At 66.5% G+C, this 57671-nt stretch carries 45 protein-coding genes and 1 pseudogene (2 of these 46 running past the window's edge); 23 read left to right on the top strand and 23 right to left on the bottom strand.

Annotated elements, in window-relative coordinates; genetic code table 11:
• A protein-coding gene (gene gntR, locus DIR46_RS20020) for an HTH-type transcriptional regulator GntR (RefSeq protein ID WP_109348088.1) crosses the window boundary here: on the bottom strand, positions 1-883 show its 5' portion. Its footprint begins 146 nt before the window's first position; only the first 883 of its 1029 coding nucleotides appear in the window; its start codon is at positions 881-883; its stop codon lies beyond the left edge, outside the window.
• A gap of 226 nt (positions 884-1109) precedes the next feature.
• Here gntR and DIR46_RS20015 point away from each other — a divergent pair, with 226 nt between their 5' ends.
• Positions 1110-2732, top strand: a complete 1623-nt coding sequence (locus DIR46_RS20015) for a methyl-accepting chemotaxis protein (protein WP_109346811.1) — start codon at positions 1110-1112, stop codon at positions 2730-2732.
• Here the strand turns inward: DIR46_RS20015 and DIR46_RS20010 are convergent, their stop codons facing one another.
• Together DIR46_RS20010 and DIR46_RS20005 are read right to left on the bottom strand one after the other, a co-directional pair.
• Positions 2733-5864 carry an error-prone DNA polymerase gene (locus DIR46_RS20010; RefSeq protein ID WP_282433158.1) on the bottom strand — a complete coding sequence of 1044 codons (3132 nt, stop codon included), beginning with the start codon at positions 5862-5864 and terminating at the stop codon, positions 2733-2735.
• Positions 5865-6059: 195 nt separating this feature from the next.
• Entirely contained in the window at positions 6060-8201 is a 2142-nt protein-coding gene (locus DIR46_RS20005) for a hypothetical protein (protein ID WP_109346810.1), read from the bottom strand.
• Between the two features lie 316 nt (positions 8202-8517).
• Here DIR46_RS20005 and DIR46_RS20000 point away from each other — a divergent pair, with 316 nt between their 5' ends.
• Positions 8518-10680 carry a serine/threonine-protein kinase gene (locus DIR46_RS20000; RefSeq protein WP_109346809.1) on the top strand — a complete coding sequence of 721 codons (2163 nt, stop codon included), beginning with the start codon at positions 8518-8520 and terminating at the stop codon, positions 10678-10680.
• Positions 10677-11255 carry a hypothetical protein gene (locus DIR46_RS26750; protein ID WP_162819581.1) on the top strand — a complete coding sequence of 193 codons (579 nt, stop codon included), beginning with the start codon at positions 10677-10679 and terminating at the stop codon, positions 11253-11255. Before DIR46_RS20000 ends, DIR46_RS26750 begins: the two co-directional genes overlap by 4 nt.
• Positions 11256-11262: 7 nt before the next feature.
• On the opposite strand, the gene DIR46_RS19995 is transcribed toward DIR46_RS26750, so the two are convergent.
• Positions 11263-12795, bottom strand: a complete 1533-nt coding sequence (locus tag DIR46_RS19995) for a sigma 54-interacting transcriptional regulator (RefSeq protein ID WP_162819580.1) — start codon at positions 12793-12795, stop codon at positions 11263-11265.
• Positions 12796-13023: 228 nt separating this feature from the next.
• Here DIR46_RS19995 and DIR46_RS19990 point away from each other — a divergent pair, with 228 nt between their 5' ends.
• The 4 genes from DIR46_RS19990 (at position 13024) to DIR46_RS19975 (ending at position 18962) form a co-directional block, all read left to right on the top strand.
• Positions 13024-13815 (top strand): PhzF family phenazine biosynthesis protein, encoded by a 792-nt coding sequence (locus DIR46_RS19990; protein ID WP_109346807.1) that lies wholly within the window; start codon positions 13024-13026, stop codon positions 13813-13815.
• A gap of 156 nt (positions 13816-13971) precedes the next feature.
• Complete coding sequence (locus tag DIR46_RS19985; RefSeq protein WP_229446655.1) at positions 13972-16350, top strand: TonB-dependent receptor plug domain-containing protein; 2379 nt, start codon at positions 13972-13974, stop codon at positions 16348-16350.
• Positions 16351-16582: 232 nt separating this feature from the next.
• Positions 16583-18079 carry a hypothetical protein gene (locus DIR46_RS19980; protein ID WP_109346805.1) on the top strand — a complete coding sequence of 499 codons (1497 nt, stop codon included), beginning with the start codon at positions 16583-16585 and terminating at the stop codon, positions 18077-18079.
• Positions 18080-18182: 103 nt separating this feature from the next.
• Positions 18183-18962: a hypothetical protein gene (locus DIR46_RS19975; RefSeq protein ID WP_109346804.1), complete on the top strand. Its 780-nt coding sequence runs from the start codon at positions 18183-18185 to the stop codon at positions 18960-18962.
• Between the two features lie 14 nt (positions 18963-18976).
• Here DIR46_RS19975 and DIR46_RS19970 read toward each other — a convergent pair whose 3' ends face one another.
• The 5 genes from DIR46_RS19970 to DIR46_RS19950 all read right to left on the bottom strand — a co-directional run bounded on the left by DIR46_RS19970 (position 18977) and on the right by DIR46_RS19950 (position 24447).
• Positions 18977-20107: a branched-chain amino acid ABC transporter substrate-binding protein gene (locus DIR46_RS19970; protein WP_109346803.1), complete on the bottom strand. Its 1131-nt coding sequence runs from the start codon at positions 20105-20107 to the stop codon at positions 18977-18979.
• Positions 20108-20161: 54 nt separating this feature from the next.
• Entirely contained in the window at positions 20162-21502 is a 1341-nt protein-coding gene (locus DIR46_RS19965) for an ATP-binding protein (RefSeq protein WP_109346802.1), read from the bottom strand.
• Positions 21499-22161 carry a response regulator gene (locus tag DIR46_RS19960; protein ID WP_109346801.1) on the bottom strand — a complete coding sequence of 221 codons (663 nt, stop codon included), beginning with the start codon at positions 22159-22161 and terminating at the stop codon, positions 21499-21501. Before DIR46_RS19960 ends, DIR46_RS19965 begins: the two co-directional genes overlap by 4 nt.
• Positions 22162-22209: 48 nt before the next feature.
• Positions 22210-23739, bottom strand: a complete 1530-nt coding sequence (locus DIR46_RS19955; RefSeq protein WP_109346800.1) for a Do family serine endopeptidase — start codon at positions 23737-23739, stop codon at positions 22210-22212.
• A gap of 225 nt (positions 23740-23964) precedes the next feature.
• Positions 23965-24447, bottom strand: coding sequence for an Hsp20 family protein (locus DIR46_RS19950; protein WP_109346799.1), 483 nt, complete (start codon positions 24445-24447; stop codon positions 23965-23967).
• Between the two features lie 217 nt (positions 24448-24664).
• Between DIR46_RS19950 and DIR46_RS19945 the strand changes: the two genes are divergently transcribed.
• Both DIR46_RS19945 and tyrS read left to right on the top strand, forming a co-directional pair.
• A complete protein-coding gene (locus tag DIR46_RS19945) occupies positions 24665-26578 on the top strand; it encodes a M61 family metallopeptidase (RefSeq protein ID WP_109348086.1) in 1914 nt (637 codons plus the stop codon).
• Positions 26579-26761: 183 nt separating this feature from the next.
• On the top strand, positions 26762-27994 hold the full coding sequence (gene tyrS, locus DIR46_RS19940) for a tyrosine--tRNA ligase (RefSeq protein ID WP_109346798.1): 1233 nt from the start codon (positions 26762-26764) through the stop codon (positions 27992-27994).
• Between the two features lie 4 nt (positions 27995-27998).
• Here the strand turns inward: tyrS and hisN are convergent, their stop codons facing one another.
• From hisN to DIR46_RS19925, 3 genes are all read right to left on the bottom strand, one after another.
• Complete coding sequence (gene hisN / locus DIR46_RS19935) at positions 27999-28808, bottom strand: histidinol-phosphatase (RefSeq protein ID WP_109346797.1); 810 nt, start codon at positions 28806-28808, stop codon at positions 27999-28001.
• 10 nt (positions 28809-28818) lie between these two features.
• On the bottom strand, positions 28819-29187 hold the full coding sequence (locus tag DIR46_RS19930) for a hypothetical protein (RefSeq protein WP_109346796.1): 369 nt from the start codon (positions 29185-29187) through the stop codon (positions 28819-28821).
• Between the two features lie 69 nt (positions 29188-29256).
• On the bottom strand, positions 29257-30033 hold the full coding sequence (locus DIR46_RS19925) for an alpha/beta hydrolase family protein (RefSeq protein ID WP_109346795.1): 777 nt from the start codon (positions 30031-30033) through the stop codon (positions 29257-29259).
• Positions 30034-30240: 207 nt separating this feature from the next.
• Between DIR46_RS19925 and DIR46_RS19920 the strand changes: the two genes are divergently transcribed.
• Genes DIR46_RS19920 through DIR46_RS19905 form a run of 4 tightly spaced genes read left to right on the top strand, consistent with a single transcriptional unit; the run spans position 30241 to position 32210 of the window.
• A complete protein-coding gene (locus DIR46_RS19920; RefSeq protein ID WP_109346794.1) occupies positions 30241-30540 on the top strand; it encodes an ArsR/SmtB family transcription factor in 300 nt (99 codons plus the stop codon).
• Positions 30530-30961 (top strand): YeeE/YedE family protein, encoded by a 432-nt coding sequence (locus tag DIR46_RS19915; RefSeq protein ID WP_109346793.1) that lies wholly within the window; start codon positions 30530-30532, stop codon positions 30959-30961. Before DIR46_RS19920 ends, DIR46_RS19915 begins: the two co-directional genes overlap by 11 nt.
• A gap of 10 nt (positions 30962-30971) precedes the next feature.
• Positions 30972-31409, top strand: a complete 438-nt coding sequence (locus DIR46_RS19910) for a YeeE/YedE family protein (RefSeq protein WP_109346792.1) — start codon at positions 30972-30974, stop codon at positions 31407-31409.
• 51 nt (positions 31410-31460) lie between these two features.
• Positions 31461-32210, top strand: coding sequence for an MBL fold metallo-hydrolase (locus DIR46_RS19905; RefSeq protein WP_109346791.1), 750 nt, complete (start codon positions 31461-31463; stop codon positions 32208-32210).
• Between the two features lie 23 nt (positions 32211-32233).
• On the opposite strand, the gene DIR46_RS19900 is transcribed toward DIR46_RS19905, so the two are convergent.
• The 4 genes from DIR46_RS19900 to DIR46_RS19885 form a co-directional block, all read right to left on the bottom strand.
• Entirely contained in the window at positions 32234-34513 is a 2280-nt protein-coding gene (locus DIR46_RS19900) for a heavy metal translocating P-type ATPase (protein WP_229446324.1), read from the bottom strand.
• A gap of 209 nt (positions 34514-34722) precedes the next feature.
• Positions 34723-36243, bottom strand: a complete 1521-nt coding sequence (locus DIR46_RS19895; protein WP_109346789.1) for a Y-family DNA polymerase — start codon at positions 36241-36243, stop codon at positions 34723-34725.
• On the bottom strand, positions 36173-36880 hold the full coding sequence (imuA, locus tag DIR46_RS19890; protein WP_109346788.1) for a translesion DNA synthesis-associated protein ImuA: 708 nt from the start codon (positions 36878-36880) through the stop codon (positions 36173-36175). The genes DIR46_RS19895 and imuA overlap by 71 nt, the downstream gene beginning before the upstream one ends.
• Positions 36881-37002: 122 nt before the next feature.
• Complete coding sequence (locus DIR46_RS19885; RefSeq protein WP_205289011.1) at positions 37003-37464, bottom strand: hypothetical protein; 462 nt, start codon at positions 37462-37464, stop codon at positions 37003-37005.
• A gap of 80 nt (positions 37465-37544) precedes the next feature.
• Between DIR46_RS19885 and DIR46_RS26745 the strand changes: the two genes are divergently transcribed.
• On the top strand, positions 37545-37916 hold the full coding sequence (locus tag DIR46_RS26745) for a hypothetical protein (RefSeq protein WP_162819579.1): 372 nt from the start codon (positions 37545-37547) through the stop codon (positions 37914-37916).
• On the opposite strand, the gene DIR46_RS19875 is transcribed toward DIR46_RS26745, so the two are convergent.
• Both DIR46_RS19875 and DIR46_RS19870 read right to left on the bottom strand, forming a co-directional pair.
• The gene (locus DIR46_RS19875; RefSeq protein ID WP_109346787.1) at positions 37840-38973 is read right to left on the bottom strand and encodes an AI-2E family transporter; all 1134 of its coding nucleotides are present in this window, start codon (positions 38971-38973) and stop codon (positions 37840-37842) included. The two genes, DIR46_RS26745 and DIR46_RS19875, sit on opposite strands and share 77 nt — an antisense overlap.
• Positions 38974-38985: 12 nt before the next feature.
• Positions 38986-39579 (bottom strand): annotated as a pseudogene (locus DIR46_RS19870) (SDR family oxidoreductase).
• A 175-nt stretch (positions 39580-39754) separates the two neighbouring features.
• Between DIR46_RS19870 and hepT the strand changes: the two are divergent.
• From hepT to DIR46_RS19845, 5 genes are all read left to right on the top strand, one after another.
• Entirely contained in the window at positions 39755-40174 is a 420-nt protein-coding gene (hepT, locus tag DIR46_RS19865) for a type VII toxin-antitoxin system HepT family RNase toxin (protein ID WP_109346786.1), read from the top strand.
• A 125-nt stretch (positions 40175-40299) separates the two neighbouring features.
• Positions 40300-40890, top strand: a complete 591-nt coding sequence (locus DIR46_RS19860; protein WP_109346785.1) for a DUF2760 domain-containing protein — start codon at positions 40300-40302, stop codon at positions 40888-40890.
• Entirely contained in the window at positions 40887-42743 is a 1857-nt protein-coding gene (locus DIR46_RS19855; protein WP_109346784.1) for an Hsp70 family protein, read from the top strand. The genes DIR46_RS19860 and DIR46_RS19855 overlap by 4 nt, the downstream gene beginning before the upstream one ends.
• Complete coding sequence (locus DIR46_RS19850) at positions 42740-45559, top strand: Hsp70 family protein (RefSeq protein ID WP_109346783.1); 2820 nt, start codon at positions 42740-42742, stop codon at positions 45557-45559. The genes DIR46_RS19855 and DIR46_RS19850 overlap by 4 nt, the downstream gene beginning before the upstream one ends.
• Before the next feature lie 104 nt (positions 45560-45663).
• Positions 45664-48378 (top strand): HAD-IC family P-type ATPase, encoded by a 2715-nt coding sequence (locus DIR46_RS19845; protein ID WP_229446323.1) that lies wholly within the window; start codon positions 45664-45666, stop codon positions 48376-48378.
• Here DIR46_RS19845 and DIR46_RS19840 read toward each other — a convergent pair.
• Positions 48371-49036 carry a methyltransferase domain-containing protein gene (locus tag DIR46_RS19840; RefSeq protein WP_109346781.1) on the bottom strand — a complete coding sequence of 222 codons (666 nt, stop codon included), beginning with the start codon at positions 49034-49036 and terminating at the stop codon, positions 48371-48373. The two genes, DIR46_RS19845 and DIR46_RS19840, sit on opposite strands and share 8 nt — an antisense overlap.
• A 115-nt stretch (positions 49037-49151) precedes the next feature.
• On the opposite strand from DIR46_RS19840, the gene DIR46_RS19835 reads away from it, so the two are divergent.
• Positions 49152-49793, top strand: a complete 642-nt coding sequence (locus tag DIR46_RS19835; protein WP_162819578.1) for a DUF4230 domain-containing protein — start codon at positions 49152-49154, stop codon at positions 49791-49793.
• A 7-nt stretch (positions 49794-49800) separates the two neighbouring features.
• Here DIR46_RS19835 and DIR46_RS19830 read toward each other — a convergent pair whose 3' ends face one another.
• The gene (locus tag DIR46_RS19830; protein ID WP_162819577.1) at positions 49801-50241 is read right to left on the bottom strand and encodes a hypothetical protein; all 441 of its coding nucleotides are present in this window, start codon (positions 50239-50241) and stop codon (positions 49801-49803) included.
• Positions 50242-50520: 279 nt separating this feature from the next.
• On the opposite strand from DIR46_RS19830, the gene DIR46_RS19825 reads away from it, so the two are divergent.
• Positions 50521-51498: a Bug family tripartite tricarboxylate transporter substrate binding protein gene (locus DIR46_RS19825; protein WP_109346778.1), complete on the top strand. Its 978-nt coding sequence runs from the start codon at positions 50521-50523 to the stop codon at positions 51496-51498.
• 79 nt (positions 51499-51577) lie between these two features.
• On the opposite strand, the gene DIR46_RS19820 is transcribed toward DIR46_RS19825, so the two are convergent.
• The gene (locus DIR46_RS19820; protein ID WP_109346777.1) at positions 51578-52546 is read right to left on the bottom strand and encodes an IS1595 family transposase; all 969 of its coding nucleotides are present in this window, start codon (positions 52544-52546) and stop codon (positions 51578-51580) included.
• A 249-nt stretch (positions 52547-52795) separates the two neighbouring features.
• On the opposite strand from DIR46_RS19820, the gene DIR46_RS19815 reads away from it, so the two are divergent.
• A complete protein-coding gene (locus tag DIR46_RS19815) occupies positions 52796-53821 on the top strand; it encodes an SDR family oxidoreductase (protein ID WP_109346776.1) in 1026 nt (341 codons plus the stop codon).
• Positions 53822-54204: 383 nt separating this feature from the next.
• Entirely contained in the window at positions 54205-54870 is a 666-nt protein-coding gene (locus DIR46_RS19810; RefSeq protein ID WP_109346775.1) for a PRC-barrel domain-containing protein, read from the top strand.
• A 260-nt stretch (positions 54871-55130) separates the two neighbouring features.
• On the opposite strand, the gene DIR46_RS19805 is transcribed toward DIR46_RS19810, so the two are convergent.
• Positions 55131-55751, bottom strand: coding sequence for a TetR/AcrR family transcriptional regulator (locus tag DIR46_RS19805; RefSeq protein ID WP_109346774.1), 621 nt, complete (start codon positions 55749-55751; stop codon positions 55131-55133).
• An 81-nt stretch (positions 55752-55832) separates the two neighbouring features.
• On the bottom strand, positions 55833-57671 hold the 3' portion of the coding sequence (gene hrpA, locus DIR46_RS19800; protein WP_109346773.1) for an ATP-dependent RNA helicase HrpA. Its footprint extends 2235 nt past the window's final position; only the last 1839 of its 4074 coding nucleotides appear in the window; the start codon falls outside the window, past its right edge; the stop codon is at positions 55833-55835.

Raw genomic sequence — 57671 nt, 5'->3', positions numbered from 1 at the left:
TCATCCATCTGGAGGCTGGCAGATCGTTGAAGCCGCAGACGGCGATCTCCTGCGGGATGCGGATGCCGTGGCGCTGGCAGTGATAGACGGCGCCATGGGCCAGGTCGTCGTTGCAGCAGAAGACGGCGTCGCAGTCGGGCATGTTCGCCATCATCTGCCCCATCAATTCGGCGCCGAGCGCGATCGTGGAAGGTTCCGGCACCATCAGCTCGAGCCGTGGGTCGGCCAGGCCCGCCTCGACCACCGCGGCGCGGTAGCCGTCGGCGCGGCGCAGGGTGCGCTCGTCGAGCTGGGCGCCGATGAACCCGATGCGGCGGTAGCCCTTCTTGACCAGGTGGCGCGTCATCTCCATGCCGGCCTCGAACTGCGAGAAGCCGACCGACAGGGCACCGGGTTCGTCCGACAGGTCCATCATCGACACCGACGGCACCTGCGACGCTTCCAGCATCTTCGCCACGGCCGGGCTGTGGGCCTGGCTCGAGAACAGGATGCCGTCCGGGCTCGATTGCAGATAGGTGCGCAGCAGCTTTTCCTCTTCGGCCTGCGAATAATAGGTATTGCCGATCAGGAGCTGGTACTGGCCCGGCGCGACGGCGTCATGGATGCCTTCGAGGACGGCGGTGAACACGGCGTTGGAGAACGACGGCACCAGCACCACGATCACGTGCGACTGCGACGAGGCCAGCGCGCGCGCCGCGCGGTTGGGCACGTAGCCGAGCTCCGCCACCGCCTGCTCCACCTTGACCCGGGTGACCTCGGAGACCATTTGGGGCTGGCTGAGCGCGCGCGAGGCGGTCATGATCGATACGCCTGCCATGCCCGCCACCTGCTCGAGCGTTGCCCGTCCCGTTCCCCTGCCCTTGCTGCGGCCCGTTTTATCCATGGTCATCCTGTAGTGGCTTTCTTCATTCCTGGTTCCATTCTATCAACAACGGGCAAGGCTTTTGGGACCGCCTTGACCAGCACAAAAACCGGCCCGAAAGTCAGTTAGTGATTTTACTGGTTTTATCGTTGTATTTATGCTGAATCGGGGGGCTGAGCCGCAGACGGCCTCGTCAGCTGTCGCTATACTTTTTTCCACGACCTGTTGCCTTTCCGAAAGAGTCCATATGCGCCTGAACACGCCGATCACCAATAACGAATACCAGCTGGCCGATGGCAAGACCATCGTCTCGACCACCGATTTGCAGGGCAATATCCGCTATGCGAACCCCTACTTCGTGCAGGTAAGCGGCTTTACCGAGGATGAGCTGATCGGCGCCCCCCAGAACATTCTGCGCCACCCCGACATGCCAGTGGAGGCGTTCGCCGACATGTGGCAGGCGATCCGCGCCGGACGGCCGTGGAGCGGCATGGTCAAGAACCGCTGCAAGAACGGCGACTATTACTGGGTGTACGCCAACGTGACGCCGGTGCTCGAGAACGGCCAGGCGACCGGCTATATGTCGGTGCGCACCAAGCCGACCCGCGAGCAGGTAGCAGAGGCGGCGGCGCTGTACGCGGAATTCAAGGCCGGCAATCCGCGCGGCCTGATGTTGCGCAACGGCCGCGTCGAACACGGCGGCCTGCGCGGCCGCCTGGCGGCGCTGGGCCGGCTGCCACTGCGCACCCAGGTCAACGGCGGCATGGGCCTGTTGATGCTGCTGCTGGCGGCGATCACGCTCCAGTGCTGGCGCGACGGCCTGCCGGCATGGGTCTTGTTGTCGCTGGCCGTTTCGCTGGCGATGGTGCTGGGCCTGTGGGCCAGTCTGGGGCGCAACGTGCTGGCGCCGCTGGCCGATGCCTCCGGCTTCGCGCGCCGCCTGGCCGGCGGCGACCTCACCTGCCGCCTGGCGCCGCGCCGCGACGACGAGATGGGCCAGCTGGTGGCGGCCCTGCGCCAGTCTGCCGTGAACCTGTTCAGCGTGATTGGCGACGTGCGCGCCAACTTCGACGAAATCCGCCACGCCACCGGCGACATCGCGACCGGCAACCAGGACCTGTCGAGCCGCACCGAGACGCAAGCCTCGAGCCTGCAGGAGACGGCGGCCAGCATGGAACAGCTGACCCACAACGTGGCGCAGAGCGCCGACAGCGTGAACGCGGCCAGCGACCTGGCGCGCCGCGCCGCCGCGACGGCCGGCAACGGCCAGCGCACCGTCACCGAGGTGGTGAGCACGATGGAAGCGATCAGCGCCTCGTCGCACAAGGTGCTCGACATCGTCGGCATGATCGACGGCATCGCCTTCCAGACCAATATCCTGGCGCTGAACGCCGCCGTGGAAGCGGCGCGCGCGGGCGAACAGGGCCGCGGCTTCGCGGTGGTGGCGGGCGAGGTGCGCACGCTGGCCCAGCGCAGCGCGGTGGCGGCCAAGGAGATCAAGGCGCTGATCGACGCCTCGATCGCCAACGTCGACAACGGCAACCGCCTGAGCGTGGCGGCCGGCGCGGCGATCCAGGAAGTGGTGGGCGCGGTCGACCAGGTGACGCGCGTGATGGACGAAATCGCAGGCGCGACGCGCGAGCAGTCGGGCGGCATCGGCCAGGTGAACCAGGCGGTGACCCAGCTCGACGCGATCACGCAGCAGAACGCGGCGCTGGTGGAAGAAGCGGCCGCCGCGGCGGCGACTCTGGCGCGGCAGACCGACGAGGTGTCGCAGGCCTTGCAGGTGTTTCAGCTGCAGGCGGGCGCGCCGGGACGCACCGTCCGCAAGGCCGCCGGCAAACACGCCATGAAATTGGCCACGGCGTAATCAGCAAAAATCCCTGCTGCGCGCATCCAGCCCGCCCAGCAGGTGCGACATGTCCACCAGTCGCTTGGCCACCAGGTGGCGCACTTCTCCCTGGCGCTGCCAGACGCCGTACACCCCGAGCAGCGGCGCACCCAGCACTTCGCGCCGCTGCTGCTCGACCAGGGTCGGCCACACGATCACATTGACGTTGCCGGTCTCGTCTTCCAGGGTCATGAACAGCACGCCCTTGGCGGTGCCGGGACGCTGGCGCACCGTGACCAGGCCGCAGGCGCGCGCCAGCTGGCCGTCCTGGAAATCCATCAGATCCGACGCCGGTATGAAGCGCTGCTTGAGCAGGCGCGCGCGCAGCAGCGCCAGCGGATGGCGGCCAAGCGTCAACCCTTGCGCGCGGTAGTCGCCGACGATCTCTTCGCCTTCGCTCGGGGCCTGCAATGCCGGCGTTTCTTCGCGCGGCACGGTCGGGCGCAACAGATCCTTGTCGGGCGCGGCGCCCGAGGCTTGCCACAAGGCTTCGCGCCGGTGCCCGGCCAGCGAACGCAGGGCGTTGGACGCGGCCAGCACCTGCAGGTCGCCCCGGTCGAGATGCGCGCGCCGCGCCAGGTCGGCCACGCTGTCGAAAGGCCGCACGGCGCGCGCCTGCTCGATGCGCTCGGCCGCCTCCTGCTTCAATCCTCGTTGCAGCGAAAAGCCCAGCCGCACCGCCGGCTGGCGCGCGCGGTCGACGGGGTCGTACTCTTCCAGCGCCGAATCCCAGCCGCTGATGGCGACGTCGACCGGCCGCACCTCGATGCCGTGGCGGCGCGCGTCCTGCACCAGTTGCGAGGGGCTATAAAAACCCATCGGCTGGCTGTTGAGCAGCGCGCAGAGAAAAGCGGCCGGCTCGTGGCACTTGAGCCATGAACTCGCATAAGCCAGCAGCGCGAAGCTGGCCGCGTGCGATTCGGGGAAGCCGTACTCGCCGAAGCCCTGGATCTGGCTGAAGATCGCCTCGGCGAATTCCTGCTGGTAGCCGCGTTCGAGCATGCCGCCCACGATGCGCTCGTAGTATTTTTCGAGGCCGCCCTTGCGCTTCCAGGCCGCCATCGCGCGCCGCAGTTGATCCGCCTCGCCCGGCGTGAAGCCGGCGCCCAGGATCGCCACCTGCATCACCTGCTCCTGGAAGATCGGCACGCCCAGCGTGCGGCCGAGCGCGACCTTCATCTCGGGGCTCGGATACTCGACCGGCTCGAGGCCCTGGCGCCGGCGCAGGTAGGGATGGACCATGCCGCCCTGGATCGGGCCGGGCCGCACCACCGCCACCTCGATCACCAGGTCATAGAAGCGGCGCGGCAGCATGCGCGGCAACATGCTCATCTGCGCGCGCGATTCGATCTGGAACACGCCGATGGTATCGGCCTGGCAGATCATGTCGTAGGTGGCGCTGTCCTCGAGCGGGATGTCCTGCATTTCGAACACGTCGCCATAGCGCTGGCCCACCAGCTCCAGGCCGCGCCGCATCATCGACAGCATGCCCAGCGCCAGCACGTCGACCTTCATCAGGCCCAGCTCTTCGAGGTCATTCTTGTCCCACTGGATGACGCTGCGATCCGCCATCGTCGCGTTCTCGATCGGCACCAGGCGCGAGAGTTTCCCTTTCGCGATCACGAAGCCGCCCGGATGCTGGGACAGGTGGCGCGGGAAGTTCAGCAGCGACTGCGCCAGCGTGGCCCACTGGCGCGACAGCGGCGCCTCGGGATCGAGGCCGCTCTCGGCCAGGCGGCCCAGCAGATCGGCGCGGCTGTCGAACCAGTGGTGGGTCTTGGCCACCTTCTCGACAATGGCGAGGTCGATGCCGAGCGCCCGCCCGCTGTCGCGCAGCGCGCTCTTGGGCCGGTAGCTGATCACCACCGCCGCCAGCGCCGCCCGCTGGCGGCCGTACTTGTTGTAGATGTACTGGATGACTTCTTCGCGCCGCTGATGTTCGAAGTCGACGTCGATGTCGGGCGGCTCGTTGCGTTCGCGCGAGATGAAGCGCTCGAACAGCAGGCTGGCGCGGGCCGGGTCGACCTCGGTGATGCCGAGGCAGTAGCACACCGCCGAGTTGGCGGCCGAGCCGCGGCCCTGGCACAGGATGTGCTGCGAACGCGCGTAGCGCACGATGTCGTAGACGGTGAGGAAGTAGTGTTCGTAGCCCATCTCGGCGATCAGGTCGAGCTCGTACTCGATCTGCGCCTGCACCTTGGCCGGCACGCCCTGCCGAAAGCGCCGGTGCGCGCCGATCCAGGTTTCGCTGCGCAGGTAGCTGCTGGCATCGTGGCCTTCGGGGACCACCTCGTCCGGGTATTCGTAGCGCAGCTCGTCGAGCGAGAAGGTGCACAGGCGCGCGATGCGCACCGTCTCCGCCAGCGCCTCGCGCGAATAGATGTTGGCCAGGCGCAGGCGCGCGCGCAGGTGCTGCTCGGCGTTCTGCGCCAGGCCGTAGCCGCAGGCGCCCACCGGTTTGCCCAGGCGCGTTGCGCTCAAGGTGTCCTGCAAGGGCTTGCGCGAGCGGACGTGCATGCAGACGTGGCCCAGCGCGACGATCGGCAGGCCATGCTGCCAGCCCACCTCTTCCACCGTGGCGCGGTGGGCGTCGTCGAAAGCGCGGTGCAGCTGGGTGAGACCGAGCCAGGCGCGGCCCGGGAAGGTGGTGGCCATCCATGCGGCCTGGGCGTGCAGGCGGTCGACGTCCTGGGCTTCGTGGCCGGGGTATGGCGGCAACAGGATCGCCAGGCAGTCGGGCATGTGCTGCAGGTGCGCGTATTCCGGGACGGGATTGGCCAGGTCGTCGGGCGTGAGCAGATAGGTGCCCTTCTCGCTGCGCGTGCGGCCGATCGTGATCAGTTCGGACAGGTTGCCGTAGCCGTTGCGGTTTTGCGCCAGCAGGATCAGCGAGGGGGCCGGGGCGCCGTCAGGGTTCTTGAGGTGGAAGTGGGCGCCGATGATCAGGGGCAGGTTGGCGCTTTTCGCTTCGGCGTGGGCGCGCACGACGCCGGCCAGCGAGCATTCGTCGGTGAGGGCCAGCGCGAAGTACCCCAGCTGCACCGCGCGCGCGACCAGCTCCTCGGCGTGTGAGGCCCCTTGCAGGAACGAGAAGTTCGAAAGGCAGAACAACTCGGCATAGGGGGGCAGCGTCTGGGCTTGGGAGGCCGGGGCTGGGTGGTGGGGGTGGGCTTGGTCACGCTGGGGGGCTGTCGAACAGCTAATACTGTATAAAAACACAGTATAACCGAGCTCACTACGCCAGCGACTCAAATGTGCATTGAACGCGTGGGCGGCAAAGCCTCCCACGCTACCAGCATCGACTACTCAGGCGTGTGTGGGAAAGGGGCGCGGCATGGGTCCGAGGGAGGAGCCTGACGGATCTTGTGCCCCCATCCGCGCGCGCAGGCTGGACAAACCACCACCTTGCGCGCGGCGCAATACCGGCTGATCCGCACAGACCATACGCTCGTATGCAAGCATCAAGGCAGTGCCGCCCGTGGAATTGATGTAGTCGAGCATGTCCATCGTGGTCTCGAAAGCCCAGTCCGAGAAGCTCTCGCCCAGTTCGCCCCCTGCCGTCGCACCGGCACTCGTGACACCGCCCTGCACTTTCGTCAGGATGGTGACGATGGCCCACGAAATCCCCATCCATCCAGTCGTCGCGAGCGTCATGCGCAGTACCGGCATGAGGATGCCCGCCTCGTGAATCGCCTTGAGCACGCCCAGCAAGGCGCTCGCTGGCATCGCGCGGTTGCAGTCGATGGTCGCGATCAGGATCGCGATCTTGTTCATCACGCCAGGATAGCGCCGCAGAAAGCGGTACAAGGCGAGACCGATCTGCTGCTGGTCGCCGAGCAGCCGGCCAAGGCCGGCCGCTAGAAAGCAGCCGCCTGTGAGCTTCCAAACGACTTTCACCAGCTTCATGTCGACCGGACCGTCCAGCATCGTCGCGCTGGCGAAGGCTTGCAAATGGCTGGCATTGCCGGCCCGCGTGGGGTTTAGCAGCAGGTTGAAGCAGGTGGAAAAATTGGTCTCGTAGCTGCCGTCCACTGCAATGGCGCCGCTTGCGGTCACCGCGAGGAACGGCGCTCCCGCGCCACCGACGACGCCGATATTGATGGCGCCATTTGCCTGGAGCGATGCCATCAACTGGATCGCATCCTGTGCGCTGCCGCCGGCACGCAAGGTGCCGTCGCCGTCCGCGCTCAGGTAGCTGCCGTCACGGCATTGCAGGGTAATGGCGGGTGCATCCAGGGCCTCGGGTACGCCAATGGTGAACACCTCGGCCGCGTCACTCGAGGTCCCGAGCGCCGTGATCTGGCCATCGGCGGCGATCGACCAGTAACCGCCTGCCGCGGTCTGGAGCTTGATCTCGTCGCCGGCGGCGAGCGCTCCGGCCAGCGAGACGAAGTTTCTGTCGGTGGTGAACGTTGGCTCGGGCTGGGTGATCGAGACCGGCGTATCTTCGGGTACGTTGACGCTCGATACCCCCGCCACGCCCCAGCTATAAACCATCGAGAACGACTTGACGGCGGCCGGCCAGGTGTCGCCGAAGGTCAGGCTGTCGGCCGTGAACGACAGGCTTCCATTCTCCACCAGCGCGGCGACTTTTTCCGTGACGTCGACCGGCCCGTAGGCGGCGGCGATGATGTTCAGGGCGCGTGGGTCGAGCGCCGCCTGTCCGGCGGGAGCGGCCGGGTCGTAGTCGATGTGTAGAAGCTGGTTCTCGGTCGTGGCGACTATTTCTGGCTTACGGTCGGCGTACTGGTAGACCACGTGCAGGGTCTTGCGCATGGCCGGCCAACCGTCGCCGAATACGCTGCTGGAGGCGGCGACGGACAGCCTGCGACGGCTCACGCTGGCGCGGACGATGTCGGTGACGTCCTTCAGGCCATAGAAGGCGCTCAGGATGTGCAGCGGCGGACGGTAGCTGAGCGCATAGGGATTGTCCTCGACGACGATGTCGATGAATGGAATCTGGCCGCAATAGCTGGCCACGATGACGAAGGTGTTGCGCTTGCCTTTGCCGGCTTCGCCGAGGGTGGCGCTGTCGGCGAGCAGGGATAAGGTTCCAGCAGAGCGGTCTACAAGGTTGCGTACCGTCGCGCTCACGTCGGCGCAGCCGAAGCTGGCGCCCCATACGGTCAGTAATGGCTGGGCGGCGGCGTCTTGCTGCGCTGGGGCCGGAGCCCGGATAGCTTGCTCGAACTGCTGGGCGCCGATGTTCAGCGTCTGGCCTTCCGAAGCCGTCGCCACGAACGTTGGGCCGCCGTCATAGCGATAGACGACGGTGAGCGTCTTATCGTGGCCAACCCAGGTGTCGCCGAACGTCCGGCTGCTCGCCAATAAAGACAGGGTCTCTGGAAAAGCTTGACGGTTGACCTGCTTGATGACCTGCGCGGTGACCTGCTTGAGTCCATAAGCCGCGCCAACGATCTGCAGAACGCCTGTGCTCTGGGTAGCCATACTTGAATCTTCTTTCCGGAATGAATAACATGCTTTGCGACAAGTGCGATGGCAGGCGCGACGATCTTCGTGACGTCCTCCCTCGTGGTACGCAATAGTTTGCAAACTCCGTGCCACCCTGAAACATGGCGTCAAAGCAACAAAATCAAGGATTTAGTCGACTAGCTATGCCTGTTGGGTGTAAAACAACGGGTGTTTTTACATGTCAACGAGGAAGTTGACACGCTGGGTGCCTGAATCGAAGTTAAGAATGTGTATTCGGCAAGTTCTTTTCCTATAGTATTTACGGTGCCTGCGCCGACCAAACGAGCCGCATATGACTTCATCGCCTGACTTGCTTGCCACACCCAGTACCGAGCGATATCGCCTCGGTAGGCTGCTTGGCAATGGTGGATTCGGCGATGTACATGAGGCGTGGGATCCGGCGCTGCAGCGCACTGTTGCCATCAAGCGCCTGAAGCCTGACCTGGTGCGTGACGAGCCGGATAATCTGCTGCAAGAGGCACGACTGGCGGCATCGTTGCGGCATCCTGCCTTCATCCAGATTTACGCACTCGAAGACGATGGCCATAGCAAGTCGATCGTGATGGAGCTGGTTGGAGGGCAAACCCTGCATCAGCTGCTGTCCACGACAAAGCTGTCGCGGGATCAGATACTCGATATCGTTTGCCAGTTGGCGGATGCGATGGCGCAAGCGCATGCGGCGGGGTTGATTCATGGCGATTTGAAACCGGCGAACTTGATGATCGAACCGTCAGGGCAGTTGCGGATCATGGATTTTGGGCTGGCGCGCAAGATCGATCCGTTGGCGACCGAGTCGGGAGATGTGCTGCAGACACAGGGCACCATCGCCTATCTGGCGCCTGAAATTTTGAATGGCAAGCATCCGAGTACGCTTAGCGATATTTATGCTGTCGGCGTGTTGATGTACGAGATGATGCATGGAGAGCGGCCGTTTGCGCATTTGCATGGCTTGGCATTGGCTGCAGCACAGGTGCAGTCATCTTGCTCCCAGTGGATCTACGCTGCGGATGCCGATCAAGATATGGTTGCACTAGTTCGCGCGATGTGCACGCCTGATCCGAGCGCACGGATACCGACGATGAAAGCGGTTACGGAGACTGCGCGCAGGCTGAGGGGTGGAGCTAGCGGCGCCGCAAAGAAACCTTTGCTGCCTGTAGCGCTCCGACTATCACGCTTCACCTGGCGTCGGGTTGCCTACTGCGCTTTGACCGCCTCATTACTATTTTGCGCCACGGCATATTTAGTAACGTCGAAGGAAGTGGCACCTCGGTGGCTACAACCAATATCTAACGCGACGCAGATGTCGGATGGCATGACAGCACTGCGTTATTTTGATCGCGATGGCAGTCTGGAAATCGCTATCGACAATTTTAGCGCTATCCTCGCAAGAGAGCCAAAACATGCTGCGGCGTCGGCAGGCATCGCATTGGCTTATGCCTTGCGTTATGCAGGAGATCGTAGTGATGAAAGCTGGCTACAGCGCGCTGATGCTAGTGCTCAGGCAGCTCTAGCGCTAGACGATCAATTGGCACTTGGCTACGCTGCCAAAGCATATGTTCGCTGGCAGCAAGGACGGAATGAAGAAAGTCTGCAACTCTCCGAGCAAAGCCTGCACCTAGATCCATTCAACGTCTTTGCACTTAACACCCGTAGTGGCGTACTGATGCGTATGCAGCGCTATGTGGAAGCCGAACGCAGTATCGAAGACGCACGAAGGAAACATCCGACGGAACGACTTTTCGTTGATCGTCTGGGAGCACTCCGTTATAACGAGGGGGATTATGTGGGCGCAGAAAAAGCCTTTCGTGACAGTATTCGGCTCCAACCCGACGGAGTTTATTCCTACTCGAATCTCAGTATCACCTTGGTAAAACAGGGCCGCGAGGATGAGGCACTCCGGGTTTTGCAACAAGGCTTGCAAGTTCGACCTAGCGGGTATCTTTACAACAACCTCGGAACTGCATTATTTAGTCGCGGCGACTATCTCGGCGCCGCGAAAGCATTCGAGCATGCTGTATCGTCATCCAAAGGAAATAGCATCGCCTATTTGCGTTGGGCAAATCTGGCCGATACCCTACGTTGGATTCCAGGCCGTGAACGAGACTCTCAACAAGCCTACCGCAAAGCGGCAGCGCTGATAAAGCCACTGTTGAACAATGCTCCGGACGATAGCACCTTGGCCTCACGAATGGGCTTGTACGCCGCAAAGCTGGGGGATAAAGCGACCGCATCTGTATTGACCAAGAAAGCCGTAGACGCTAAACCCACCAATGCAGATATTCGCTTTCGGGCCGCTGTCACTTATGAAATCATTGGCCACCGAGAGAATGCTCTTGTTGAACTGAGCAATGCACAACAGTATGGATATCCCAGAAAACTCATTGGGACTGAACCCGATTTATTAGCACTGCGGAGCGATCCGCGGTTTGATTTACTTCGAATGGAAAGGGAATGATGACACAAGCATTGATGACATTAACGGCACGTTTGGACGTCAACCAGATAGGTGACGGCATCGATTGGCTATTTGCCGATCTTGACTCAGCCGTCGGTGCCGCTCGAGAACCGTCAAATCCGCACTGGAATGGCGATATCAATTTTCAGGCTGGTCAGGAATTTAAGATCGCTATCACTGCAAGTGATCGGGACAACACTGGTCTAGAATCCCTTGAAGTGGTTGATTGCTGCATGATCACCCGCCCTCAGATTCTATCCTGTGGAAAAGATCAACGTACGCGTTATGCTCCCCCGTCCCTTTTTACCGACAACCGCGGTGAACAACTTGGCGCGCTCTACCAGATCGATCCTCATGCATTCACGGTATTCAGCGACGGCCTCGGGCCTGCTAAAGAAAGAAGAATCACATTACTCTGGGACAATCAACTGAACGTAGGCCAAGTTAATGGCTCTTGGGAAGTCTCATTTTATGTGACGCTAGCCATTAAACGTGCTCATGAGGAAGCAAGGCAGTTGAGAGTGTTCTACTTCGATCCTGAAGGAGAGGTGACCAACGGCACGGATCCACCATGATATTTTTTTACTGTCCACACACGGCTTCAAGCCCCAACAGCCCAGCATGACGTCTTAACGCCTCTGCTGGAGTCATGAGTCTCGAAGCACACCGTTGGAGATCACCCCCACAAGCCTCCCAGGCTGCACGAATCTCTTCCTCCGAAATATTGGCAGGAAAACGAATCCGAGGGTGAGCCTCCAGCAATTTGTAAACCGTAGGCCGCGAAATACCCAGCGCCTTCGAAGCAGCCAGAATTTGCCACTGACTCTTCTCCATCGCCTCCACAAGATCGTCACTGCTCAACTCCGACGCCTTGCGCCGCACCGGCCTCGACGCGGAAGCGGAAGCCGCAGCGGGAACAGGCAAAGGCTTCACCACAGGCATCATTACCGCCTGTTCCAACACCGGCACAATCCCCGCCTGCAAATCCAGCGCCACCCTCCGCATCGCATGCGCCAACTGCCGCACATTCCCCGGCCAGTCCCCATTGAACACCTGGCTCAGCAACTCAAACGGCAGATTCCACCCATCCCCCGGCGCCTCGGCCTCCAGAAAATGCCGCACCAATACGCCAATATCCTCACGCCGCTCACGTAGCGCCGGCACCCGAATCACAAATGCCTCAAGCCGCCGCCGCAAGGCCTGATTGAATCCACCCTCCCCCAGATCCTGGTCGGTGGCGGCAACGATCCGCGCATTCGACCTCGCATCCGCGCCCGCCCCAAGTGGCCGATATTCGCCACTCTCCAGCACGCGGAGCAGCATGGCCTGCACCGACGCCGGCGTATCCCCGACCTCGTCCAGGAACAAGGTCCCATCCTCGGCCTCGGCAAACCACCCGCGCCGACCACTGGTCGCACCGGTGTACGCCCCTTTGACCGCACCAAACAGTTCGGCCGCCGCCAGCGACTCACTCAAAGTCGCCATATTGATCGCAACAAACCGCCCGCTCCGACGCCCACTGAGCGCGTGAACCGCCTGCGCCGCCACCTCTTTACCGCTGCCGGTCTCGCCCAGCAACAGCACCGGCATGCTGGTCCCCGCCACCTGCGCGATCGCTTCGCGCATCTTAGTCGCCCCATCGCCAACGCCAATCAGTCCAGGCACGTTCACCGCGCGCGGCAGGCTGCGCATCAAATGCAGGCACACGAAGATCTGGCTACCGAGCCCGATCACGATGCCGCGCTCGAGTTCACTCGCCGTGAAGCGGTCGGTCCCGTTCGACGGCCGCCCATTGAGCTCCAGCCCCATCTTGCCGCGCACGTGATCGATCTGGATGCCGCCTTCGGCGACGAAGCGGATGTGCACCGGCTCGCGCGTAATCGAACGCTCGCCCAATGGCGTGCCGTCATGCCCTGCGCCAGGACGTACGGAAAGCGGCGCGAACAGCGGCGCAAACCGGTTCAGCGCGATCGCGCCGCCCGCGGCCGGGCCCAGCATCTGCTCACCGATGCGCTCCCGCTGCGGATGCCACAGGATGGTAAGCGCAAGCACCGGCGCCGAGGCGAAGTCCTCGGCCATTCCATAGCTGGTCAGTGTTGCGTCGGGATCGCTCACGCTTGTCCGCTCACGACGTTGGCGCCGAGGGCATCGAGATTTTCCTGAAACATGGGCAAGGTCAGCACAATTCGCCTGATGAAAGATATACACAAATTCTAACCGATCGGAACGCCCTGGCGACCTCTCCCGACCCGGCAAAATTGTCATGAGTCGGTCAGCGCGAACAGCCGATTCAATCTATGATCCATCCGCCCCCGTTCGCCACGCCAGACCAGAAGGAAACCCATGCACATCCACACCCTGCGCTGCTTCGGCGCCACCGCAAACGCCGGCAACCCTGCTCTCGTCATCGAAGACGACCAGTCAAATCCCGACGCACGCCAGTCCTTCGCGCGCGCGCACAACGCCACCTGCGTCTGGATCGATCCGCCACAGGAAGACGGCACGGCAGCCATCGTCGACTTCTACTACCCGCACACGCGCAGCCCCCTGTGCCTGCACGCCACCCTGGCCGCGGCCGCGCGGCTGTTCGCGCGGCCAGGCATCAACGAGCCACTGATGCTGAAGACCGCCATGCACGGCCAACCGCTCGCCCTGGTCCGCGAGGGAGAACACCTGTTCGTGCGCCTGGCGCCGCAGCCCGCCCCGCAACCGGCACTCACACCCGAGCTGCCGGCACGCCTGCTTGGCATTCCCGCAGCGGCCATCGTCTCAGCACCGCATGTCGCCTCGATCGGCAGCCCGAAACTACTCGTGCAAATAAGCGACCCAGCCACCCTGCACGCGCTGACGCCCGACCTGCAAGCGATCACGCAGTGGAGCAGGGAAAACAGCGTCAACGGCCTGTATGCCTACGCAAGCGACACGGATGCACGGGTCTTCGAAGGACGCAACTTCAACCACCTCGACCCACGGCTCGAAGACAGCGCCACCGGCGTCGCGGCCGGCGCCCTCACCGTCCTGCTCGGCCGCGGACTGACCGTGCGCCAGGGCCGTGCGACCGGCCAAGATTGCCTGATCCGCACCCGGATCGACGACGGCGCCGTACTGGTCGGCGGCCGCGTCGAGATGGTTTGACACGCCAAATTGTCACGCTTTGTCATCACTTGGTCGAATAAGTTCTAGCTATAGCCATACATCGTTGTGTTATTGATACATTACGATGGTTACCGAAGAAACAATTGAGTAATATCCAAATTTCCTTCGGAGAAAAACGTGATTAAACTCAAAATAATGTCTGGTTCGGTGCTGTTGGCCTTATATGGTAGCGCAGCCCTGCTTTCCCTCGTCCCTGCCATGGCCCATGCGCAGACCACGCCAGGCGCCGCCAGTGGCGATGTGATCCCCAGCGTCAGCGTGATCGGCTCGCGCCGCGTCGGCGCCGCATCGAGCACCGACACCCCGGTGGCGATCGATTTCATTCCGATGACCAAGGCTGCCGAGCAAAGCGGCCAGTTCGACCTGGCCCAGGTGCTCTCCAACCTGTCGCCCTCGTTCAACTCCACCCGTCAAACGGGCGCCGACGGCGCCGACCTGATCGACTCGGCCGCCCTGCGCGGCCTGGGTTCGGACCAGACCCTGGTGCTGGTCAACGGCAAGCGCCGCCACACGGTGGCGCTGGTGAACCTGTTCGGCGCGCGCAACCGCGGCAATACCGGCACCGACATGAACGCGATCCCCGTGATGGCGATCCGCGAAGTGCAGGTCCTGCGCGACGGCGCCGCCGCCCAATACGGCTCGGACGCGATCGCCGGCGTGATCAATATCGACCTCAAACGCAGCCTGGGCTGCGAATCGGTGCTCGGCTACGGCCAGTACACCGCAGGCGATGGCGAGAACTGGCTGGCGTCGGCCTACTGCGGCGTGGCGGTGGCCGGCGGCGTGCTGGGCATCACCGGCGAATACTATGATCGCGGCCGCTCCAACCGCTCCGAAGCGGGCAACCCGCGCATCATCGGCGACACCAAGTCCGAGAACCAGACCGTCTACCTCAACGGCGAATTCCCCACTGGCCCCGGCAAGCTGTATTTCACGGCCGGCGCGCAAAAGCGCGACGCCTCCTCGGCCGCGTTCGGTCGCGAGGGCCTCGGCTCCGAAGACATCCCGTCGCGTAACTCGGCGGCGATGTACCCGGACGGCTTCGTCCCCTTCATCGACGGCGACGTCGACGACCGCTGGGGCACCGTCGGCTACCGCTGGGCGGTCGGCGAATGGAATGCCGATGTCTCGCAGACCTATGGCTACAACCGCCTGAAGTACGACATCAACAACACGCTCAACGCCTCGATCGCCAACCTCGACCTGCTGGGCGGCGGCCCGGGCGTCAGCGCCAGCCGCTTCTACGCCGGCGGCTTCTCGTTCCAGCAGTCGACCACCAACCTCGACATCAGCCGCTTCTACGGCGACGTGCTGAAGGGCATGAACGTCGCCTTCGGCCTCGAGCACCGCCGCGAGAACTACAAGATCTTCGCCGGCGAGACCGGCTCGTGGATCGACGCCGACGGCGTGGGTATAGGGGGCAACGCCGGCAGCCAGGGCTTCCCGGGCTTCCAGCCGGGCGACGAGACCGACAGCGACCGTCACAGCAATGCGGCCTATCTCGACATCGAAACCGACGTGACGGACCGCTTCAAGGTGCAGACCGCCGTGCGCCACGAACGCTATTCGGACTTCGGCTCGACCACCACCGGCAAGCTGGCCGGCGCCTACCGCCTGGCGCCGAACGTGCTGCTGCGCGGCTCGGCCAGCACGGGCTTCCGTGCACCGTCGCTGCAGCAGGTGTACTTCTCGTCGACCTTCACCGACTTCGTCGGCGGCCAGCCGCTGGACGTGGTGCTGGCGCCGAACGGCGGCCCGGTCGCCAACGCCGCCGGCATCCCGCAGCTCAAGGACGAGGAATCGAAGAGCTACACGCTGGGCCTGACCTGGTCGCCGACCGGGTCGACCTCGGTCACGGCCGACCTGTACCGCATCGACATCGACGACCGCATCGTGCTGTCGGGCCGCTTCGACGCCGACAACTACCCGGCGCTGGGCGCCACCCTGCAGCAGCTGGGCGTCGGACAGGCCCAGTTCTTCGTCAACTCGGTCGACACCAAGACGCAAGGCCTGGACCTCACCGTGTCCAACCGCCGCAAGGTGGGCATCGGCAACCTGACCACCTTCCTGGCCGTCAACTTCAGCAAGACCGAAGTGCAGCGCGTGAAAGCGCCGGCGGCGCTGGCAGGCTTCGAGGACGTGCTGTTGTCGGAACGCGAGCGCCTGTTCATCGAAGAGGGCGCGCCGCGCCGCAAGGCCACGCTGGGCCTCGACTGGACGCAGGGCCAGCTCGAGACTTCGCTGCGCGTGATCCACTTCGGTCCGCAGACCCTGGGCACCTTCTCGGGCCCGCCCGTGCCGAACCAGAAGTACGAAGCCAAGACCTCGGCCGACCTGTCGTTCACCTGGGCCTTCACCGAGAAGACCCGCCTGACCGTGGGCGGCACCAATATCTTCGACGTCAAGCCGACCCGCCAGGATCCGAACGAGACCGACAACGGCTTCAAGTACGAGAGCGTACAGTTCGGCCTGAACGGCGCGGCGATGTTCGCGCGCCTGGCGCACAAGTTCTGATCGCCTACCGCGCCACATGAAATCAACAGGCCCGCGATCGTGCGGGCCTTTTTTCCATGACTTGTCGCGTCCGGTGTTGCACCGCTACATCAATACCTCATCAGTTACCGCGGTTCTTGATTGATAGTTACACGGGAAGAAAGTAGCATTTGTTGCCACCAATCAATACCTAACTTCTCGATGCGGGATCATGTTCACGACCGCCGTCCCATCCGAGCGGTCGCCACCACACATGCATCCAACGAGTAGCAACGACGCCAGTTCCCGCGACGCCGAACTGGCCGACCGTATCGCCACCCTGAAGAATTTCCACCAGTTCTACCGCGATTCCCTCAGCCAGCCCGGGAAATTTCCCGACATCGGCGCCTTTCCGCCCGACTTGATCAAGTGGGTAACCGACCGCCGCAACATCGATGTGCCGCAACTGGTCGAGATCATCGACTCGCTGCCGCCATCAGGGCTTTCGCCCGAACACGACCTGGCCCTGCGCATGGCCATGTTCACGATCCTGCAGGCCAATCTGGCGTCCGATTACAACAATACCTACCCGAACCACACGCTGCCGCCCGACGTCATCGTCAACATCAAGCGCAGCCTGGGCCGCATTCTAGAGCTGCACCCGACCGGCGACTATATCGCGCTGTGCGTCCAGCTGCTGTATCGGATCAAGGAAATCGAGGAAGTGCTCGTGCTGGAGGAAAGCTATCCCGACATGTTCGCGCGCTATCCCGCCTTGCAGGCGATCGCCGGCTTCATCCACGCGATGCTGGGCAACCACGGCCACGCCCTGTCCTGGCTGGAGCCGCTTGCGCACGACCCGCAGAACCGCAATCTTCCGATGGTCGGACTATCCGTGATGACCAGCCAGTACTTTACCGGCCGGACACCCGAATGGCCGCTGAGCTTCTCCAGCCTGCAAGACGATCCGCAAGCGCTGCAGGGACTGATTGGCCAGTTGCCGGCCATCGAAATAGTCGAACCGCTGGCTGCCACTCCGCGCCCGGTTGCCTTCGTCGCCTGCGACACGCACTACTTCATGAAGCATGCGCGTTACCTGGCTTGCTCGCTGCACGCGACCAATGCCGGAAAGCTGGACCTGCACCTGCACGTGTATGCGCCAACGCCGCAGGTGTTCGCGGAACTCGCCATGCTGCGCCAGAACTTGCCGGGCCTGGCGATCGGCCTGTCGATCGAGCAGGGGCCAATGCCGGCGTATCGCCCGGCCTCGTATTTCGCGACGGTGCGCTTCCTGCGCGCCTACCAGGTCTTGCGGCATTACCGTTGCGAGCTGTGCCTGATGGACGCCGACGCCTTGTTCAACGGCGACTGGGACGTCTTTGCCCGCAGCCTGCCCGCCGACGCCGAGCTGGTCCTGGCGCGCTCGGAGGCCTCGCCGTTCTGGGAACGCATCGTCGCCGGCTTCGCCTACTGCCGTCCAACCCCGCTCGCCGAGCGCTTCCTGGCCCGGGTCGCCCATTTCATCGTCCACAATATCGCGCAGAACAAGCTGGTCTGGTTCACCGATCAGGTCGCGCTCTCGGTCTGCGACGACCAGGAGATGCGCGACAACCCGGCGAATCCGTCCATCCACCGCATCGATTACCGTACCGTGATCGACCTGCAGCACACGCCGGATTCGCTATGCTGGATGGTCACGACCAAGAAGACCGGCAATGCCGATTACGATGACGCGCGCGCGCGCCTGGCGCGGCGCTACACGATCGGCTGAAACGCCACTGGCGATGGCATCGAAGACCTTCGGGACCGGCCGCGCTGTGTCAGAATGGCGCCTTTCGGCAGGCTCCCGCCTGCGATCCCGGACCGAGACCACCATGCAAAAACTGATCGCCGAACTGATGCGGCTTTATCTTCCCGCCGATGCGCCAGCGGCCGACGTGCTGGCGCTGCACGTGCTCGGCCAGCAGAACGTGCCGGTCAGCCTCACGGGTGGAGACGGCCAGACGCGCGCCATGATGATCCCCTTCCGCAAGGCCAAGGGCCTTGAGGGCGACGCCCATTGGCTGCGGCTGTGCGAAGTCGCCAATACGCTGCAGGAGACGCTCGGCCTGCCCGCGCCGGCGGTGAGCATCTCGGGCGGCGACGCCTATTACCTGTGGCTGTCGCTGGCGGAGCCGGTGCCGGCCGACCAGGCCCAGACCTTCCTCGAGCGCTTGCGCAACGCCTACTTCCCCGAGATCGAGCTGGATACCGACGCCGTGCGCGCGCCGATCGCGCTGCCGCCCTGCCTGCATCCGCGCACCGGCAAGTGGGCGGCGTTCATCCATCCGGGCATGGGGGCTTCGTTCGCCGACGAGGCGGGGCTGGACATGGCGCCGCCGCCGCTGGGCCAGGCGGCCTTCCTCGAAGGGCTGGAAAGCATCGGCAAGGAACAGTTCGAGCAGGTCTTCCAGGCGCTCGATGCAGCGCACCAGAACAAGCCGGTGGCCACACCAGTCCCTGCCGCCGCGCCGGCGCCGTCCGTTTTACAGCATGCGCCAACGCCTGGCCTGCTGCTGAAGGACGCGACGCTGGAAGACATCGTGCGCCACCTGCATGCGATGCATATCGAGCCGACGTTCAGGCACCTGATTCCGTCGGACCGTTACGACTAGGGGCGCGTTAGCCCCTATTTGGTGACGGCGATCATCGAGCGCTTGCCGCCCTTGAAGGTATACAGCGTGATGGTGCCATCGCGAATATCGCCGCGCTGGTCGAACGCGATCGGCCCGGTCACACCCTTGTACTGGATCTTGGCCAGCACGGGCAAATACCTCGCCGGCGCCGACGATCCGGCCTTCACCATCGCTTCTGCCATGGCCATCGTCGCGTCGTAGGCATACGGCGCATTGATTTGCACGTCGATGCCGAAACGCTTCTTGTAGTCGGCGCGGAACTTGTCCATGCCGGCCTTGGCGTCGCCCTGCACGCCGCCCGCTTCCGCGCAGACCACCTGGCCGTCCGTCATGGTGCCGCCCGACAGCTTGAAGATCTCGTCCGAGCAGATGCCGTCGCCACCCATCATGCGCACGTTCATGCCCAGCTGCTTCATCTGCCGCAGCATCGGGCCGGCCGTCGCGTTCATGCCGCCGAAGAACACCAGGTCCGGCTTGGTGGCGCGGATGCGGGTGACGATGGCGGAAAAGTCGGTCGCCTTGTCGTTGGTGAACTCGCGCGCGACGACGCTGCCGCCGGCCTTCTGCAGGCTGCGCGAGAATTCGGTCGCCAGGCCCTGGCCGTAGGCGGTGCGGTCGTCCACCACCGCCACCCGCTTGGCCTTCATCGTGCCGGTGGCGTAGCGGCCCAGGGCCTGGCCCAGTTGCACGTCGTTGGCGATCACGCGGAAGGCCGTGTTGTAGCCCTGCTGGGTGTATTTCGGGCTGGTGCTCGAATGCGAGATCTGCGGGATACCCGCGGTGTGGTAGATCTTGGAGGCCGGGATCGTGGTGCCCGAGGTCTGGTGCCCGATCACGCCATTTACTTTCGCGTCGACCAGCTTCTGCGCCACGCTCGTGGCCTGCTTCGGATCGGCCGCGTCATCCTCGGCCACCAGTTGGAAGGTGGCCTTCTTGCCGCCGATCGTCACGCCACGCGCATTGAGCGCCTCGATCGCCATGCGCGCGCCGTTCTCGGTGTCCTTGCCAAAATAGGCGACCGGGCCGGTCAATCCCGCCACGTGGGCGATCCGCACCACTTCCTGGCTCGAGGCCACGCCGGCGGCCATCGACAGCACGGCCACCGCCATCATCTTCTTGTTCATCGATTCCTCGTTGTTTGCAATGCGCGCCGTGCGCGGCGCGCGGAACCGGTCATTCTACCGCGAGGGCGAACCGAACGTGACGACCGCCTTCAATCCACCCAGGCGCTGCGAGGCGTCCAGCAACAGCGTCGCCCCATGGCGCTCGGCGATCGCCTTGATGATGGCCAGGCCCAGGCCGCTGCCGGCGGCATCGCTGCCGGCCACGCGGTAGAAGCGGTCGAACACGCGCTCGCGCTCCTCGGGCGGGATGCCCGGCCCGCTGTCCTCGACCTGCACCACGATCTTGCCACCTTCGTGCTGGACCGAGATGTCGACCGTGCCGCCGCCGGGCGTGTACTTGACCGCATTGTCCACCAGGTTGCGCAGCAGGATCTGCAGCGCGTCGGGCTGGCCCTCCACGGTGGCCGGGTCGGCCTGCTGCACGCCCAGGTCGACGCCCTTGGCGGCGGCCACGCCGGCCAGGTCGGCCACGGTGCGGCGCGCCAGGTCGGCCAGGTCGACCGGGCGGGCGACCGCGCCTTCGGCGGCGGTGGCCTCTTGCCGCGCCAGCACCAGCAGCTGCTCGACCAGGCGCGTGGCGCGGTCGATGCCGGCGGTCAGGCGCGCCACCGCGACGCGGCGCGCTTCCGGATTGTCGGCGCGGTCCAGGCTCTGGGCCTGCAGGCGCAGGGCGGCTAGCGGCGTGCGCAGCTCGTGCGCGGCATCGGCCACGAAATGCTGCTGGGCCTCGAAGGCGGTCTTGACGCGGCCGAACAGCAGGTTCAGCTCCTGCACCAGTGGCCGCACCTCGTCGGGCAAGCCGGTATCCGACACCGGCGACAGGTCGTCGGCCTGGCGCGCGGCCACCTGCGAGCGCACCCGCGCCACCGGTTGCAGCGAGCCGCTCACGACCCACCACACCACCAGCATCAGGATCGGCATCATGACCGCGATCGGGCCCAGCGTGCGCAGCGCCAGGTTGCCGGCCATATTGCGGCGCACCGCCAGGTCTTGCGCGACCTGCACGGTCTGGTTCGAGGTCTGGATCGAGAACACGCGGTAGGTGGTGCCGTTGGCGCGCACATTCGAAAAGCCCAGCACCGCGCGCTGCGGCAGGCGCGCGCGCGAGACGCTGTGGAACATCTGGACGCCGTCGGGAGACCACATCTGCACCACCATGTCGTCGTTGCCGCTGGCGCTGCTGTCGGCTTCCATGCGCGCGCGCGCCTCGTCGTTCGACAGCGGCGTGCCGGAGCGCAGCGACAGCGCCATCTGCTGCATGTGGTAGTCGAAGATCTGGTCGGCGTCGTGCAGCGCGGTACGGTAGGCGATCGTCGCCTGCGCCACCGCCGCCAGGGTGATCGCCGCGAGCAGGAACCAGAGCAGGCGCCCGCGCAGCGAGTGCGTCATTTTCATGCCTTGGGCACCATATAACCGACGCCGCGCACGTTCTGGATCAGGTCACTGCCCAGTTTCTTGCGCAGGCCGTGGATATACACTTCGACCGCGTTGCTGGAGACTTCGTCGCGCCAGCTATACAGTTTTTCTTCGAGCTGGGCCCGCGACAGCACCGCGCCGGGCCGCGCCACCAGCGCCTCGAGCACCGCCCATTCGCGCGCCGACAGCGATACTTGCGTGCCGTCGACCAGCACTTCGCGGGTGGCGGGATTGATCGTGATGTTGCGGTATTCGAAGATCGGCTCGGCGCGGCCGGCGGCGCGACGCAGCAGCGCGCGGATGCGCGCCAGCAGCTCGTCGAGGTCGTAGGGCTTGAGGACGTAGTCGTCGGCGCCGGCGTCGAGGCCGGCGATGCGCTGCTGGACCGAATCGCGCGCGGTGGCGACCAGCACTGGCGTGCGGTCCTTGCGCGTGCGCATCGAGCGCAGCACTTCGAGGCCGTCCTTGCGCGGCAGCCCCAGGTCGAGCAGCACCAGGTCGTAGTTCTGGTTCTGCAGCAGGGCCGTGTCGGCCATCTCGCCGTCCTTGACCCAGTCGACGGCGTAGTGCTCGGCCCGGAGCAGGTCGAGCACCACTTCGCCGATCATCGTATCGTCTTCCACCAGCAGTAGCCGCATGTGTTTCCTTGATATGTTGGCCGTGCGAGTCGAGGACGCTGTGCCTCCTTAGCCGATCCGCACCGGAATGAAGATTTTGTCACCACCGCGCTGGATCAGCAAGGCCACCGACTTGCTGGCCTTGGACACCATGTCGCGCACCTGCTCGACCGAATTCACCGGCCGGCCGTTGACCGAGATGAGCACGTCGCCCGGCTCGACGCCGGCGACCATCGCGGCGCCGGAGGCGTCCTCGATCACCAGACCGTTGGCGATGCCGCTGCGGCGGCGCTCTACCGACTCCAGCGGACGCAGGGTCAGGCCCAGCTTGGCGCTGTTGTCGGCCATGTCGGCGAGTTCGTCGCCCTGGCCGCGGCGCGGCTTGGCGGCGGCATCGCCCAGGGTGGCATCGACACGCATCAGTTTACCGTCGCGCCAGACATCGAGCGCCAGCTTGTCGCCCGGCTTGGACAGGGTCATCATCGCCGGCAGGTCGGCCGACGACACGATGGTCTTGCCGTTGGCGCGGCGGATCACGTCACCCGACTTGAGGCCGGCGCGTTCGGCCGGGCTGCCGCGTTCGACGTTGGAGATCAGGGCGCCTTCGACCGTCTCGAGCTTGAACGAGTCGGCGAAGGCCTGGCCGACCTCCTGGACGCCCACGCCCAGCTTGGCGTGCTGCACCTTGCCGGTCGCGACGATCTGGTCCTTGATGCGCACAGCGAGATCGATCGGGATCGAGAACGACAAGCCCTGGTAGCCGCCCGTCATGCTGTAGATCTGCGAGTTGATGCCGACGACTTCGCCGCGGGTATTGAACAGCGGACCGCCCGAGTTGCCCGGGTTGACCGCGACGTCGGTCTGGATGAACGGCACGGAGGCGTCGGCAATCGCCCGGCCGGTTGCGCTGACCACGCCGGCGGTGACGGTGCTTTCGAGGCCGAACGGCGAACCGATGGCCAGCACCCACTCGCCCACCAGCAGCGACTGCGATTTGCCGAGCGGCGCCACCGGCAGGCCCTTGGCGTCGATCTTGAGCACGGCCACGTCGGTGCGCGGGTCGGAGCCCAGGACCTTGGCGCGGAATTCGCGGCGGTCCTGCAGCTTGACGGTCACTTCGTCGGCGCCTTGCACGACGTGGGCGTTGGTAAGGATGACGCCGTCCGGGCTTACGATGAAGCCCGATCCGGCGCCGAAAACGGGAGCTTCACGACCGCGCTCGGCGCGCGGGTCCTGAAACTGTCGGAAAAATTCGTAGAAGGGATGGCTCGGGTCGAGGTTCGGCAAGCCGCCGCGATTGGCGGTCTTGGTGCCGCCGACGACGCGGATGTTGACCACCGCCTTGCCCTGCTGGGCGGCGATGCGGGTAAAGTCTGGCAGGGCCACGGTCGACGCTGGAGCGCCCACGGCGGCGGCCGGCGCGGGCGCTGGAGCCGGCGCGGCGGCGACCGCAGGCGCGTTTTCGGCCGCGGCACTGGCAACGGCATTATTGTGATTGACAGCGATGGCACCGACCGCGCCACCGATGACGCCCGCGGCACCCAGGGCCAGCATGAGGCGTTTGGCAGTGATGGCAGTAACGGCACTTGGGTTCGACATGGTGTGTGCTCCTGGTGAAAATGTGTTGAATCGATGTTGAGTATCGATGGACGTATCTTCGCGCAGCCGCCTTAGATCATGCTTAAGTTGACAAGGCTTCGGGCTTAGGCGCGCCTTAATGAAGAGCAAGCGCGGGCGGCCTGGACGTACGAAGGGCGCTCAAACCGCGAGCGCCCTTCTTTCAAACGACTACCGAGCCGTTACCGTTGCTGGCATCGCCAAGCCTCAGGCGGCTTCGCGCTGTTCCAGGGTCTTGACGTTGTCGCCGCCGATGGTGCCATTGATGGTGCCGGTCGCGTCGCCGATCACGATCTTGCGCGGTTTCAGGGCTTCGGGCACTTCGCGCACCAGTTCGATGGTGAGCATGCCGTTGTCGAACGAGGCGGTGGTGACCTTCACGTGGTTGGCCAGCTGGAAGCGCTGTTCGAAATCGCGGGCGGCGATACCGCGGTGCAGGAAGGTGCGCTGGACGTCGTCCTTCTGCTTGCGGCCGGTAACGACCAGGCTGTCGCGCTCGGTGACGATCTCGACTTCGTCGCGCGAGAAGCCGGCGAGCGCCATCACGATGCGGTACTGGTCTTCGCTCACCAGTTCGATGTTGTACGGCGGGTAGCTCGGCTGCGCTTCGGCGCGTTGCTCGAGCAGGCTGGCCAGGCGATCGAAACCGATGGCGGAACGGTAGAGGGGAGTCAGGTCGAAAGTACGCATGATAGTCATATCCTTGTGAAGTTAAGCGATAAGGGACGGAACCTCTGTTGAGCATTCCGTTGGGTCCAATCTAATGTCATGCCAAACGATTTTCAAGTGATACAAAATACGGATTTTTAGGCAATTTTGTAAATTTTATTTGCATGATGTATCAACGGAAATTTGTGTTGGATGGGGTGCTACACTCGCCGGCTCACCCTTGGCTTTCCGCTTCACGATGACACCTTTCCCCTTCCTCGCCCGCGCCGCCCGTCCGGTGACCGCCCTCGCTTTCGCTCTCGCACTCGCCCTGCCCGCTTCCGCCCAGGTCCCTGCCGTCGGCAATGACCCGTATCCGGGCACGATCGCGCTGCACGTCGACGCGAGCAACCTGTCGCAGCAGATCTTCAACATGCGGCTGTCGATGCCTGCACGTCCGGGTCCGATGACCCTGCTGTATCCGCAGTGGGCGCCGGGCAACCACGGCCCCAATATCCCGCTGACCCAGCTGGCTGGCCTCAAGCTCAGCGCGGGCGGCAAGCCGCTCGAGTGGACGCGCGACCCGGTGCAGGTCCACGCCTTTCACGTGACGGTACCGGAAGGCGCCACCGAACTGGTGGCCGAATACCAGTTCCTGTCGCCGCTGGACACAAGCCAGGGCCGCATCACGATGACCGACGACATCCTCGGCGTGCAATGGCAATCGGTGGCGCTGTACCCGGCCGGCTACCACGCGCGCCGCATCACGGTGCAGCCGACGCTCACCCTGCCCGCCGGCTGGCAGTTCGCCAGTTCGCTGGCGGTAGAAAGCCGCACTGGCGACGAGGTGCGCTTCAAGCCGCACGACCTCGACACCCTGGTCGATTCGCCGCTGTTCGCCGGCCGCTATTTCAAGCGCATCGACCTGGCGCCGGGCGCCAGGAATCCCGTCATGCTGAACGTGGTGGCAGACAATCCCGAGAGCCTGGAAGCCAAGCCCGAACAGGTCGCGCTGCACCGCGCGATGGTCGACCAGGCGGTCAAGCTGTTCGGCTCGCGCCACTACAAGCAATACGACTTCCTGTTCGCGATCTCGGACGAATTCGGCGGCATCGGCCGCGAGCACCAGCAGTCGAGCGAGAACGGCGTGCGGCTCGGCTACTTCACCGACTGGGGCCGCAACGAAGCCGGCCGCGAGCTGCTGCCGCACGAATTCGTGCACTCCTGGAACGGCAAGTTCCGCCGCCCCGCGGGCCAGGACGTGGCCAACTTCAACACCCCGCTGCAGAACGAACTGCTGTGGGTGTACGAGGGCCAGACCCAGTTCTGGGGCAAGGTGCTGGCCGCGCGTTCCGGCCTGGTGTCGCAGAACCATGCGCGCGAAGCGCTGGCGATCGACGCGGCGCGCTACGACAACACCCAGGGCCGCGACTGGCGCGCGGTGCAGGACACGGTCAACGATCCGATCATCAACGGCCGCAAGCCGATCGGCTGGGGCAACTGGCAGCGCAGCGAGGACTACTACACCGAGGGCATGCTGATCTGGCTCGACGTCGACAGCAAGATCCGCGAACTCTCGGGCGACAAGCGCAGCCTGGAAGACTTCGCGCGCGCCTTCTTCGGCATCGAGGACGGCAGCATCGACGCGGTGTACTACACCTTCGATGACGTGGTGGCAGCCCTGGGCAAGGTGCAGAAGTTCGACTGGGCGCCGTTCCTGCGCGCGCGCCTGGACGGCCACGGCCCGGGAGCGCCGCTCGACGGCCTGGCCCGCGCCGGCTGGAAGCTGGTGTACGCCGACACCCCGAGCAACGCCGTCCGCGCGCTTGAAGAACGCAGCCGCAGCGCCGACTTCAGCTATTCGCTCGGTTTCTCGGTGCGCAGCAATGGCGACGTCACCGGCGTGGTGTGGGACGGCGTGGGCTTCCGCGCCGGCCTGGCCGCCAACACCACCATCGTGGCGGTCAACAACCGCGCCTACAAGGGCGACGTGCTGAAGGCGGCGGTGCGCGCCAACAAGGACGGCAAGGCGCCGATCGCGCTGCTGGTGCGCAAGGGCGACAACCTGCGCACCATCACGCTCGACTATCGCGACGGCTTGCGCTATCCGAAGCTGGAGCGCATTCCGGGCACGAGGGACCGCCTGGACGCCCTGTTCAAGGCCGTCAAATGATCTTGACCTGTCTTTGCCGCTGCGGCTAAGATGGACCTATGACTTTCATCGTGACCTCCCCTGCCAGCTATTACGCCTACCGCACCTCGCGGCGGTAGGGGCTGTCACGCAACCCGGTCCGCCTCAGGCGGACCACGCATGGGCAATCGGTCATCCTGGGGCGTTCCATCACCAGGAAACCCCATGACCCACTCTTCCGACCTGCTGCAGCTGCTGCAAGAACGCGGCTTCATCCACCAGTGCACCGACGCGACCGGCCTGCGCCACGCCATGGCCAGGCCAGTCACCGCCTACCTCGGCTTCGACGCCACCGCCGACAGCCTGCACGTCGGCCACCTGCAGGGCCTGATGCTGATGCGCTGGCTGCAGCGCGCCGGCCACCGGCCGATGCTGCTGATCGGCGGCGCCACCACCCGCATCGGCGATCCGAGCTTTCGCGACACCTCGCGTCCGCTGCTGGACACCGCCGCCATCGATGCCAATATCGCCGGCATCAAGGGCGCCTTCACGCGCTACCTCGGCCCGGATGTCAGCGTGGTCGACAACGCCGAGTGGCTGGGCGGGCTGGGCTACCTCGACTTTCTCGGACAGGTCGGACGCCACTTCAGCGTCAACCGCATGCTGACCTTCGACGCGATCCGCTCGCGCCTGGAGCACTCGCTGTCCTTCCTCGAATTCGGTTACACCCTGCTGCAGGCCTACGACTTCGTCGAACTGGCGCGCCGCCATGGTTGCACCTTGCAGATCGGCGGCGCCGACCAGTGGGCCAATATCATCAACGGGATCGATCTCGGACGACGCCAGTCCGGGCTCGACCTGTACGGCCTGACGATGCCGCTGCTGGCTACCAACGACGGCAAGAAGATGGGCAAGTCGGCCGATGGCGCGGTGTGGCTGAACGCGGATCGCCTGTCGCCCTACGGCTTCTGGCAGTTCTGGCGCAATGTGGACGACCGCGACGTGGAACGCTTCCTGGCGCTGTTCACGGAGCTGCCGATGGACGAGGTGCGCCGTCTTGGCGCACTGCAGGGAGCGGCGCTCAACGAGGCCAAGATCGTGCTGGCCGACGAGGCGACGCGGCTGGCGCACGGGCAGGATGCGCTCGATGCGGCGCAGCGTGCGGCGGCGGCGGCCTTTGGCGGCGCGGATCGGTGCGATATGCCGACGCATGCGATCGACGCGGCGCGGCACAGCGCGGGGGTGACGCTGGCGGAGCTGGCGGTGGAAGCCGGACTGGCGGCATCGCGCGGCGCGGCGCGGCGCCTCGCGGCGGGTGGAGGCCTGCGGCTGGACAGCGTGACGGTGGCGGATGCGGACCAGCCGCTGGCGAGCGACCGTGCCGAATGGGTGCTGTCGGCGGGCCGCAAGCAGCACGTGCGCATCGTGATCGCTACCGAAGCACAGGAAGTCTGCTAGTTCCTCAAGCGCGGCGCAGTCGCGCGATCAGCGGCAGCAGTTGCCGATGCAGTTCAGGGTCGCCGCAGGCGATGACCGGGCCGCCGTGCTGCGGATCGCCGCCGTCCCAGGTGGTGATCACGCCGCCGGCGCCTTCGACCACGGGGATCAGGGCCTGCACGTCGTGGACGTCGAGATGCGCTTCCAGCACCAGGTCGACCAGGCCATGTGCCAGCAGCCCATACGCATAGCAATCGCCGCCGAAACGCACGATCTGCGCCTGCGCGGCGACGGCGTCGAACACGGATTGCTCCGCGACTTTCGCCCCGGCCACGGGCACGGTCAGCATCACGCGCGCCTGCGCGAGGCTCGGGCAGCGGCGCGTGCGGATCGGCGCGCCGTTGCACCAGGCGCCATGCGGCGTGCCGATGAAGCGTTCACGCGTGAACGGCTGATCGATGACGCCGATGACGGGTTTCATTCCATCGTTGAGGGCGATCAGCGTGCCCCAGATCGGCAGGCCGGTGACGAAGGCGCGGGTGCCGTCGATCGGGTCGAGCACCCACTTCCATGGGCTGGCGCCATCGACGCTGCCCTCTTCCTCGCCGACGACGCCGTGCCCGGGATAGCGCGCGGAGATCAAGCAGCGCATCGCCCGTTCGGCGGCGCGGTCGGCCACGGTGACCGGGTCGAACGGCGCTCCGCGGTCCTGCGCGGCCTTGTCCTCGACGACGAGGTCGGCGCGAAAATGCGGCAGGATGGCGGCGCCCGCGGCGTCCGCGAGTTCTTCGGCGAAGGCGCGCAGGACGTCCATCTGCGCGCTGTCGATCGCCATGTTCACCCTGTCACTTCCATTCGCCGCGCTGGTTCACCAGCGTCTTCTTGCCCTCGGTGACCACCAGGCGGCCGTCCGCGAAGACGGTATAGCTCACGCGGCCGGACTTGAACACATAGCCCTGGAAGGCGCCGGGCGTGACGCCGTCGGCGGCGAGCGAGTGCATGGTCTTGCCGCGCAGGGTGATCGCCTTGCCGGACTTCTTGCTGGTGCCGACGTAGCGCACGTCGTCGCAGGTGACGTTGCCCTCTTCGCACTCCTGCGTGATCTTGACGGTGAAGCCCGGCGTTTCCAGGGTCTGCTCCGCCTGGGCGTGGGCATGGGTCGACGCGGCCAGCGTCAGGGCAGCCAGGGCTGCCAGGTTCGTGAATCGCTTCATGGGTCCTCCGGTCGGCTTCGATGGCCGGATTATGCCTCATCGACGTGGCGCGACCGTTCGCCAGGTCTCTTATGGCTCGGGGCGGCCGAGGTCGAGATAGCGCGAGGCCCAGGCGGCGACCACGTCGGCGATGTAGACGGCGTCATGGCGGCGCCTGAGGAGATGGTCGGCGTCGTCGAGCGACACGAAGCTCTTCGGATGCCGCGCGGCCTGGAATATCCGCTCCGCGTTGGCCACGGCAACGGTGTCGTCCGAAGGCGAATGCAGCACCAGCAGCGCGCGGCCCAGGTCGCGGATCTTCTGTTCCAGGCGCTGCTCGGCGACGTCTTCCAGGAACTGGCGCTTGATCGTGAACGGGCGGCCAGCCAGCTGGACGTGCGCCACGCCATGCGTGGCGATGGCGTCGATGTGCTCGCGGAACATGCCGGTGACGTGGTGCGGATCGCTGGGCGCGGCGATGGTGGCGACGGCCCGCACCTCCGGCATGCGGGCGGCCGCGGCCAGCACCGCGGCGCCGCCCAGGCTGTGGCCGACCAGAAGCTGCGGTGCGGCGTACTCGCTGCGCAGGAAGTCGGCGGCGGCCACCAGGTCGGACAGGTTGGACGAGAAATTCGTGTTGGCGAATTCGCCCTCGCTGGCGCCGATGCCGGTGAAGTCGAAGCGCAGCACGGCGATGCCGTGGCGCGTCAGCCCTTGCGCGATGCGGGCCGCGGCGAAGACGTCCTTGCCGCAGCTGAAGCAGTGGGCGAACAGGGCGTAGGCCTTGACCAGCCCCTCGGGCGCATCGAGGCGCGCGGCCAGCAGCTGGCCGTCGGCGCCCTTGAAGTGGACTGCTTCTCCTGCCATGGGACCCTCCAGGTGGTTTCGCGGCACGATAGCACGGGTGAAAGCCGGGCCGCCTCTGCCTTTGGACCATCAGTCCGCGCAGGCCGCGGCGATGGCGAAAAATGAGCGCATCAAACACATCACGTTTTAATATAATGTATAATGATGAATCGTTTTTAAAGGAACCTCTCATCCGTGCAAGGTCAAAATCATCTGGACCCGGCAGCCATGCAGCTTGCCGCGGCGCGCGCTTGCGCGCTGCTCAAGACGCTGGGCAATGCCGATCGCCTCCTGTTGCTTTGTCAATTGAGCCAGGACGAGCTTTGCGTCAGCGAACTCGAGTCGGTGCTGGGCATCCGGCAACCGACCCTGTCTCAGCAGCTCGGCGTCTTGCGCGAGGAGAAACTGGTCAGCACGCGGCGCGAGGGCAAGCAGGTGTATTACAAGCTTGCCAGCAAGGAGGCGATGGCGGTCATGCACGTCCTGTACCAGTTGTACTGCGCCAATGGAGAAAACGATGACGATTGACTGGATCCAGTTCACGCCCTGGCAATCCCTGGCCGGTGGCCTGCTGATCGGCCTGGCGGCCGCCGTCTTTATCCTGTTCAACGGCAGGATCGCCGGCATCAGCGGCATCCTGGGTGGACTGTTGCGGCCCGTCGGCGGCGATATCGGCTGGCGCGTCGCCTTCCTGTCCGGCCTGGTTGCCGCCCCGCTGGTGTATGCCATGGCGGCGCCGTTGCCCGTGGCGCATGTCGAGGCCGGCGATGCGGCGCTCGCCGCCGCCGGCCTGCTGGTCGGCATCGGCACCCGGTATGGCGCGGGCTGCACCAGCGGCCACGGCGTGTGCGGACTGTCGCGCCTGTCGCCGCGCTCGCTGGTAGCGACGGCCGCATTCATGCTGGCCGGCTTCGCCACCGTATTCGTGTCACGGCACGTGATCGGCTAGGAGAATAGCGATGGGAATCGTGACTGCATTCATCGCCGGCCTGGTGTTCGGGATCGGCCTGCTGCTGGGTGGCATGACGGATCCGGCCAAGGTCCTGGGCTTCCTCGACCTGGCGGGCAACTGGGATCCGTCGCTGGCCTTCGTCATGGGTGGCGCGGTCCTGGTGGGCCTGGTCGCCTTCCGTATCGCCGGCCGGCGCGAACGCTCGCTGCTGGGCGAAGCGATGCGCTTGCCGACCGCCACCCGTATCGATCGCCGCCTGGTGCTGGGCAGCATCGCCTTTGGCGTCGGCTGGGGAGTGGCAGGCTTCTGCCCGGGGCCGGCGCTGGCGTCGCTGGCCACCGGCGGCACCAGGGTGCTGCTCTTCACCGGCGCCATGCTGGCCGGGATGGCCGTCTTCGAACTGCTGGAGCGGATCCGCGCAGGATCGAAGCGGTCCACGGCCTGAGACGCCCTCGCTGGCCGCACGCCGGTCCGCAGGCAAACCAAGGGAGGCATTATGTATTTCAAGCAACTCTTCGAACCGCTGTCCAGTACCTATACGTATCTGCTGGGCGACGAACAGACCGGCCAGGCGATCCTGATCGATCCGGTCATCTCGAGCATGGAACGCGACCGGGCCGAACTGCATCGCCTGGGATTGACCCTGGCCTGGACGCTCGACACGCATATCCACGCCGACCACATCACCGCAGCGCTGGAGCTCAAGCGCGCCACCGGCAGCCGGATCGCCTCGTCCGGCATCGACCGCCTTCCCTGCGCGGACGCCTGGGTCGAGGAAGGCGTCCCGTTCACGGTTGCCGGCATCACGCTGCAGCCGCTGCATACGCCGGGCCATACGGATGGGCACTTCGCCTACCTGCTCGGCGAGCGCGTGTTCACCGGCGACGCGCTGCTGATCGACGGTTGCGGGCGTACCGATTTCCAGAACGGCGATGCCGGCGCCCTGTTCAGCAGCGTCACCGACAAGCTGTTCACCTTGCCCGGCGAGACCCTGGTCTACCCTGCCCACGACTACCAGGAGCGCCACGTGTCGTCGATCGCGCAGGAGCGCCAGCGCAATCCGCGGCTGGGCAAGGAGCGCACGCGCGAGGAGTTCATGGCCATCATGGCCGGGCTGAACCTTCCTTATCCAACCTTCATCGACCACGCCGTGCCCGGCAACCGCCAGTGCGGCGTCTGCCCGGCCGATCTTCCGGACCAGCTGGCGCGCTATTGCCAGCAGATGGGCCACAGCCGGCAAGGCTAGCGCCCGGACCGTCCGGCCGCGGCTCACGGGGCGAGCCCGTAATAGATTTCCTCCTCCTGGGCGAAGTGCAGGCGCAGGATGGCTTCGAGCGCGTACAGAGTGCGGCGCAGCTCCCGGATCGACGTTTCCTCGCCGCCCTCCGCGGGCGGCGCGTTCGACAGCCGCTCGAGCATGACGCAGAGCCGCTGGATTTCGCGATGCGTGCGGCTCATCGGCGCCAGCGGGTCCTCGCCGCCGATCATGCGCGCCACGCGCGGGTAGAGGACGGCGTCGTCGCTGGCCTCGTGGGGAAGAATCTGGCGGCGCAGCGCGTCGTTCAGCGATGCCAGCTCCTGGCGCACGGCGGCGGGCCTGCTGGCCGCCTGGTCCGCCAGCAGGCCAAGGCGGTCGATGACCGGCGCCAGCCGCGCGTGTTCGTCCCTGAGCCGGTCGAATTCCCGGGCCTGCATGCGTTCTGCCTGCGTCGCCGCGTCCAGGCGCAGCACGCGCAGCGCATTGGCGATCACCGCGACGTCGATCAGTTCCTGCAACAGTGCGCCGGCAACCGGCGGAAGGTAGCCGAACGCCGCGACGCCCATGGCGGCAATCGACAGCCCCATTCCTGCCGCCACGCCCTGCAGCGCGATGGCCTTGCTTCGCTGCGCGATGCGCACCGCGAACGCCAGCCGGTCGAGCCTGTCGACCAGCAGCACGACCTGGGCCGATTCGGCGGCGGCCGCCGCGCCGCGCGCGCCCATCGCCACGCCGATGTCGGCCGCGGCCAGGGCCGGCGCATCGTTGATGCCGTCGCCGACCATCATGGTCACGCCGCGCGTCCGCGCGTCCGCGATGGCGGCAAGCTTGGTGGCGGGCGTCTGGCCGGCCACCACGTCGTCGACCCCCAGGGCGGCGCCGACCGTGCCCGCCACGTCGGCGCGATCCCCGGTCAGCAGCACGATCCGCTCGACGCCCAGCGCGCGCAGCATGCGCAGGGTGCGCGGCGATTCGAGGCGAATCTCGTCCGCCATCTGCAGCACCGCGCACGGCGCGCCGTCCAGCGCGACATGCACCGCCGCGCCGCCTTCGGCGCCGATGCGCCGGACGATGTCCGCCGCCCATGCCGGCGGATCCGCGCCGCCCGTCACATAGTCCTGGCTGCCGATGCGGACCTGCCTGCCGTCGACCCGGCCGCACAATCCGGCGCCGGGCTGCTCGCTGACGTCGTCGGGAACGGCCAGGCGCATGCCGCGGTCGATGGCGGCGGCGACCACGGCTTGCGAGATGGCGTGGCCCGACATCTGCGCCAGCGACGCGGCCATGCGCAGGACGTCATCGTGCGGGGCGCCGGGCGCGGCGGCGATCGCGACCAGCTTCGCCCTGCCGCCGGTGAGCGTCCCGGTCTTGTCGAAGAACATGGTCTTGACCTGCGCCATGTTTTCGAGGGCGCCGCCGTGCTTGACCAGGACGCCGCGCCGGGCGCAACGCGACATCGCGCTGACGATGGCGACCGGGACCCCCAGGATCAAGGGACAGGGCGTGGCCACCACCACCACCGCCAGCGCCCGCGCCGGATCGCCACTCGACAACCAGGCAAGGCCGGCGATGCCCAGGGCCAGGGGAACGAACATCAGGGCGTAGCGGTCGGCCAGCCGCGCCGCCGGCGCCCTCGACGCCTGTGCGGCCTGGACCAGGCGGACGATATTGGAGAACGTGCTGTCGCCGGCCGTCCTGGTCGCCAGCATGTCGAATGCGTCGCCGGCATTGACGGCGCCGCTGCCGAGCAGCGTCCCGGGGCGGCAGGCGACGGGCATGGATTCGCCCGTCAGGCTCGATTCGTCCAGCGTGGCGGCCGAGACCAGCGTGCCGTCCACCGGCACCGTTTCGCCGGGCCGCACTGCCAGGCGGTCTCCCGGACGAATCGCCTCGAGCGGCACCTCGACCAGCCGGCCATGTTCGTACCGGCTGGCGCTGCGCGGGGCTTTCTGCAGCAGGGCCGACATGTCCTTGCGGGCGCGCCGCTCCGCATATCCCTCCAGGGCGCGGCCGCTGGCGAACATCAGGGCGATGATATCTGCGGTGAAATACTCCTGCAGCAGGATCGCGCCGGCGATGGAGACCAGTGCAACGAGGTCCAGTCCCAGGCGCTTGCGCCAGAGCGCGACGACGGTGTCGACCGCCAGCGCCAGCAGCACGACGGCGGCGCCGGCCAGCCAGATCCAGTCCCCGACCAGGTCCGCCCCGGCCAGATGGCATGCGCCGCCGGCCACCAGCGTGGCGATGCAGATCGCCAGCTGCGCCATGCTGGTTCGGTTGCTCGAATGCATACTGGCTCGCATGAACGCTGGAAGATGTGGCTGGCGCATGGCGCCAGGGGCATGGCCGTGCTTACAGCAGTCTAGCACCGCCGCAAGCGCTGTCCAGGCCTGCTGACCGGATGGCGCCGCGCCCGTCAGCCATGGATGGGCAGTGAACTGCCGGGCCGACCCGCAGGCCACCTCGATCGGCAGCGCACTTTGCCTGCAGGCACAGGCGCTTAGCCGAACAAGCCATGCAGGAACCAGCGCGGCGCCGCATCCTCGCCGGTGCCGTTGATGCGCTCGCGATAGATCCAGTACAGCGCGTTGTCTTGCCCTTCGGCGATGAAGTAGTCGCGCGTCTGCGTCTGGCTCCACCAGCCGGCCTCGATGCGTTCGGGATTGGACGCCACCCGCAGGGGCGAACCGTAGAACGGCCGGTGGTCGCGCATCAGGAGCGCGATCGGCTTGGCCAGCAGCCAGCTCGGGCGTGGCAGGCTCCGCACGTCGGGGGGCATCTGCGCCGCGCGCGCGGCGGCGCTCACCTTCTGCTCCACCGGCACCCAGGCGTTGGCCACTTCGGGCCGGTAATCGGCCACCGGCAGCGCCTGCAAGACATTGTCTGCCCCCAGGCGCGCCACCAGCAGCTCGATCATGCGCATCCGGTCTTCTTCGGTGCCGCCGGGATCGGGAAACAGCGAATCGGTCGGTGGCGCCATTGCCTGCAATTGCTGCGCTTCCAGGCCGATGCCGATCACGGGCGCTTCGAGTTCGAGCTTGGCCAGGCGCTCGCGCAGCAGGCGCAGCAGGTGCTCGTCGCGCCAGGTGGGTTCGGCCAGCGCCACCTCGACCAGGGTCGGTGGGCGCGCCATGCGGCCGCGCTCGTGGTCGAGCGACAGCCGGATGCGTTCGACCGCCAGCTGGCGCGCGCACAGCCAGCCCGTCATCTGCAGCACCAGGCGGTGGGCGCCGGCCAGCAGCAGGTCGGCCTGTTCGAGCCGGTCGAACAGTTCGAGCCGCGCATGGAAACGCTCCGGCGGCGCCACCCAATGGAACATTTCGGCGTTCAGGCCGTAGGCGGCGTCCAGCATGTCGAGCAGGGCCCGCCCGCAGCGCCGCTGCAGGCCAGGCCGCGGCAGGCGCCGCAGCTCGTCCAGGCGGCGGCAGCCGATGCCCTCGAACCACGTGGCGAACGGCCGCGCCGGCGGCAGCAGTCCCACCGGCAAGCGGTCGAGGCGCCGCACCAGCGAATCCATCGTGAGGGCGCGCCCCGCATTGCGGCGCGCCAGCAGCCACGCCCCGCGCGCGGTGGGGGCGCAGGCGATGCAGGCCGTGAAGCCGAGCGCCGCCAGATTGGCGCGCACCCGCTCGCACAGGCGCCGGATGCCGCCGAACAGGCGCAGGCTGGCGCCGATATCGAGCAGTAGCGTCGCTTCTTCGGCCAGCGCCACCTGCGGCGTGTACTGGAGCATGGTCATGGCTACCGCATCCATGGCCTCGGCTTCGCGCGCATGGCTGCGCAGTTCGATGCGCGCCTCGGGCATCAGCATCAGCACGCCGCCGCGGCGCATGCCGATCTGCACGCCGGCAGCGCGCGCCGCCGGCGACAGCGCCATTACCCGTTCCTGCTCGAGGATGACGCTGCCAGGGTCGGGGCCACCAGCAGCGTCGCCGGCTTCGCTCTCCGCCTCACTGAACCAGCGTGGGCTGAAGACCTCGAGCGGTAGCTGGGGCAAATACAGGCCGATCCAGAGGCGCATGGCGTTGCAGTAGTGAAGATCCAAGAGGAAGGAACAGCGGCGCCTCGCGCTGCGGTCCCCGACGTTTGACGAAGTCGATATGCATGCCGCCGGCCGCCGGCCGCAGCGCAAGACGCAAAGGCGCGGGAGATGCATCTTGCGCCGCCGCCAGCGGACGGAGCATGAAAAACAGCGTTTCGCCGCCTTGCGCCGCCAGGTGCAGGCGGCGCAGGCTGTCGTTACGCATATGGTTGGCCCAGAACAGCAAGGCGCCGCAACTACCGCTACGCAACACCTGCTCGGCCGCCCAGAGTGCATCCGCAGTGCGCGTCGTGCGCAGCCACAGCAACTGCGATGGCTCCAGGCCGAGCGCGGCAAGCGCCAGGGCCTGGGGTGGATGGGGCGGCTGCAGCAGCACGATGCGGCGTTCGGCGCAGGCGGCCAGGGCCGGCCGCAACAGGCGCATCTCGCCGATGCCGGGCTGCTGCAAGTGCAGGTCGACCAGGGTGCCGCCGGGCCAGCCCCCGCCGGGAAGCTGGCTCGAGAGCGTTGGGTGGCCGGTATCGATGCAGCGCGTATCGGCATGCGCCAACTGCGACGCGCGCCACAGCGATGGGTGCACTGCCTCGGGTGCGGCAAGGATGGCTGAGTGGTTCATGGATCAGGCTTATCAGACAAATACTGTATAAACATACAGTACTCGCTGGAGTCGTGTTTTGCAAGACCTATTCAATTTGGCTATACCAATCAGGTCACTGGTATTGACTAAAATTAAACGCCTTATGACTCAAACCGACAGCTCCGCAACGACCTTGACGCGCGCCAGCCTTCCAGCACCCACACGATGGCCCAGGCATACAGCGCGAGAACGACGAACAGGCTCATCCGCACCAGCGAAGCATGGCCGACGTCCTTCCCCACCACGCTATCCTCGATCGCCGGGCCCAGCAGGATCAGCATGGTCACCAGGGCATTGCTCCAGAACGGGGGCGGCAGCGCCGAGGCCTTGAGGCCAAAAATCCGGGCTCCGCTCCAGAGCGCGGCGGCGGCCATCCACGGCACCAGCATCCACAGGGTCGGCCACACCGCCAGGCCGGACCAGGCCACGACCGCCATGCCCGCGCCCGCCAGCGTCGAACCGACCAGCATCCGCCCCGCCGAGCGCGCGCCCGTGGCGCCGGCCTGCTGGCCCAGCAGCACCGACTTGATGATGGCGGACAGGTAGAAAGCCGGGTGGATCAACGCGCAGCAGTTCGCCGCTGAGCTGTTGTCCCTGCGGATAGCGCGTGCTGCCGGCGATCCCGAGTTCGGCGCGTGCCTCCATGATGCGCAGGCCGGCGGCGCGTACCGTCGGGTTCACGCGCTGGGCCTCGGCGATCAGCGCGTCGGGCACGGGATCGTCGAAGCCGCGCCACCATTGCTGGATCGATGCGCTTCCCTGCGCGCCGGCGCGCGTGTTCAGCGAGGCCAGCGAGCCGCCGTCCCAGCCGGCCAGCGCGGCCGGCATATCAGGACGTTCGAAGTCGGGCCCGGCCGCCGTACAGGCGCCCAGCAGCGCCGCGCCTGCCAGCGCCAGCGCATTCCCGCCTGACCGCCTGCCGGGCGCGGCGCACACGGCTACTCCGGCGCCGCCGGCACTGGCGCTGGCGCAGGCGGCGCCACGGCATCGGGGCTGTTCGCCACCCACCACATGAAGGCCTGGTAGCTCAGGGCAAGGAAGACCGCGCCCACGAACATGCCCACCAGGCCGGCGCTGGCCAGGCCGCCCAGGGCGCCGAGCAGGATCACCGGCATCGGGGCATTCACGCCGCGCCCCAGCAGCAGCGGCTTGAGCACATTGTCGAGCGAGCCGGCAAGCAACAGCAGCACGGAATACGTGATCGCCTGCGTGTTGCCGTAGTCGCCGCTGCTCCACATATAGATGATCACTGGCAGGGTCGCCAGGAGGGCCGGCACCTGCACCACGCCCAGCACCAGGACGAGCAGGGACAGCAGGCCGGCGAACGGCACGTCGGCGACGACGAACACCAGGCCGACCACGATGGCCTGGAGCAGGGCCACGCCCAGCACGCCCAGGGCCACCGCGCGGATGGTCGCCGTGCACAGCACGACGAACTCTTCGCCGCGCTCGATGCCCGCCATGCGCACGAAGATGGCCCGGATGCCGTTGGCGCTGGCCCGCCCCCAGGCCATGATGATGCCGGCGACAATGAACGAGAACAGCAACAGCAGCATCGCGCCGGCGATGCCGGCCACCGCCTGCAGCGCCCTCCTGGTCAGGTCGGCCACCTGCGCATGCCTGCTGCGCAGCAGCGCCGGCAGGTCGGCGGAAGCCTCCAGCCACACGTCGTGGATGCGCTTGCCGACCAGCGGCCAGTCGGCTACGCCGGGTGACGGCGCGGGCACCCTCAGGGTGCCCGCGCGGACGCTGTCGACGGCTTCCTGCAGCGATTGACCGAGCGAGGTCATCAGGATCGCCGTGGGCGCCCCGATCGCGACGACGACGACCAGCACCAGCAGCGTCGCCGCCAGTCCCTGCTTGCCCCGCAGGCGCTGGGCCAGCTTCTGGTGCGCCGGATACAAGGTCACCGCCAGGATCACCGACCAGGCCATCAGCGACAGGAAGGGGGAGAAGATGCGGTAGCTCAGCAGCGCCAGACCGAACACGATGCCGGCCCGGATGAACACATCCAGCAGCTTTCTCGACAGGCGTTCTTCGAGCCTGGTATCGAGCTCGTAGGGTGCGTTCACGTGGCGGCCCCCTTATATCGTGGTCCACGTCATGAACCACCCATGGCTCACGATCAGCGACTGGCCGGTGAGCGCATTGGAGAGGAATGCGGCGAAGAACAGCGCGACCCGGGCAACGTCCTGGACGGTCGTGAACTCGCCATCGACGGCTTCCCTGAGCATCACGTTCCGGATGACCTCGTCCTCGGAGATGCCCAGCTCGCGCGCCTGCTCCGGAATCTGCTTGTCGACCAGGGGCGTGCGCACGAAACCCGGCGCGATCGGGTTGGCGCGCACGCCATGCTTCGCGCTTTTCTTGGCCATGGCCCTGGTCAGGCCTCCAGCCCGTGCCTGGCCGTGACATGGGCCGACTTGCGCACCGACGCTACCTTCGAGTGCACGGAACCGATATAGATGATGCTGCCGCCGCGCCCGCCCGCGTACATATGCCGCACGCGGGCGCGTGTGGCGAGGAAGGCGCCGTCGAGGTGAATCGCCTGCGGCCGCCTCCGGGTCGAGGCCGGCGATGGCGACGCGCGCGCCTTCGCGCGCATAGGCGAGCGCGATTTCCTTGCCGATGCCGATGGTGGCGCCGGTGATGACGGCAACCTTTCCTTCGAGCTTCATGACATCTCCCTGGCATGCCTGTCAGATGCTCGACCGCTCGCAGAGTTCGGACAATTGGACCTTGGTCGCATGATCGGGACAGGACGGGCGCCGCGCCTTGATTATTGACGTACTGGCACCATCTGCATGGTTGCGCCCTTGTGGGGCGCACGACGACCACCGACACGGAGACGCCATGGATGACGACATTCTGGTCAGCAAGGCCGGCACCATCGAACGCTGCTGCCGGCGTGCCCGCGACGAGTATGAAAAAGACCCGAATACTTTCTCTGAAGACATCACGCGCCAGGATGCCGCTACCCTGAACGTGATCCGCGCCTGGGAAGCCGCGATCGAGATGGGCGATTATGTGATCGGCAACGCCCGCCTCGGCCTGCCGCAGGATGAACGCGAAGTCATCACCCTGCTGGCCGAACACGGCTGGATCGCACCCACCCTGGCCGAGGATCTCAAGCGCACCGGCGAGTTCTGCCGCGCCGAATGGGATCATCAAGCATCGCCGCTGCCAGCCCTGGTGACCATCGTCAAGCGCGGCCTGGACGATTTCACCGATTATTCGGCTGCCTTGCTGGGCGGCGCCCGTATCGTCGAATAAACTTTCCAGCCAGTTGTCAGCGCGAAAAACAGGCGCCAACTGGTATGATTCGCCTTTTTCCGGGGGTGGCTCTCCCATTGTCCGACATGACAACCAGCCATCCCGCACCTGATTACCAAGAAAAAATGAGCACACCTTCCAATCTGCCCGGTTTCTTCAGCCGCCTGTCGATCGCCTTCGGCGCCCTGTTCAAGTCGCTCGGCGACGCCGAGTTCGCCGCGCGCGTGCGCGATGACGGCGTCGGCCCGACCGCCGCGCCGGCGCCTGCCCCGGCTCCAGCCCCTGCCCCGGCCCCTGTCCCGAGTCCAGCGCCAGCCCCGGCGCCACTGCGCGCGCCCAGCCCGGATTCGGCCCTGCAACTGCTGAGCCTATTCCAGCGCGAAGCCCGCCTGATCGACTTCGCCCACGAAAACCTCTCCGCTTATTCGGACGCCGACATCGGCGCCGCCGCCCGCGTCGTGCACGAAGGCTGCGCGCGCGTGCTGCGCGAGCATTTCGCGATCGAGCCGGTGCGCCCTGAATCCGAAGGCAGCCGCGTCACCCTGAACGAAGGCTTCGACGCCGCCAGCGTGCGCCTGACCGGCAACGTGGTCGGCAAGGCGCCGTTCACCGGCACCTTGAGCCATCGCGGCTGGCGCGCGGCCAAGGTCACGCTGCCGCAACTGGCCGAGAGCCACGATGCGCGCGTGCTGGCCCCGGCGGAGGTGGAACTGTGAGCCAGCCCGACAACGCACGCTATGCCATCGGCATCGACCTGGGCACCACCCACAGCGCCCTCTCCTATGTCGACCTGCAGGCCAGCGATGGCGAGAAGGCCGTCGACGCGGTGCTGCCGATCCCGCAGCTGACCGCCCCCGGCACGATCGAGGCGCTGCCGCTGCTGCCGTCCTTCCTCTACCTGCCGCACCCGGACGAGATGCCGGCCGGCGAACGCGCCCTGCCCTGGAGCCAGTTTGATGAGACGGCCGTCGCCGGCGAAATGGCGCGCAGCCGCGGCGCCACCACGCCGATCCGCCTGGTGTCGTCGGCCAAGAGCTGGCTGTGCCACCCTGGCGTAGACCGCCGCGCCGCGATCCTGCCGCAGGACGCGCCTGAAGAAGTCACCAAGGTGTCGCCGCTGGCCGCTTCGACCCGCTACCTCGAACACCTGCGCCAGGCCTGGAACACGGCGCACCCGGAAGCGCCGTTCGACCAGCAATCGGTCACGGTCACCATCCCCGCCTCGTTCGACCCGGCCGCGCGCGAACTGACCGCTGAAGCGGCGCGCCAGGCCGGCTTCGCCCCCACCCTGCTGGAAGAGCCGCAGGCGGCCCTGTACAGCTGGATCCAGGGCAGTGGCGGCCGCTGGCGCAAGCAGGTAGCACCGGGCGACATCATCCTGGTGGTCGACGTCGGTGGCGGCACCAGCGACTTTTCGCTGATCGCGATCCTGGAACGCGACGGCAAGCTCGAACCGCACCGCGTGGCCGTGGGCGACCACATCCTGCTGGGCGGCGACAATATGGACCTGGCCCTGGCCCACTTCGTGGCGCGCAAGCTGGCCACCAATGGGACGCAACTGGACGCCTGGCAGATGCGCGCCCTCACCTATGGCTGCCGCAGCGCCAAGGAAGAACTGCTGGCCAATCCGAACGCCACCGCCCATCCGATCGTCGTGCCGAGCCGCGGCTCGAAGCTGATCGGCGGCTCGATTCGCACCGAACTCACGCGAGAAGAAGTCACCTCCTTCATCACCGACGGGTTCTTCCCGCGCGTGGAAGCGTCGGCGCGTCCTGCCGTGCGCGCCCGCGCCGGCCTGACCCAGCTCGGCCTGCCGTATGCGCAGGACGCCGCGATCACGCGCCACCTGGCCGCCTTCCTGGCGCGCCAGGCCGGCGCCACCGCCGAACTCGAAGGTTTCCCGGGCCGCGTGAATGCGGAGCACAGCTTCCTGCATCCGAGCGCGGTGCTGTTCAACGGCGGCGTGTTCAAGTCCGGCATCCTGGCACAGCGCGTGATGGACACCATCAACGACTGGCTGTACATGGAAGGCGCGGAACCGGCGCGCATGCTCGAAGGCGCCGACCTGGACCTGGCCGTCGCGCGCGGCGCGGCCTATTTCAGCTACGCGCGGCGTGGCGGCGGCGTGCGCATCCGCGGCGGCACGGCGCGTTCCTATTACGTCGGCGTCGAATCGTCGATGCCGGCGATTCCCGGCATGGAGCCGCCGCTGGAAGCCTTGTGCGTGGCGCCGTTCGGCATGGAAGAAGGCAGCGAGCTCGAACTCCCCGGCCAGGAATTCGGCCTGGTGATCGGCGAGCCGGTGACCTTCCGCTTCTTCGGCTCCACCGTGCGCCGCCAGGACCGCATCGGCGAGGTGCTGGAATTCTGGGGCCCGGACGAACTGCAGGAACTGAACGAGATCCAGGCCACCTTGCCGGCCGAGGGCCGTGTGGCCGGCGAAGTCGTGCAGGTCAAACTGCATGCGCTGGCGACTGACGCGGGCACGCTGGAACTGGCGGCTGTCGCCCGTGACGGCCAGCGCTGGAAGGTCGAATTCGACGTCCGTACCGCCTCCGACGTACAGTGACGTACCTGGTAGGCATCGACCTCGGCACCACAAATACGGTGCTGGCCTTTGCCCGTGACGGCAAGGGCGCGATCGAACTGTTCTCGATCGACCAGCTGGTGGCGCCCGGCGAAGTCGCCGGCGCGCCGCTGCTGCCGTCGATGCGCTACCACCCGGGCGCGGACGAACTCGCGCCCGGCGAACTGCAACTCCCCTGGAACATTCCCGATGTCGCCGGCGTCGAACAGGTCGCGCTCGGGCGCCTGGCGCGCGCGCTCGGCGCGGCCACGCCGGGGCGCCTGGTGGCCAGCGCCAAGAGCTGGCTGTCGCATCCCGGCGTCGACCGCATGGCGCCCATCCTGCCGTGGAGCCTTGATGCCGACGTGCCCAAGGTATCGCCGGTGGCTGCCAGCGCCAGCTACCTGGCCCACCTGCGCGCCGCATGGAACACGCGCTTCCCCAAGCAACCGCTGGAACGCCAGCAGATCGTGCTCACGGTGCCCGCCTCGTTCGACGAAGGCGCGCGTGCGCTGACGCTGGAGGCGGCGAAGCAGGCCGGCCTGCCGGACGTGCGGCTGCTGGAAGAACCGCAGGCCGCGCTGTACGACTGGCTGTACCGGCATCGCACCGACCTCGGTGCGCAGCTTTCCGATGCGCGCCTGGTGCTGGTGGCCGACGTGGGCGGCGGCACCACCGACTTCAGCCTGGTCAAGGTCGAAACCAGGGATGGAGAGCCGTCGCTCACCCGCATCGGCGTGGGCAACCACCTGATCCTGGGCGGCGACAATATGGACCTGGCGCTGGCCCACCTGGTCGAGTCACGCATGGCCGAACAGGCCGGCGAAGACGCCACGCGCACCCGCCTGTCGAGCGCGCGCCTGGCCCAGCTCACCGAACGCTGCCGCGCCGCGAAGGAACAGCTGCTGGCCGACGATGCGCCTGATGGCGTCACCGTCACCCTGCTCGGCGCCGGCAGCCGCCTGATCGGCGCCAGCCGCAAGGCCGACCTGCGGCGCGACGACATCGAGCGCATCGTGCTCGATGGCTTCTTCCCGCTCAATGCGGCGCAGGAAGACGCGAAACGCGCGCGCGCCGGCATCGTCGAATTCGGCCTGCCGTATGCGAGCGACCCGGCCATCACGCGCCACCTGGCGCTCTTCCTGCGCCAGCATGCGGCCGCCGCGCGCGAGGCGCTTGGCCTGCCTGACGATGGCGCGTTGCCGGTGCCCGACACGGTGCTGCTCAACGGCGGCGTGTTCAGGGGCGCGGCGCTGGCGCAGCGGCTGGTCGATACCTTGACGGCGTGGCGCGCCGCTCCGGTGCGCGTGCTGCACAACGAGAACCCCGACATCGCCGTCGCCCGCGGCGCCGTGGCCTATACGCTGGCGCGCCAGGGCCTGGCCCCGGCCATCGAAAGCGGCGCCGCGCGCAGCTATTACCTGCTGCTCGATGGCGAGTCACAAAAAGATAACCTGCGCACCGTCTGCCTGCTTCCGCGCGGCACACAGGCCGCGCTCGAGGTGGCGCTGGCGGACCGCAGCTTCGCGCTGCGCGTGGGCCGTCCGGTGCGCTTCCACCTGGTCTCGACCATCGCCGACGGCGGCGCGCCGCCGCAGCCGGGCGACCTGGTCGATCTCGATCCATCCGAGGTGGTGCGCCTGCCGGCGATCGCCACCGTGCTGCGCGCAGCGCGCGGCGCGCCCACCGAGATCCCGGTGCGGCTGGTGACGACGCTGAGCGAAGTCGGCACGCTCGACGTGCATTGCGTGGCCGAGGATGGCGGCCAGCGCTGGCAGCTCGCCTTCCAGCTGCGCGGCAATGAAGACGGCGACGGCGACACGCAGGAAGAAGCGCTGCCCCTGGAACTGGATGCGGCGATCGACAAGATCGAGCGCGTGTTCGGCGCCCGCTCGAAGCAGGTCGACCCGAAAGAAGTGAAACAGCTGCGCGCCGGCCTGGAACACCTGTTAGGGGCGCGCGAACGCTGGACCACGCCCCTGCTGCGGCGCCTGTTCGACGCACTGCTGGCGCGCGCAAAGGGCCGACGCCGCTCCGTCGAGCACGAGCGCGCCTGGCTGAATCTCGCCGGCTACAGCCTGCGTCCCGGCTTCGGCCATCCTCTCGACGAATGGCGCATGGAGCAGTTGTGGGCGATGTTCGACGGCGGCGTCCAGCACCACAAGGATAGTCAGACGCGCGCCGAATGGTGGACGCTGTGGCGCCGGGTGGCGGGCGGCCTGTCGACCGAATCCCAGCTGCGCGTGCTGGACGATTTCGCCTTCAACCTGCAGGCCGATGAATCCGAACGCGGACGGCGACCGGTCACCCTGGTCGACGGCAGCGAAGAAGACATGCTGCGCGTCGGCGCCTCGCTCGAACGCATCCCGTCGGCCTACAAGGCGGAAATCGGTGAGTGGCTGCTGGGCCAGATCGATGACATCCCGTCCGGCGGCAAGCTCGACGCCCGCGCCAGCGCGCGCTATGGGCGATACCTGTGGGCCCTGGGCCGGGTCGGCGCGCGCCAGTCGTTCCAGTCGAGCGCCCACGAGGTTGCGCCACCCGACGTCGCAGAAAGCTGGCTGGTAAAACTGCTGCAACTGGACTGGCGCAAGGTGGAGCCGGCCGGCTTCGCCGCCGCCCACATCGCGCGCATGACGGGCGACCGCTCGCGCGACATCGGCGAAGCGGTGCGGGAGGACGTGCTGCGCCGCCTGGCCGCCAGCGGCGCGCCGCCGATGTGGACGGCGATGGTGCGCGAGGTGGTGGAGCTGGACCAGGCCGTCGAGACGCGCCTGCTGGGCGATGCACTGCCGCCAGGGCTGAAGCTGCTGCGCTGACGCCGCCATACCCAAGCGTCGAGGTCGGGATACCTTGAAGAGCAAAACTTACTATGCTAAGTTTGGGTCATCGGGTAATCACGGAGTTGCTTCCTTGCATGTCCATGACCTCGCCCCCGCCACCTTCCGCGCCGGCCGAAGACTGGCATGCGATGCCGGCCGACGCCGTCCTGCGCCAGCTGGCCTCCACACCCGACGGGCTCGACCCGGCCGAAGCTGCGCGCCGCCTGATGCGGTACGGCCCCAATACCCTGCCCTCTCCACCGCGCACGCCCGCCCTCCTGCGCTTCCTGCTGCAATTCAATAACGCGCTGATCCTGTTCCTGCTCGCCGCCGCCGCGCTGGCCGCCGTGCTCGGGCACTGGGTCGACGCCGCCGTGATCGTCGGCGTGGTCACCGTGAACGCCATCGTCGGCTTCGTCCAGGAAGGCAAGGCGGAGCAGGCTCTCGGCACCCTTCAGGCCATGCTGGCGCCCACTGCGCGCGTGGTGCGCGCCGGCGCGCATGCGACCGTCCCGGTGGCCACGCTGGCGCCGGGCGACGTGGTGCTGCTGGAGGCCGGCGACCGCGTCCCGGCCGACCTGCGGCTGCTGCGCGCCCGCGCCCTGCTGATCGACGAAGCGATCCTCACCGGCGAATCGGTGGCCAGCGTCAAGACCGACCGCGCCGTCGATGCCGGCGAGGCGCTGGGCGACCGCGAAGGCATGGCGTATTCCGGCACCCTGGTCGCCGCCGGCCAGGGCCTCGGCCTGGTGGTCGGCACCGGCAGCCATACCGAGATCGGCCGCATCAGCACGATGCTCGGCAAGGTCGAGCCGCTCACCACGCCCCTGCTGCGCCAGATCAACGGCTTCGGGCGGCGTTTCACGGTGCTGTCGATCGCCGTCGCCGCGCTGCTGTTCGCCTATGCGGTCGGCCTGAAAGGAATGGACTGGGTCGAGGCGCTGATGATGGTGGTGGCGATCGCGGTGGCGCTGGTGCCGGAAGGATTGCCGGCGGTAATCACCATCACCCTCGCCATCGGCGTGCAGCGCATGGCCGCGCGCCACGCCATCGTGCGCCGCCTGCCGGCGGTGGAAACACTCGGCGCGACGACCGTGATCTGCTCCGACAAGACCGGCACCCTGACCCGCAACGAGATGACGGCCTGCCGCGTGGTGACGGAAACCGCCAGCATCGGCGTGAGCGGCGCCGGCTATGCGCCGCTGGGCACATTCGAACTGCCCGACGGCGGCGCCGGCCTGCCGGCCAACGCGCGCCACCTCGTCGAAGCCGGCCTGCTGTGCAACGACGCCCGCCTGCACCAGCATGCGGGCGGCTGGCGGGTCGATGGCGATCCGATGGAGGGCGCGCTGGTGGCGCTGGCGATGAAGGCCGGACTGGAGCCGCACGCCTTGCGCGCCGGCCATCCGCGCGCCGACGAGATCCCGTTCGACGCCCAGCACCGCTTCATGGCCACCCTGCACGGGCTGGCCGACGGCGGCGCCGAGCTGTTCGTCAAGGGCGCGCCGGAGCGCGTGCTGGCCATGAGCGGCAGCCAGCTCGATGCGGCCGGCGCACGGATGCCGCTGGACGCCGCCTGGTGGGAGGGCCAGATCGCCGCGGCGGCCTCCAGCGGCGAGCGTGTGCTGGGCTTCGCCCTGCGCCGCTTCACACATGCGCCGCCGCAGATGGACTTCGACGCCGTGGACGAACTCGTGTTCCTTGGCCTGGTGGGCTTCATCGACCCGCCGCGCCCCGAGGCGCTGGCCGCGATCGACGATTGCCGCAGCGCCGGCATCGCGGTCAAGATGATCACCGGCGACCATGGCGCGACCGCCGCCGCCATCGCCGCGCAACTTGGCCTCGCCGAACAGCCGGTGGTAGTCACCGGCCAGGACGTCGATGGCGTGTCCGACGCCGAGCTGCGGGTACTGGCGCACCGCACCCACGTCTTCGCCCGCACCAATCCCGGCCACAAGCTGCGCGTGGTGCGCGCGCTGCAGGCCGAGGGCGAGGTGGTGGCGATGACGGGCGACGGCGTCAACGACGCCCCGTCGCTCAAGCAGGCCAATGTCGGCATCGCCATGGGCAACAAGGGCACCGAGGCGGCCAAGGAAGCGGCGCAGATCGTGCTGGCCGACGACAACTTCGCCTCCATCGTGGCGGCCGTGAGCGAGGGCCGCACCGTCTACGACAACATCCGCAAGGTCATCGCCTGGACCCTGCCCACCAACGGCGGCGAGGTGCTGGCCATCGTCGCGGCGCTGGTGCTGGGCCTGACCCTGCCGATGACGCCACCGCAGATCCTGTGGATCAACATGATCCTGACCATCACGCTCGGCCTGGTGCTGGCCTTCGAGCCGGCCGAACCGGGCGTCATGGCGCGCCGCCCGCGCGACCCGCAGGCGCCGCTGCTGTCGCCCTTCATGCTGTGGCGGGTGGCTTTCGTGTCGGTGCTGTTCACCGCCGGCGTGTTCGCCGTGATGGCCTGGGCCGAACGCCGCGGCCTGGGTACGGAGGCGGCGCGCACGATGGTCGTCAATACGCTGTGCGTGCTGGAGATCTTCTACCTGTTCAACGTGCGCTACCTGCACATGCGCTCGTTCACCTGGCGCGGCGCGCGCGGCACGCCGGCGGTGCTGTGGGCGATCGCCGTCGTGGTGGTGGCGCAGCTCGCGTTCACCTACCTGCCGTGGATGCAGGCGCTGTTCGATACCCGCGCCGTGGCGCTGGTCGATGGCGTGGCGATCCTCGGCATCGGGCTGATGTTCATGGTGGTGCTGGAGGTCGAGAAGCTGCTGCTACGGCGCTGGAGGGTGTTCGCGGAAATCAGCTGACGCCGGCCAGGATCAGCGACACCGGCTTGCCTGTGCGCGGATGCAGCGGCTCGCGCATCTCGACCACGCGCAGGCCGTGCCGCTCGAACAGCGCGATCCAGCCCGAGATCGTGCGGAAGTACCAGGGCGGCGCGTCCTGGAAGTCGTCGCTGAAGCCAGCCCAGCGGCCCGCGCGCCAGCCGTCGGCATAGGGCGCGTCGCCGCAGGCCATCAAGGGGTGGACGGTCTGCACGATCAGTGTTCCACCGGCCCGCAGGTAAGTCGGCGCGGCAGCGAACAGGCCCTCGACCGCTTCATGTCCGATCAGCGAGAAGTTGGCGACGGCGATGTCGGCCGCCAGCGCCAGCTCGCCGGCCGCGATCTGTTCATACGAAAGCACGCGGAAGTCGCCGCCGCCGGCGGCACGCGCCTGCTCGACGAGACCGGCGATCGCATCCACGCCGACCATTTCCACCTCGGGCAGCGCGCGCACCAGCCAGCCTTCGCCGCAGCCGAGATCGACGCCGCTGCGCGGCGCACGCGCGCGCACCGCCTCGACGATGGCGGCATTGGTCACCAGGGTGCGGCTCTCGATCTCTCCGCTGCGCACGGCGCTGGTCCAGGGCGTCGCATTGCGCGACCAGGATGCGAGGATTGCTGCGTCGGTGTGATCAGTCATGGCGTCTCCTTTGGCGCTCATTATGCATGAGGTGGCCGGCCGCCCCCAGGCATGCGGCAGCCATCGCCATCATCCAGTAGACTGGCCGGGTTTCAACGCATCCATCCTGTCGTCCATGAAATCTCCGCAACGCCTGCCGCTCCTGCTCGTCGCCATCACGGCCGCCGCCATCATCTTCGCCTTCGTCAAGAAGCCGCCCGAGCAGGACGTGCTTCCGCCGCCGCTGGTCTCCCTGGAAAAGATGGGCCACCTGGTCTCGCTCAAGATGAATTACTCGGACGTCATCGAGTTCACGCAGCCGAATGCGGTCGACATCCCCTGGTCGCAATGGGAAGTAAGGCTGGGCAGCACCCGCGTGCTGCTCGTCGCGCGCGGCGATTGCACGATCGCAACCGACCTGCGCCAGGCGCGCTACGAAGACATCGACGAGCGCGCGCGCACCCTCAGCATCGTGCTGCCGCCGCCGACGCCGCTGCAGGCGCGCATCAGCCACGATGCGCGCAACCGGGGCGGCTCTTACTTCTATGCGGTCACCGAGCAGGGGCTGCAAGCCTTCATCCCTTCGGCCCAGACCCGCACCACGGCGATGAACAATGCGCTGGGCACGGCGCAGAAGGCGGTGCAGGCGGCCTGCAGCCAGCCTGCCGTGCTCAATACCGCCAAGGAAAACGCGGCCACCGTCATGCAGGCCACCCTCGCCGCCACCGGCTGGATGCCGACTGTCATCTGGGAACCGCTGTCTTCTGCAAGGCCCTGAACGGCGATCAGGATGCGGGCGTCGACTGAAGCAAGGCATCGCGCGCGTCCTTGTACTGCCGGGATCCCTTCAGGCGCTCCAGGTGACGGATTGGCCGCCGCTTGTCCATGCCGATGTCGTAATTGAGGCTGCCGCGCGCACCGCAATAGGCCTCGCAAGTACGCCCGGCATCGAAAGGCACCCGATCGGTCAATGTCAGCTTGCCGTTCTTCTCTCCGATCTTGAGCACGCACGGCGCATCGCCGGCGGTCGGCGGCTCTGGATCGCGATACACGAACATGCCATCCTCGAAGCGCGCCATGCCGTAGATGCCGCAGGTGTGGCCATTAAAGAAATCGAGGTGCACGCGCACGTAGACATGATCGCTGTCGTAAGGGACGATCTCGACGATGTCTTCGGCCTGGTAGGACTCTGTTTCATCCTTGCCGGGCACGATGAATGCGCTCATGAAACGGTGCTTGTACACGCCAGCAAGACGCTCCATCGACTGCACTGCCGGCGAGGCCGGGGTAGCGGCAATGGCTGCGCCGGCGAGGATGGTGACGGCCAGGAAAAAGCCTGTATATTTCATTTCCAGCCTTGGATCGTAAGTACACGCAACAGTTTACAGGACAACGAAAGGCGCACGTACTACTACGTACGCAATCGGCATAGGCATTCGTGTAAAATCGTTTCAGCAGGTTATCGAATAATCGCGAAATAATTCAACTATATAGGTGACAAAACCATGCGAGTCTTCCCGTCCAAAGGAAAATCCCTCGTCTTCGCCCTGGCAGCAACCGTCCTCTCCGCCAGCGCCTTCGCCCAGAACTGGCCGACCGGCACCGTGACCGTGGTCGTGCCATGGCCGGCCGGCGGCCCGTCCGACATCGCGGCGCGTCCGCTGGCGAAAGGCCTCACCGAAGGCCTGAAACAATCGTTCGTGATCGATAACCGCGGCGGCGGCGGCGGCAATATCGGCTCCGCGGCCGTGACCCGCTCGAAGCCGGACGGCCAGACCCTCCTGATCACGTCGAGCGCGCCGATCGTGATCAACCCGAGCCTGTACAAGAAGATGGCCTTCGATCCGGCCAAGGACCTGATTCCTGTCACCAACCTGCTGCGCGCGCCGCTGGTGCTGGTCGCCCACCCATCAGTGCCGGCCAAGAACGTCAAGGAACTGCTGGCCCACATCCAGTCGAAGAAAGGCCAGTTATCGTACGCGTCGGCCGGCAACGGCACCCCGCAGCACCTGACCGGTGAACTGTTCCGCGGCGTGACCAAGCTCGACATGGTGCACGTGCCGTACAAGGGTTCGGCGCCGGCGATTTCCGACCTGCTAGGCGGCCACATCCCGATCATGTTCGACTCGACCATCGCGATCATGCCGCACATCAAGAGCGGCAAGGTGAAGCCGATCGCCGTCTCGGGCAACAAGCGCTCGCCACTGCTGCCGGACGTGCCGACCTTCGCAGAAGCGGGCCTGAATATCGAGTCCTACGCCTGGTACGGCATGTTCGTGCCGGCCAAGACCCCGAAAGCCATCGTCGACAAGATCAACGCCGAATCGCAGAAAGTCATGAAGCAGCCAGACTTCCAGCGCGTGCTGGCCGACACCGGCACCGAGTACGTGGGCGATACGCCGGAGAACTTCGCCAAGTTCGTGCAGGCCGAAAGCGCGAAATGGTCGAAGATCGTGAAGGACAGCGGCGCGACCGTCGACTGATTCGAACGACCCTGCAACACCGCCTGAAACGGGTGACGCGGCAATGCCGGGTCACCCGTTTTTTATGGCGCTGTCATCCTTATCTGTTGATGACCTTGAATGCGATACGCAGCAATTGCTCGACGGAAGTGACCCTCCCACCATCGATCGCCCAATGCCAGCCAAGGTAGTTGGGTAGCCAGCGCGACGCCACGCCATGGAAGCGCGCCAGCCATTCCTTGAAGCGCCGATGATAAGCGTTTACATGTTGAATATGGATCGCGCCCTCGACGCCGCTGCGCACCCGTTCGCCGGCGCCGAGATTGACGGCCTGGTGCGCAATGCCATGGGCTTGGGCGAAGGCGCGATAGGCGGCGTTGGCGTCGGTGACCAGCAGCGCTTGCGAATTGAGTTTCGGCAGCAGGTGCTTGATCAGTTGGGCCACCTTCAAGGCGCCGCGGCCGGTGACGGCATCGATCGTCTGTCCGCTGCGGTCGCGCGCTACCAGGATGCAGTCGAGGTGACGTGAAATGCCGCGCAGGGCGGCCCTGCCACCGCGTTTGCGCGGAGGGCGATCGAGCTTGCGCGCCCCCTTCTGCGATTCGAGCAGGAACATCTCGTCGGCCTCGACGATGCCGGCCAGGCGCTCGGGCCGGTCGTCCTTGACCCGGTCGAGGAAGCGGTGGCGCCAGCGAAACGTCGTGTTCGGGTGCACGCCTACCCGCTTGGCCGCAGAGCGGACCGTGCGGGAATCGAGCATCGTGTCCAGGTAATCGAGCCACTTGTCCTTGTGCCTCAGCCGCGCCAGCGGCGTGCCGGTCAGGTCGTTGAAGGTGCGGCCGCACGCGCGGCAGCGAAAGCGTTGCAGGCCGTTGGCCCGGCCATGGCGGTGACAACGGTCGCAGCCGCAATCCGGGCAGCAGCGCTCCTTTGACCGGATCTCGCCGATGAGGGCGATCACTCGGTCGAGCCCGGCTGCCGGATGCAGGACGGCGAGCACCTGCTGCCGCTGCCGCTGGTTCAGCAGCGGCAGCCCGTTGAACAGCTTCGCAAACTCCGGCGCTTTCATTGCGCGCTCCCGATCGATGACAACCGGGGTTGGACCGCGGGTCAGCTCAGCAGTTCAATGCTCATCCATATCTAACGGGTACAGCGCCTTTTTTATTGGCCGCCCGTTTTACACGGTTGCGTGAACGGCCCCGTCCATCCTGCCGGTATCTTTCCGACAAGCTACCGTGTTCCGTGTCTTTTCGATAACGACTAACATCTTCGTCACTACCTGGCTGCATTGGCGGCCCCACCCCATCGAGGAGCAAGCATGAGTTCGGAAGACAAGAAGCCAGAAGGCGTGACGCCGTCGCGCCGCCGTTTTGTCAGCACCGTTGCCGCGGGCGTGGCCGCCTCGGCCGCCGCAGTCCCGGCCCTGGCCCAGCAAGCGGCCGGCGGCAACCAGCCGGCGCCGGGCGCGGCGCGCGAAGCGGCCAAGCGCTATCCGCGTCCGCCCTTCCCCAAGCAGGACCAGCCGTGGCCAGCCCTGGCCAGCAAGATGACGCCGCGCCCCGACCACGGCGAAACCACGTATCGCGGCAGCGGCCGCCTGGCGGGACGCAAGGCCCTGATCACAGGCGGCGACTCGGGCATCGGCCGCGCCGCCGCGATCGCCTATGCGCGCGAAGGCGCCGACGTCGCCATCGGCTACCTGCCGGCCGAGGAACCGGATGCGCGCGAAGTCATGCAGCTGATCCGCGACGCCGGCCGCAAGGCGGTCGCCATCCCGGGCGACATCCGCGACGAAGCATTCTGCAAGAAGCTGGTGGAGACGGCGGTGCGCGAACTGGGCGGCCTGGACATCCTGGTCAACAATGCCGCGCGCCAGCAGAACAATGCCTCCATCCTCGACATCACCAGCGAGCAGTTCGACTGGACCATCAAGACCAATGTCTACGCGGTGTTCTGGATCACCAAGGCCGCCATTGCGCACATGTCGGCCGGCAGCGTCATCATCAACACCTCGTCGCAGACGGCGTACGATCCGCCGGAAAAGCTGCTCGACTATGCGGCGACCAAGGCCTTCGAGGTGGCGTTCACGAAGTCGCTGGCCAAGCAGATGGCATCGAAGGGAATCCGCGTGAACGCGGTGGCGCCGGGGCCGGTGTGGACGCCGCTGCAACTGGCGGGCGGCAATTCGCCGGAGGGACGCGAACAGTTTGGCGGCGACACGCCGATGAAGCGGCCTGGACAGCCGGCCGAGCTGGCGACGATCTACGTCACGCTGGCCTCGGACGAGGCAAGCTATACCACCGGCCACGTGTATGGTGCGGCGGGTGGCGGCGGACAGCCGTAAGAACCTGCGGGGACAGGTTCCAAGTACCTACTTCGATCCGTCCGGCGCCGCCGGGCTGGTGTCGATTACATCAGCCGCGGCGCAGCAGACGCGCCAGCAGCGAGGCAAAGGAACGGGTACGGATCAGTTGGCCCAGGGGGCCGGCGTTGGTGCAGCGCGAAATGACGGTCATCTCTTATTCCTCCTGGACATAACTTGGCAGATTAGCCATGCCGAGCGTACTCATCTGTGCGCTGCCTCGCATAAGGCCCCAGCCTGTTCGGCTCTGGCGCGCGCGCCCCGATCCATTGGCGTCCTATCATGAACCCTTCGTAGGGCGAGGGTCTGCTCCAATCGGAGTGACCGTCGTATTGTTCGCAACGTCAATAGACAAGGAGGAACATATGGGTTACGCAGACCGCGATAAATACGGTATCTACAAGGACCGCAACGATATAGGTCCGGGACCGTCCCTGATGGGCGCCGACACCTTGATCGGCGACAGCGTCGTCAACGCCGCCGAGGAAGACCTGGGCGACATCAAGGAAATCATGCTCGACATGCAGACCGGCCAGGTCGCCTACGCCGTGTTGGCCTTCGGCGGCTTTTTGGGCATGGGAGAAAAACTGTTCGCCGTGCCGTGGCAGGCGCTGCACCTGGACACGGTCAACAAGCGCTTCGTGCTCAACGTCGACAAGGACCGCCTCAAGACCGCACCGGGCTTCGACAAGGATGCCTGGCCGGACATGAGCGAGCTCAGCTGGGCCAGCGGCATCCATAGCTTCTATGGCACCGACCCGAACCGTTCGGGGGCGCCAACCATGGGGCCGGGCGTGCCGATGGGCGGCATGGTCGGCGGCGCGGGCACCGGCAGCGCCACCTACGCGGGCGGCGCGATGGGCTCGAGCGTGGGCGCCGGACACGCCGGTTCCAGCAGCCTGGGCGGCGCGGGCGCCGGCATGGGCGATGCGCGGGCCAACCAGGGTCCCGGGCACAGCACCGACCCACGCTCGGGCAACCTGGGCGACGACAAGGATCTGAGCCGTATCCGCGGCAGCAATATCGGCTAAGGCCGCACGAGGGGCGGCGGCGTGGCCGCCGTCCTTCGTGTCATCATCCCGCAATCCACTTCTCAGCAGAACACGAAATCCTCATTCGACCGGGGAACCCGGCGCAGCACGTCGCGCACCACATACCCTGCCAGTCCGGCCAGGGACACCACCACTAACCACCATCCAGACATGATCGACTCCTTGTGCACAGTCCGCTTTCGCACGGGTGTGCGAAATTAGTTCAAAAAAAGGGAGGACAATGCCCTCCCCGGCCCGCCTCATTCGAGGTCGCTGAAACTCCTGTAAGTGGAAATGAGGCGGTTGAACGCCCGCTGCGCCCGCCTGGGGGCGTCTGCGTCATGCAGGAAGCGCGCGTCGTGCATCACGCCGATCACGAGGCTGTAGATCTCGAACACCAGCTGCTCGGGTTCGGTGTCGGGGCGCAGATGCCCTGCTTCCATCGCCTGCAGCACCGTCTTGCGCAGGGTAGCGCGCCAGCGCAGCACGCCTGCCTCGATGCGCTCGCGCAGCGGATGCGGCATGGGAATGTCGTCGAATTCGAAAGCGCCGGCGGTATACAGGCAAGAGCCGCGCGTGGTTTCGCCGGCGATCTTCTTGAGCCACAGGTTGACCATCGTGGACAGGCGCGGCAAGCCGCGCGACGCGGCCAGCGCCGGCCAGAAGATCTCTTCGGAAAAGCGGCGATCGTACTCGTCCAGCACGGCCGACTGCAAGGCCTCGAGCGAGCCGACGCGCGAGAACACGCCGCTCTTGCTGATGCCGGTGCGCTTGGACAGCTCGCCCAGCGACAGCTGGCCGATGCCCTCGGCCGACGCCATACCGAACGCCGCATCGAGGATGGTGGCGTAGGTGGCTTCGCTTTTGGCCGTGATATTCATGGGAGCACTTTAGCACAGGCGTGCGAAAGAACAAGCGGTATTTGCCGGACCGGCCCTGAACGCGTCCGGTCCGGCCAGCCATCAGCGCAACATCGACTCCCATACCTTCTGCAAGCGCTTGGCCGACACCGGCATCGGCGTCCTCAGCTCCTGCGCGAACAGCGACACCCGCAGCTCTTCCAGCATCCACCTGAACTCGACCATGCGCGGATCGTTGTTCTTGCCCGCCATGTTCTTGAGCGTGCGCTGGAACTGGCTCGCTGCCGTGTGCCACTCGGCCATCAGCTGCGCATCGCGCGACGGATTGCCGCGCAACTTCTCGAGGCGGACGTTGATCGCCTTCAGGTAGCGCGGGAAGTGCGCCAGCTGGCTGTACTCGTTCTCAAGGATGAAGCGCTTGTGCACCAGCGCCTGCAGCTGCGCCATGATGTCCGACGACACCGCCGAAGGCAGGGCCTGCACGCGCTTGGGCAGGCCGTGATACTCGCCCAGGATCTGCCCCGCCAGGCGCGCCACCTCGTTGATGAGCAGGCCAATGCGGCCCTTGCCCTGGTCACGGCGTTGGTTGAACGAAGCCGCGTCGACCGGCAGCGGATCCTGCAGGCAGGCGATGTCGATCGCCTTGGCCACGATCTGGTCGCGCAAGTCTTCCTGCGAGCCGATGTTCATGAACTGCATGCCCATGCCCTGCAGGCCGGGAATGTTCTTCTCGGCGAACTTGAGCTGCTCCTTGAACTGCAGCGCGAACAGGCGGCGCAGGCCCACGCGGTGGGTGCGCGCGGCCACGTTCGGATCGTCGAAGACCTCCAGGTCGCAATGCGTGCCCTTGTCGACCAGCGCCGGGAAGCCGATCAGCGTCAGCTTGCCCTGGTTGATCTCCAGCAGTTCGGGCAGCTCGCCGAAGGTCCAGCTGGTGAGACCCGTGTGCTGGCGTCCCGATGCCGATTGCTGCGCAGGGGCGGTAGCCGGCGCGGTCTGCGGCGCGTTGCCCTTCCCTTTGCCGGCCGATGGAGCGGGCACGCTCGGCGCCGCCGCCACCGGCCGCGCCGCCTGCGCACGCGCATTGGCGGCGCTTGGCGTCGCTTCGGCCATCTTCTGGAAGCTCTGGCGCGCCTGGCCACCCAGTTCGGCCTGGAGCGTCGCCAGGTTGCGCCCCATCTCCAGCTGGCGGCCATGCTCGTCGATGACCTTGAAGTTCATGAACATGTGCGCCGGCAGCGTCTCGAGCTTGAAGTCGGCGGTCTTCACCGCCACGCCCGTCTGCGCGCGCACATCCATGATCAGCACGTCGACCAGGTCGCCGCGCCCGAAGGCGCTCGCCGCATGGATGCGGTCCACGAAACGCGCCGCGTATTCCGGCAGCGGCACGCAGTGGCGGCGCAGCTTCTGCGGCAGCGATTTCAGCAGCAGATGCACCTTTTCCTTGATCATGCCCGGCACCAGCCAGGCGGGACGCTCTTGCGGAATCTGGTTCAGCGCGAACAGCGGCACCGACAAGGTCACGCCATCGCGCACGCTGCCCGGCTCGAAGTGATACGTCAGGCCCATCTCGATGCCGGTGACGACCATCGCCTTCGGGAACAGCTCGGTGGTGACGCCGGCCGCCTCGTGCCGCATCAGTTCTTCGCGGTTCAGGTAGAGCAGCTTCGGATTGTCGCGCGCCTCGTCCTTGTACCACTTCTCGAAACCGGCGCCGTTCACGACGTCGAGCGGGATCTCCTTGTCGTAGAAGGCCGCGATCAGCTGGTCGTCGACCAGCACGTCCTGGCGGCGCGACTTGTGCTCGAGGTTCTCGATGTCCTTCACCAGCTTGTGGTTGTGGATGTAGAACGGCAGGCGCGTCTCGTAGTCGCCGGCCACCAGCGCGTCACGGATGAAGATCTCGCGCGCTTCGCTTGGCGCGCGCTGGCCGTAGTTGAT

This window comes from Massilia oculi, from assembly GCF_003143515.1.
In the GTDB taxonomy this organism is placed as follows: domain Bacteria; phylum Pseudomonadota; class Gammaproteobacteria; order Burkholderiales; family Burkholderiaceae_D; genus Telluria; species Telluria oculi.
Note: the sequence above shows the minus strand (reverse complement) of the source record. Positions and strands in the feature narration are given on the sequence as shown.

What these genes read in the sequence shown, in the direction of transcription:
- DIR46_RS20015 (WP_109346811.1), top strand. Translation starts at nt 1,110, where the DNA reads ATGCGCCTGAACACGCCGATCACCAATAACGAATACCAGCTGGCCGAT.
- DIR46_RS20005 (WP_109346810.1), bottom strand. Translation starts at nt 8,201, where the DNA reads ATGGCTACCCAGAGCACAGGCGTTCTGCAGATCGTTGGCGCGGCTTAT.
- DIR46_RS20000 (WP_109346809.1), top strand. Translation starts at nt 8,518, where the DNA reads ATGACTTCATCGCCTGACTTGCTTGCCACACCCAGTACCGAGCGATAT.
- DIR46_RS26750 (WP_162819581.1), top strand. Translation starts at nt 10,677, where the DNA reads ATGATGACACAAGCATTGATGACATTAACGGCACGTTTGGACGTCAAC.
- DIR46_RS19990 (WP_109346807.1), top strand. Translation starts at nt 13,024, where the DNA reads ATGCACATCCACACCCTGCGCTGCTTCGGCGCCACCGCAAACGCCGGC.
- DIR46_RS19985 (WP_229446655.1), top strand. Translation starts at nt 13,972, where the DNA reads ATGTCTGGTTCGGTGCTGTTGGCCTTATATGGTAGCGCAGCCCTGCTT.
- DIR46_RS19980 (WP_109346805.1), top strand. Translation starts at nt 16,583, where the DNA reads ATGCATCCAACGAGTAGCAACGACGCCAGTTCCCGCGACGCCGAACTG.
- DIR46_RS19975 (WP_109346804.1), top strand. Translation starts at nt 18,183, where the DNA reads ATGCAAAAACTGATCGCCGAACTGATGCGGCTTTATCTTCCCGCCGAT.
- DIR46_RS19970 (WP_109346803.1), bottom strand. Translation starts at nt 20,107, where the DNA reads ATGAACAAGAAGATGATGGCGGTGGCCGTGCTGTCGATGGCCGCCGGC.
- DIR46_RS19965 (WP_109346802.1), bottom strand. Translation starts at nt 21,502, where the DNA reads ATGAAAATGACGCACTCGCTGCGCGGGCGCCTGCTCTGGTTCCTGCTC.
- DIR46_RS19960 (WP_109346801.1), bottom strand. Translation starts at nt 22,161, where the DNA reads ATGCGGCTACTGCTGGTGGAAGACGATACGATGATCGGCGAAGTGGTG.
- DIR46_RS19955 (WP_109346800.1), bottom strand. Translation starts at nt 23,739, where the DNA reads ATGTCGAACCCAAGTGCCGTTACTGCCATCACTGCCAAACGCCTCATG.
- DIR46_RS19950 (WP_109346799.1), bottom strand. Translation starts at nt 24,447, where the DNA reads ATGCGTACTTTCGACCTGACTCCCCTCTACCGTTCCGCCATCGGTTTC.
- DIR46_RS19945 (WP_109348086.1), top strand. Translation starts at nt 24,665, where the DNA reads ATGACACCTTTCCCCTTCCTCGCCCGCGCCGCCCGTCCGGTGACCGCC.
- tyrS (WP_109346798.1), top strand. Translation starts at nt 26,762, where the DNA reads ATGACCCACTCTTCCGACCTGCTGCAGCTGCTGCAAGAACGCGGCTTC.
- hisN (WP_109346797.1), bottom strand. Translation starts at nt 28,808, where the DNA reads ATGGCGATCGACAGCGCGCAGATGGACGTCCTGCGCGCCTTCGCCGAA.
- DIR46_RS19930 (WP_109346796.1), bottom strand. Translation starts at nt 29,187, where the DNA reads ATGAAGCGATTCACGAACCTGGCAGCCCTGGCTGCCCTGACGCTGGCC.
- DIR46_RS19925 (WP_109346795.1), bottom strand. Translation starts at nt 30,033, where the DNA reads ATGGCAGGAGAAGCAGTCCACTTCAAGGGCGCCGACGGCCAGCTGCTG.
- DIR46_RS19920 (WP_109346794.1), top strand. Translation starts at nt 30,241, where the DNA reads ATGCAGCTTGCCGCGGCGCGCGCTTGCGCGCTGCTCAAGACGCTGGGC.
- DIR46_RS19915 (WP_109346793.1), top strand. Translation starts at nt 30,530, where the DNA reads ATGACGATTGACTGGATCCAGTTCACGCCCTGGCAATCCCTGGCCGGT.
- DIR46_RS19910 (WP_109346792.1), top strand. Translation starts at nt 30,972, where the DNA reads ATGGGAATCGTGACTGCATTCATCGCCGGCCTGGTGTTCGGGATCGGC.
- DIR46_RS19905 (WP_109346791.1), top strand. Translation starts at nt 31,461, where the DNA reads ATGTATTTCAAGCAACTCTTCGAACCGCTGTCCAGTACCTATACGTAT.
- DIR46_RS19900 (WP_229446324.1), bottom strand. Translation starts at nt 34,513, where the DNA reads ATGCATTCGAGCAACCGAACCAGCATGGCGCAGCTGGCGATCTGCATC.
- DIR46_RS19895 (WP_109346789.1), bottom strand. Translation starts at nt 36,243, where the DNA reads ATGCGCCTCTGGATCGGCCTGTATTTGCCCCAGCTACCGCTCGAGGTC.
- imuA (WP_109346788.1), bottom strand. Translation starts at nt 36,880, where the DNA reads ATGAACCACTCAGCCATCCTTGCCGCACCCGAGGCAGTGCACCCATCG.
- DIR46_RS26745 (WP_162819579.1), top strand. Translation starts at nt 37,545, where the DNA reads ATGATGCGCAGGCCGGCGGCGCGTACCGTCGGGTTCACGCGCTGGGCC.
- hepT (WP_109346786.1), top strand. Translation starts at nt 39,755, where the DNA reads ATGGATGACGACATTCTGGTCAGCAAGGCCGGCACCATCGAACGCTGC.
- DIR46_RS19860 (WP_109346785.1), top strand. Translation starts at nt 40,300, where the DNA reads ATGAGCACACCTTCCAATCTGCCCGGTTTCTTCAGCCGCCTGTCGATC.
- DIR46_RS19845 (WP_229446323.1), top strand. Translation starts at nt 45,664, where the DNA reads ATGACCTCGCCCCCGCCACCTTCCGCGCCGGCCGAAGACTGGCATGCG.
- DIR46_RS19840 (WP_109346781.1), bottom strand. Translation starts at nt 49,036, where the DNA reads ATGACTGATCACACCGACGCAGCAATCCTCGCATCCTGGTCGCGCAAT.
- DIR46_RS19835 (WP_162819578.1), top strand. Translation starts at nt 49,152, where the DNA reads ATGAAATCTCCGCAACGCCTGCCGCTCCTGCTCGTCGCCATCACGGCC.
- DIR46_RS19830 (WP_162819577.1), bottom strand. Translation starts at nt 50,241, where the DNA reads ATGAGCGCATTCATCGTGCCCGGCAAGGATGAAACAGAGTCCTACCAG.
- DIR46_RS19825 (WP_109346778.1), top strand. Translation starts at nt 50,521, where the DNA reads ATGCGAGTCTTCCCGTCCAAAGGAAAATCCCTCGTCTTCGCCCTGGCA.
- DIR46_RS19820 (WP_109346777.1), bottom strand. Translation starts at nt 52,546, where the DNA reads ATGAAAGCGCCGGAGTTTGCGAAGCTGTTCAACGGGCTGCCGCTGCTG.
- DIR46_RS19815 (WP_109346776.1), top strand. Translation starts at nt 52,796, where the DNA reads ATGAGTTCGGAAGACAAGAAGCCAGAAGGCGTGACGCCGTCGCGCCGC.
- DIR46_RS19810 (WP_109346775.1), top strand. Translation starts at nt 54,205, where the DNA reads ATGGGTTACGCAGACCGCGATAAATACGGTATCTACAAGGACCGCAAC.
- DIR46_RS19805 (WP_109346774.1), bottom strand. Translation starts at nt 55,751, where the DNA reads ATGAATATCACGGCCAAAAGCGAAGCCACCTACGCCACCATCCTCGAT.